Below are 57671 nucleotides of genomic sequence, written 5' to 3' on the forward strand. Positions count from 1 at the left end.
ACAGGCGTAACTGAACAGTTCGCTTTTATCCTGAAAACCGACTGAAGCGAGAGTGATATCCGACAGTGCCAGTAAACGCTCCGCCACCGAATCAGCCTGCTCAAGATAAGTAATATGCAACAGACCATCCCCCGGCTCAGGCTCTCCGTTACCTTGCGCCAGCAGAGTGGTAAACGGCGCGGTATTGGCGACCACAAAGCTGCGCACCTGTAATGACTGAGGCGCTTGATCATCAAGGCGGCAAGTCAGCTCAATCGGGTTATCCGCCATCACAGCATTAAAGAAGCCGGTCAGATACGCCAGTTGCCCCAGTTGATTTTTCTCCTCACGCTGAGCGTATTCGATCATCTGTTGTTCAAACCCGATCCCCATCACCAATAGCATCAGTTGCTGATTACAATAAGCGGTATCTATCTGGCGGGTATTGCCAGACAAAATAGCTTCACAAGCCTTGTCGATGGGCGCGGTTTTACTGCCGATACCATACAACACATGGCACAAAGCGTTGGCGGTTCCGAACGGCACTATTGCCAAGCGGGTATCAGAGTGATCAACCTCACCGGCTACCTCACCGACTGTGCCATCACCACCTGCGGCAATGATCAGATCGGGATTATGCTGCAAAGCCTGCCGGGCCAGCGCAGTCGCACTGACATCCGGCTCGGTAAACAGCAACCTTAAACGATAACTGCGGGTTAATTCGCGGATCAAACGCTGACCGAATGCCTGCCATTTTCCGCCGCCGGAAACCGGATTGGCGATCAGCCACGCCGGCTCATCAAGCTGCAACAGCCCTTTTTGATGCATAGATTGCAGTGCCCTGACCTGGCGCCGGTTAAGGCGTGCGCTGCTGCGTACCGAATGGATCTTTTGCAGCACCTGCTCGACACTCTGACCGGGATTCTGACTGAGCAGATAAGCGGCAACCACAAACACCGATCGGCCGCGCCCCAAAGCACAGTGAACGACGACAGATCGTGACTGGCTTATTTGCGTATCGATCCAGTTAAGCGCGTGGCGCAGCTGGCGATACTTGGGGGCCTTGTGATCGAGAACCGGAATACTGAGATACTCAAACTGCGTATCTGTCATCGCACTTTCCAGACCGGCAAATTCGGCGGTGACATCGACGATACAGTTGATGTTATTGGAGTGCAGCGCGTCCAGATCAGAACGCAGCAGGCGGCGTGACACATACAGGTGGGGGGCAATCTGATGGATTGCGGCGACCTTATCATTGCGGCGCGAACAGTAATTATACAGCCTGACCGCCGCCAGAAACGGAATAAATGCCCAGCGGATCCACCAGGTCAGTTTTCCGTCACCGGACTTCATAAAAATCGAGGGTAAGTCAAAAAGATAAGCCAGAACGACCAGAAAAACGGACAGGCCTATCCAGCCTAAAACAAGACTGACCGCAAGGTTAGGGATCAGGAATGCAGCAGAGAAACAGGCCAGCACAATCAGGCAATAGTATTTAACGACAAACATTGTAAGCCTCTGATTAATATAAGGGGCCAGAAGCCTGCTGCTGTGTCGTAATGGCTGCGTCTTATCGCGGGCAGACCCGGATTGGCAGGTCAAAACCTCTTATCGGGAACGGCTCACAGGCCCAATATCAATACAGCGCATTCATTACAGACTTCAGGTCAGCATTTCACAGTTCAGGTCAATGTTTAATTCTGCGGGTCAAGGTTGACGACTTCAGGCAACCATTAATGTCAGATCAACCATTAATTTCACATTAACCATTAATATAGCGGATCAGACACAGAACAGGGCGGTCACTGCCCGCCCTGTCAACGCTGAAATGTTAGCAATCGGTATCTTCAGCTTTGAGCTCACCTTTAATGTCTTCACATTTATCTTCAATCGCGTTTTGCGTGTCGGTCGCGGCTTCATCAAGCTGCTCGCCAGCCTGTTCCATTGGGCCTTCATCGCCACAGGCGGCCAGCAGACATACCAGACCAAAGGTTGCGAATCCTTTGTACATAACAGAACGTGTAATCATGATAACTCCTAGTACTGAGTGGTAAGGTTTATTAAGTAACGTTATTCGTTTTAGCTAGCGCTATCCCTCATTGGGTAAGATCAGCGGTTATTGAGTCACTTCCAGGTTATCGACTACATCGTTGACCTGGTCGGTATTGCGGGCGATATTGATGGCTAGATCATGCTCGGCATCGGAATCGACACTACCATTGAGAACAACCGTTCCGTTATTGGTTTCCACTTCGATGTCGGTGCCGCTTACATCGCGATTCATTAGTAACTTGGTTTTCACCAACGTGGTGATTTTCGTGTCCTGCAGTGCCCCCAGGGCCTGGTTGTCACTGCTCTGGTGTTGATCTTCCACTGTGAGATCATTATTGACCGACTCAACCCCTTCCAGGCCAGCGACCAATTCACCGGCCAGATCTTTCTCGGTACTGTTACTGACCTGACCGGTTAAGGTCACGACTTTATTTTCGACATCGGTATTAATATCAAACGAATTCAGATTAGTATTTAACAGTAAGGCCGTTTCTGCTTTACCATCGAGCCAAGCATCATAAGACTTATCTTTCCATTGATTGTCTGCTGCCATAACAGCAGAAGAAGAAGACACGAGTACTGATGCTAATATCAATTTAGGTGCGATGTTTTTCATTATTCGTTTCCTCTGTTCAGTGAAATTTATTAACTTCACTCCCACTAAGGCAACTGGCATGCCAAAATCATAACTCACTAATTTAATTGGCTATTTATGAGAATCACTAAAACCACCACAATCTTTCCCGGTTAAAACCTGAATTATTTACACGCAAGATTTGAAAAAATTATCTGCCCCCTAAGCTCTGAAATTATGTAATTAAGCCAAAGCTAAACAAGAGCAGATTAAATATTAATGATATCTTCACCTAACTCTGACTTTATTCTTTACTTGTGCTGAAATATAAGACAATAACTCTCTGGTGTTCGTGTTATGCTCAAAGCTGTTGCTGTGAATTGCAGAGGCGGACACATGCCATTACCTACGCTATTTGTTCATATCGAAGACAAAATACTCAAAGAAAATATTTCTGGTTTGGCAGTATTGGACAGCTTTTCGCTGCAATCCAATCCAGCCGGGCAGGACTGGATCGATCAATTACAACAGATCAGTCCGGATGTGGCAGTGGTCGAAATGACTCACTTCGACCAAGATGATTTACTGCGTTTATCCAGCTCGCAGGTTATTCAGACCACCGAGCTGGTGATCATCAGTGCCGGCATCCCCAATCCGCATATCGATAACTTAATGAAGCTGGGTGCTATCTCCCACTACCGCTTACCGGTCGATGTCAACGTGGTTGCCGATACACTGCTCGATTTCAGCCAGGACTATCAGCAGAAATGGGCCAAAGGCAGTACAATTTCGACCAGCACTCTCGACCAGTTTGGCATGTTAGTTGGCTCTTCAACGCCGATGCATAAGCTGTATCGAACACTGAGACGAGTCGCCAAAACCGATGCCAATGTGCTTATCGTCGGCGAAAGTGGTTCAGGAAAAGAGCTGGTCGCTCAGACCATTCATCTGGCCAGCGAGCGTAACCAACAGCCTTTTATTGCCATCAACTGTGGTGCGATCGCGACCGAGCTGGTCGACAGCGAGTTATTCGGCCATGAAAAAGGGGCATTCACCGGAGCAAATAAAGCGCACCAGGGGGTATTTGAACAGGCACAGGGCGGAACCCTATTTCTCGATGAAATCACAGAAATGCCGCTCAGTCATCAGGTCAAATTACTGCGGGTGTTAGAGACCGGTGAATACCGCCCGGTTGGCAGCCAGCAGGTCAAAATTGCCAATGTGCGGGTGATTGCGGCCACCAACCGCGATCCGCAAGTGGCGATTGAACAACAGTACTTACGCGAAGATCTCTATTTCCGGCTGGCTCACTTCCCGATTCATATTCCGCCACTGCGTGAACGCGGCCACGATATCGTCGGGCTGGCCAAGCATTTTATTGCCCATCGCAATGCCAGCGAGGCAGTGACCAAAAGTATTCTCGATTCGGCCCTCGATAAGATTGCCCAGCACAACTGGCCGGGTAATGTGCGCGAACTCAAACATACCATTGAACGGGCATTTATTCTGGCCGATGACGTCATTAAAGACGATCACCTGATCTTTGATACCCCACCGCTGGAAAGCGGTACCGCGCTTGAAGAGATGGTGCCTTCCGGCGTCTCGCTGGAAGAAATAGAAAAGGCTGCGATTTTTAACACGCTGGAGGAGAATGGCGGTAACAAAACCGAAACAGCGCAAGAATTGGGCATCAGCCTGAAGACGCTGTACAACAAACTCGATAAGTACAAGGTCAATCAAGGCTGAGTCGCACCGCTCTGCCTGAGCAAACGACACGAGAGCCCGTTAAAAATTCAACCCGTCGCATAAAAAGAAAAACCTCGCTGGCCAGGCTGTCCAGCGAGGTTTTTGTTGTTTAACTCAGAGGTGTTGGTCACGCGCAGTCTAATGCCTTTAATGACCACGATAACCGGAGTACATCGGATGACCGGAGATATTCAATTCCGGCGGGAACTCCACTTTAAGTATGGTGCCGGTATCCGACTCAGTGATGAACAGGGTGCGTAACTCTTTGCCGCCAAATGCGCAGTTGGTGGTACCTAAACCTTTTGGTGAACGCACCACCGCCACCGGACGCCCGAGGTTATCGTGCACCCAAACCAGCCCCATCCCTGTCTGACATACCACCACGCCATTTTGCGCCGTCAGCGCCAGGCCATCCGGTCCGGCACGGCCGCCATTGAACTGCAGGAACAGACCGGCTTTGTTGACCCGGCCGCTTTCCGACAGCGGCAGACGCCAGACCGCATTCGCCCGTGTCACCGCCAGATACAACACATGACTGTTCACATCCAACACCAGGCCGTTCGGACTGGGCGCCGTATCAATTAAACAGGTCAGTTCGCCGCTTTGCGGCTGCCAGCGATAGACGCGGCCGGTCGGGTCCTGCAGGCCGGTCTGGCCCTGATCGGTAAAATATAAGGCGCCATCCGGTCCGAAGTGCAAATCGTTACAGCCTTTAAATCCTTCCGAATCGCAATCTTTTAACACCGCCGCAACTTCTCCCGTCTCCGGATTTAGTTGCATAATACCGTTCTGGTAATCGGCGATAAAAATCCGCCCGTCCTGATGGATTTTTAAGCCGTTAGGTTGACCATCGTATTGCGCAATTTGTTCAATATTACCGTCCTGGTCGGCGCGCATAACGCGACCAAAGGGAATATCAACAAAGTACAGGTTACCCGCGCGGTCAAAGGAAGGCCCTTCGATAAAGCTATCGACCGGTACACCCCGTTTATTGCGGGTTGCCCAGTATGACAACGCGTTGGGACGACGCAGGGACTCCGGCAACTCAGTAAAGATCTGGGCATCAAAAACGGCCGGTTCAGGTAAAGGATAAGTCATGCTATCAACCTACTGTTAACGAGGGTAAATACAGCGCGATCTCAGGGAATGCCATCAGTAAAAACAGAAAACCCACAATCACAATAAAGAACGGCAAAGTGCCCATCACTACGTCTTCCACTTTAACTTTGTTGGAAGAGCTCGCCACTACAAATAAAATCACACCGAGCGGTGGCGTCAGTTGGCCAAGTTCGACCAGAATAACAACAAACACACCAAACCAAATCAGGTTGATGTCTAGCGCATTGAGGGCCGGAAAAATGACCGGAACAATGATAGCGATCATCCCCAGCCCTTCCATAAAACAGCCCAGAATGGCGAAAATCACCATGATAACAATCAGGAACGCAAACCGGGAAACGTCCGCATCCTGCAGATAGTTAACCAGAGTTTCACCAGCACCGGACAAGGTCGTCGCATAAGCAAAAATCATCGAAGTGAAGACGATAAACAAAATGTTGCCGCTCATCGAGATGGTGCGCACCAACGCCTGTTGCAGCAGTTTCAGATGCAGGCGGCCATAGATTGCGGCAACCAGCATTGCCCCCAGAACACCGACCGCTCCCGCCTCTGTTGGCGTGGCAATGCCGCCGTAGATACTCCCCAGCACAATAAAAATCAAAATCAGGAAGGGAAAGACATCCAGCGCGGCGTGATATAACTCCTTAAAGGTCAGCTTGCTTTTATCCACCGGAGCGAGATCGCGATTCAAGCTACAACGAATCATAATCAGTCCAGAATAAAATGCCGCCAGCAAGATGCCTGGTAACATGCCCGCTGAGAACAACTGCGCTATTGAGGTTTCGGTAAAGGTAGAATAGATGATCATAGTGATCGATGGCGGAATCAAAATCCCTAACGTACCACCAGCAGCCAACGAACCAGAAACCAGGCGAATGTTGTAACCACGCGCTGACAACTCAGGCAGTGCCACGGTCGACATGGCCGCAGCCGTCGGCGCGCTGCCGCCAGAAATCGCCGCGAAAATACCGCTGCCCGCAATATTGGTATGCAGCAAGCCACCGGGTAAACGACGAACAAAAGGCGACACACCATTGTATAAACGTGAGCTCAGGCCTGAACCCAGCAGGATTTCTGCCATCAGAATAAACAGCGGAATCGCCGCCAGGGTAAAACTGTTAGCCGAGCCCCAGCTCACGATACCCAGTGCTTTCCAGCCAGAAAATCCCTTAATTAACCACAAATACGTCAGGCCCGCCCCAGCAACGGCAAACTGGACCCACATACCGCCGACAATAAGGCCTACCAGAAGACCAAAAATTAAAATGCCTTCCATTAATTGCCACCTTCTTTTAAACGCAACAGGATAAGCAGATGTTCGAGCAAGAATAGCCCGATGACCACAAACCCGATTGGCAACAGCATCTGTGGAATCCACAACGGAGTGCGTAACACCGTAGGAGCGAACTTACCACGACTGAATGAACTACCCACTAAATCAAGCGTCTTCCACGCCAGCACGACACAGATGGCAATGGCGATGAGCGAAAACAAGATGCCTAACACACGTTTCACCGATAATGGCAACGCGTCAAACACCACCTGCACCTGAAACAGTGAATTACCCCGAACCGCTTTTGCGGCACCAAACAGAGTCAGTGCCACCACCAGGTAACCTGTGACCTCTTCTACAAAGCCAAGCGAATAACCAAACACGCTGCGTAACAAAACTTCCAGCGCCACCAGCAACACCAGCGCAATCAGCATCACACAAGTGAGCACGCCGACAACGCGGTCAAGCAAATTGAATAAAGGCGCAGCAGGTCCCGCGCCTTGTATGTGTTGTCCGCTATGCATACTACTTACCTATCGCTTGCAGAACTAACGCCAACGCTTTTTCATATTCAGGACCGTTTTCCTTCGCCCACTCTGACCAGTATGGGCGCATCCGTTGACGGGCTTTATCCGCATCGCCTTGTGCCGCTTTGGTGATGTTCATGCCTTTGGCTTGTTGTGCAGCCATTTGCGCCTGCTCATCTTCGATAAACTCAGCGGATATTTTTTCACCTTCTTCAGCCACGATAGTACGCAGCATGTTCTGCTGATCTGTACCCAGGTCCTCAAATGCATCAATATTGGCAATGATCATTGAATTACCGTAGTTGACCGCAAAACGGTAGTTGTCAGGCAAGAACTCATACCATTTCTTCGCACCACCAGCACTGGCCGTCAACACTCCGTCAATGACACCACGCTCAAGCGCAGTCGGCACTTCACTGCCAGACAAGGTAATCGGTAAACCACCAAATGCCGAAACGAAATGCCCCTGTTCTGGTGACGTCACACGGATCTTACGCCCTTCAATATCGCTGAGTTGTTTAACCGGGAAGGTAGTGAAGAAAACTTGTTGCGGATAACGATATCCCCCCAGCAGCACGACATCCTGCTGTGCAAACGCCTCTTCCAGCATAGGTTGAAGCGCAGCGTAGGCCTTTTGCCACTCGGCATTGTTTTCAATCAGCATCGGTAAATTCAACACGCGGGCAATCGGCACATTACCGGAAAAGAAAAAGTCGGCGGCAAAATCAACAATACCATCACCGACCGCCTGAGTGATGTCGGCTGATTTGATTTGCAGGGTTTTGCCAAGGTGAATCTTGATATCGAGATCGCCGTCAGTTTGTGCCGCGACGCGTTCACTGATGCGATTCATTCCTTTTACCGCAGCCGTGGTCGATACCGAGGAGTAGGTATAACCGGTCCAGTTAGTTGCATATGCGTTTAAAGAGCAGGCCAGAACAGCACCTGCGAGAATTGTTTTGATGTTCATATAAGTCTCCGTAGCATTTACATATATTTATTTTTGCTAACAAAGCCGGCCAGGAGGTTACCTGGCGGCTGACTTACAGAAGCGACGGGCTGTTTTGTAGGGTATACCAACCGCTTCTGTCTTACTGCTCAGCTTTTAGCGCGAAGTAATTTTTTCACACTTGGACCAACAACCACGGCAACAGTGAGTGCAACCAGAACCAGGCTGGTCGTGTTCTCAAATAGAATATTCCAGTCGCCACCACCAATCAGCAGTGCCAGACGCAGGTTCTCCTCAGCAAAACCGCCTAGGATCAAGCCCAATACCACAGGCGGCAATGGGAACTTAAATTTATCCATCGCATAACCTACCAGGCCAAAGCCCAACATCAGATAGACATCGAACATGCGTTCATTGATGGAATAGACACCAATAAACATCAGCACCATGATGATGGAACCGAGCACCGGACGCGGCAGTTTGAGCAGTTTGGCAAAGCTGTTGGTCGCCAGGGTACCGCCAAGGAAAATCAGCAGGATGGCACCAAACAAGAACTGCCACATGAAGCCGAATACGATATCCGGGTTATCTCGGAACAGCATCGGCCCCGGCTGCAAACCATGCACCAGCAGACCACCTAGCATCACCGCCGCCACAGCCGTACCCGGAATCCCCAGAGTCAGAGCCGGGATCAATGCCGAAGCGGTATCCGCGTTGTTGGCCGTTTCAGAAGCTGCAACCCCCTCAGCCTCACCATGGCCCCAGGTTTCAGGGGTTTTACTGACACGGCGCGCTTCGTTGTATGACATAAATGCCGCCATCGAACCACCGGCCCCGGGCAGGATACCGATACAGATACCGATAAAGGAAGAACGCAGCCAGGTCACCCAGAAACCAAGCATTTTCGGGAATGAACGCCGCATAGATTCAGTTTGCAGCGAGTTATTCATCCCCTTCGTTTGCAGAGGTGTTTCCAGCAGATCGATCACCGGAGGCAGTGCGTACAAGCCAACCAGCAGGATGACAATATTGACGCCATCAACCAGTTCGAGATAGCCAAAAGTAAAGCGATCTTCACCGGAAATAGGATCGACGCCGACCATAGATACCGCAACCCCGAAACATGCCGCGATCAAACCTTTTAGTGGATCTTCACCCAACAGGAAAATGATGCTGCAGAGGCCGAACACCGCGACCCAGAACACTTCCGATGGACCAAACAACAGGGTAACTTTAGCCAGAGGCGGAGCCAGCAGCATCAGTGCCAGAGCACTGGCGATCCCACCGATCGCAGAGGAAACCACCGCAACCTGCAGGGCAAAGCCACCCTTTCCTTTCTGAGCCATAGGATAGCCGTCAAAACTGGTTGCCACAGCGGCTGGTGTGCCCGGGATTCGCAGCAATACCGCCGGAATGGCACCGCCGTACATAGCGCCGTTATAGATCCCCGCCATGAGTCCCAGCGCCACCAAAGGGTCCAGTCCAAAGGTAAAAGGCACCAGCACCGAGATGGCCATCGTCGCGCTCAGGCCAGGCATCGCACCCACAGCGATCCCCGCTAAAACCCCGATGATGATCGCCAGAAAGTTGCTCATGGAAAGTACGTTAGGTAACGCAGACAATAATTCGTGATACATAGTCATTAATCCTTAAAACAGCCAACCAACAGGGAATTGCTTCGACATGGCAACACTGAATACCAGGTAGATTAATGCAACAAAGATGACTGTTGACGCAGTCAGAACTTTCACATTACGGCAACCGAAGAAATAAGAAACGGCCGGAACAAAGACAATTACCGTCGGGAAAAAGCCGACATATTGGATAGAAGTCACCAGTACAAAGATAGCTAACAGAGCACTAAACACCCGTTTTGGTGATTTTAAAACAGCCTCATCTTTAGTACTTTCCTGTAATGATTTTTTTATTTCACCGATTAATGCTAATCCGGAAAAAACCATTAATAGTATCAGCATTGTTTGCGGTAACATCCCCGCTTCTGAACTCATTTCAAAAGCCGGAATTAATAAACCACACGCAGCAGCAATAATGACCAAATAAATAAGAGATATAGGCTTTAATATTGGCTTTAGTATTGTTTGTGTGATCGCACTCATAAACACCCCCGTGTTAATACAGCTTAATAATGTGAGCCTAATGGCTCACATTATGTTTAATTGCTTAAGTTATTCTTGACTTAGGTTATTGTTATTGACTTAGTCAAGTCGCGTAAGCGTTATTTCCAAGGTGTTTTTTCCCAAACGTCCTGGGCAAGTTTTAACGTTTCTGTGTTGAGACGTTCAAAATCATCACCCAGAGAAACAGATACCGGGTTGGCAGTCGCTTTCATCTTGGCCAAAAACTCCGGGTCTTTGGCCATTTGGCTGAACGCATTCAGTAGCTTAGCTTCCACATCTTCTGGCAGACCAGCCGGGGCCACGAAACCACGCATCGCGCCATTGATGAAATCGACACCTTGTTCTTTAAAGGTGGCAATCGAAGGATCAAATTCTGAACGTTCCGATTGAGACAAGCCAATCACGTTAAGTTCATCTTTGAATTCAGTCACTTCTGAAATATTCAATACCGCTGCTTTCACATGACCACCCAGTACGGCGGTACGGGCTGCAGAGGATCCTTTGAACGGGATAATGTTGAATTGTGTATCGGTGAGATCTTTAAATTTGATTAGACCAAGATGGTCATCACCGCCCAGGCTGGACATGCCGATTGGCAGAGGACGGGAAGCCTCTTTCACTGTCTCAATGAATTTTTGCAGGTTATCGATGCCACTTTTTTTCGCGGTCACAATCACGTTCGGATCGTTAACGATATTAGCAAGGTAGGTGAAACTGTTGGCATCGTAAGCAGACTCGCGATCCAGAGTCCGTGCCATCATACCCGGTAGGTTATAAGTACCGATGGTGTAACCATCCGCATCAGCGTGCGCCACTTCGGTGATACCGATTTGACCACTAGCACCCGGAACATTTTTTACCACAATAGTGGCACCATCACCGAGGTATTTTTCCAGATAAGGTGCTACATTTCGTGCCATAACATCTGTGCCGCCACCCGCAGCAAACCCTACCACCATAGTGATCGGTTTCTCCGGGTAGTTAGCCATTGCAAGTGTCGAGGTAAGACAGCAGACAGCCGTAGTTACGGTTTTTAAAATTGAGTTAAACATGCGTTTCTCCATTTAATTATATTTATAATAATGTTGCATACTCAAGTAACTGCACACAGAGACAGTTAAAGCTTTATCATTATTTTCATTTAGTGTCACAAGATAAAGATAGATATACCCATATCCAAATTGTTTGAACGTAAATGAGAGCAATGACTAACTTATACGGATTAGCATGAACTTTAGTTATAATAAAAATGATAACCACACGTTTAATTTATCGTAAGCAATACCTTATTCTTACTGATGTTATTAACGTTCTGCAAATCCTTTGCACTGTATACTCATAATTTAATTACTTGAGTATTTTTATCTTTCAGAGCCTTTTATTAATTTATTAAACAAACGCGACAAGACAATTAATGTTTACAATCCTGCGCATCCTTTACTAAGCAGAGCTTTATCAACCCAGGTACGGTCGTTCAAACCTTGTTTGATTGCCGCCATCTGTTTCACTTCTTTGTCCTGTTTCTCCAGGGTACTTTCCAGAATCCACTGAGCGTCATCCAGCGGTACCGCCAGCACACCATCCGAGTCACCGATCATGATGTCACCCGGATGAATCACCATGCCATCAATACTGACAGGAACATTGATCTCGCCCGGGCCATCTTTAAACGGACCGCGATGCGTCACACCAGCAGCAAACGTTGGCAAATTGGTCTCGCGGAACGCATCCAGGTCACGAATCGCACCATTGATGACAAACCCCACCACACCTTTATTGATCGCATGTGCCAGCATCAGTTCACCCATCAGGGCATTGGCAATTTCGCCGCCACCGTCCACCACTATCACATCGCCCGGTACCGCCATGTCGATCGCTTTGTGCAGCATCAGGTTGTCACCCGGACGGCTTTTAACCGTGATAGCTGAACCCAGCATCTGACCAGAAGTGTGCATCGGGCGCAGAGTTGGACCACCAGCAAACAGACGGTTCATGGAATCAGACACGTTCGCAACCGGCAGATCTTTGTAAGCCTGCAGCAGCTCTTGTGACGCGGTACGCTCTCTGGCGTTAATTTTAAACCCAACACTCATATCATCTATTCTCCGTTCTGTACAAAATCTTGTGGTGAAGCCATTAACTTACGGTTAATAACGCGATGGGCCGGCAGTTTTTCACCTGCAGTGATGGTAAGAATGCCTTCAGCCGCACTGATACTGACCCGGGTACTGCCTTCGTTGGTCACACCGGCAATATGTGGTGTAACCACAATGTTGTTGTGTTGGAAGAAAGGATGATCAGCCGCAGGCGGCTCAACAGCAAACGTGTCCAACCCTGCGCCCGCCAGATGCTTAGATTCAATCGCCGCCACCAGCGCCAGTTCATCGATCAGCCCCCCACGCGCAGTATTGATGATGAAACTACCGGCCGGCAGCTTGGCAATACTGTCCTGGTTAATGATTTGGCGGGTTTCTTCTGTCAAAGGAGAATGCAGGCTGAGAATCTGACTGTTGGCCAGCAGTTCATCGACGGTTGCACAGCGCTGCACCGAGAATTGCTCAAACAAAGCATCTTCAGCATACGGATCGTAACCAAACAGATTGATGTTCAGTCCTTTGGCAATCCGCGCGGTTTCCTGGGCAATCGAGCCCATGCCCAGCAAGCCCATATTCTTGCCCGATACTTCGTAGCCGGAAAAACCTGGTTTTTCCCAACGGCCGCAACGCAAGCTGTCGTCAAGCGGCAGAATTTGTTTGGTGACGGTGAGCAGCAGCGCGATGGTATGTTCAGCGACCGATACTGCGTTCGCACCTGACGCCACTACCACAGGGATGTTGCGTTCAGCAGCCGTCTGGATATCAATGTTGTCCACCCCGACGCCATGCTTGGCAATCACTTTCAGGTTTGGCAGTGCGGCATCAATCACTTTGGCAGTGATCTTACCCATGCGAGAAATGATGCCCACCGGATGATGTTGCTCCACCAACTGCAGCAACTCTTCTTCCTGGCTGTAAGGTGCGGTATGCACCAGAGTAAAGCCCTGCTGTTGCAGGAGCTTGGTCGCGGAACTCGCTAGATCGGGTCCAGTGACAATAATCGTCTTTTGCATATTTTTATTATCTTTTCGTAGTGGTATCAGCAAAACATGAAGGCGCTGGATAGTGATGAAAGAATCATTTCCAAACCTCCACTACCTCGAAAAGTAGACTACAAAACAAAAAACTCTTATGGTAGCGAATAAAATTTAACATTTAGTAAAAGAAAGGTTTACAACTTGGATACGAGACAGCTAAAAACCTTGGTATCTATCTGGAAGCACGGCACTTTTGCCAAAGCCGCTGCAGACGTCTGCCTGACCCCGGCCGCAGTCGGTCAACAAATCTCGGCTTTAGAGCAGGAGCTGAATGTTTGCCTGTTTGATCGCAGTAGTCGCCCGCCAAAACTGACGCCACAAGGCCTGCAAGCCATTGAAATGGCCAATCAAATCCTGCGTCTGGAAGAAGACACCAAACTGTCATTGAAAGGCGATTTAGTCTCCGGAACGTTCGTGATTGGCGCAGTACGCTCCAGTGCGCTCAATCTGCTTCCGGCGGCTATGGTCGAGATGAAAAAAGACTTCCCAAGTCTCAAAACCAACCTCAAAGTCGGTGACTCCAGTTATCTGGTGTCGGAAGTCGCTTCAGGGCAGTTGGATGCGGCCATCATCGCCGAGCACGTCAAAATCCCGACTAATCTGAAATGGAGCCCGTTCATCAGCGAGCCCCTTTGGTTGATCTCTGCCCAGGACTTAAGTGGTTTGAGTTTGAAGGAAATTCTGACCCAGCAACCCTTTATCCGTTTTAGTAACAATGTGCCGCTGGCCAACTTGATCAATACTGAGTTGTCGCGCATGGAAGTCACCACTCAGGATGTGGCTGAGGTCGATAACATTCAGTCAATTATTACCTGTGTTCAACATGGTCTGGGCGTGTCCGTGGTTCCGCAGATGTCGATAAACCCGTCACTGTCTGGCTATTTCAAAGTGCCGTTTGGTACCCCGCAGATTCATCGTCAACTGGGTATCGTCGAACGTCAGTCAAGCCCGCGTAAAGCCGTGATTGATCAGCTGCACGAAATTCTGGCTGCGAAAATTCACGCAGCTCATGAACAGCTCAATGAAGACAGTCAAAACCAGCATGGCCAGGCCTAATCCCGAGCCAAAATCTTTTAAATCAAGGAATTATATTTCGCCATCTGGCCACCGAACACAAAAAAGAGGAAAGCATATGCCTTCCTCTTTATTTATCTGCCAGGGAGCGAGTCATGCGCTGGCATCACTCAGTTTGCTGTGCCGGACTTAGCTGGTCACCAAACGGCGTTGCGCCATCATTTTCCAGCGCAGCACGTCAACGAGCAAAAATAGCAACAGACTGCAACCGAGCACCGGCAGGGCCAGACCTAAACCAATCGCCACCAGCACGGTCAGCAACTTGCTGAGCGGAGCCAGATGAGACCAGATATAACTGATGGTTTCTTTCTCAGAGTTTACTGCCGGGCGGCGCTTCCACCACATGATGTACCCCATCACGATCATAAAGCACAGAGTCAGGCCGAAAGCAGCCAGCACAATTTGGTTCGGCACGCCAAACAATACCCCCATATGCGCATCAATGCCCCAGCGAATCAATTTGGCAATCAAAGGATAATCGCTAAAATTAGCCCGGCTGGTAATCGTCATCGATTGAGGGTCAACCGACACACTGTCGACCTGGGTCGGCCAGGAGCGGTCAATCTCACTCACTACCCAGGCGCGAGAAGCGTCATAAGAAGGGGTCAGCTCGATTTTGCTCGCTTCGATGCCCGCACTCCTTGCCAGCGCTAGCACAGGATCAAACAGTTGATCGATCAGTTGCGGTTGTGTACTCAGAGCAGAGTCAGCCTCGACAGGCAATGAGCGATTCAGTGACGGCGTGACCCAACCAATGCTCTTACGCCATTCGGCAATGTTACTACCCGCCCATTTTGACCAGGTTAAGCCGGTGGCGGAGAAAAACACCAAGCCGACCACAATAATCAAACCCGCTTTCTGATGACGCTGCTTGGCTTTCAGGTACGAGTTTCTGCTGTTGCTCTTCGCCGGGCGTTTTGCACGATACCAGAGCAGTAAGCCGCCCAATGCCGCTAACCACATCCAGGATGCCGCCAGCTCACTGTAAATACGGCCTATTTCGCCGAGCAGTAACCCACGATGAAGGAAATCAAGCGTGGTCATAAACGGCAGGATGCCACTGGTGCCGTAGGTCGGCAACGTATCCTGCACAGCGAGCGTAACCGGATCGACAAATACAGTCAGGCGCTGCAGGCTATAATCCGGATCGGCAAACAACACCCGGGTAGTAAAACCTTCACCTGTCGCGGGCCGCACAGCGGTCAGTTTGAGCGGGCGCTCTAGTGACTGGCGCGCAACCTCGATCTGTTGCTGTAACGAATGCGCCTCACCGTGCGACGTGGTGGTCAGAGCATGCTGATAGAGCTGCTGCTCAATCTGCGGCGAGACCACGTACAGTGTGCCGGTCAGGGCCGCGACGAAAATAAACGGGCCAACGAACAACCCGATGTAAAAATGGAGCCTTTTAATGAGCGCAATGATTCCCAGGCGAGAATCTTGCGATTGATTACCTTTCATAGTGACTTTCTCTTGCTGATTTAATGATAGTTATGCTTCAGGCAGAGAAAAAAGGCGGTGCGCGCGATTGGAGATGGTCCAGCACCCAGCGGTTAACATTAACTGCATAGGGAAAGAGGATATGAAGGGTATTAACTGCATCCGCCACGCTCAGAGAGGCGTCGCTCTGACTATACCAGCTCAGATGCGACAGTAACTTACAGTAGCCACACCAATGATGCAGCAACGAGTTATCATCGCGGACGGCTTGCATTCCACTCTGCTCGGCCGACGCGTGCATATGACTATGCTGCGCCTGGGTCTGACTGGGCAAACCGGCGTCATGCGTCATTACCCATTGCGACACAATAGGTGCGGTATAAAGCAGGGCGACTGACAACAGGGCAGAAAAAACAAACAGCTTCACTGTCCACCCGAGTTGCCGGCGGGTATTTCTCACAAAAATGCAGGCTCTGAGCGTAAAGGAGCGCGTAATGTAACAAAAAACGGCCTGAAGTTACATCCCGGATGGCGGCACAAGCGAGCTTGCTAGGCCACGATTTTGTTAGCGAATGTTGACAGAAAGACCTCGCTACCCTCGGTCGGCACCTTTATCTCACCCACACCATCAGCCTCGCTTATCAGGCACCTCCGACTTCCCGACCTTAGCTATGCATCTGGGTTGAGCCAACCCGGCCCGATTGCGTATAATTTTTGTTCAGCAATCTAAAACCTTAACTTTCCTTGGTTGTTATTAGCGAAACAAAGCTGGATAATATCGGGATCGGAGTTGCAAACTTATAATATTATGACCGAATATCTTTTGTTGTTGGTCGGCACTGTGCTGGTAAACAACTTTGTACTGGTAAAATTTCTGGGCTTGTGTCCTTTCATGGGCGTGTCGAAGAAACTGGAAACCGCAATTGGCATGGGGTTGGCGACCACGTTCGTCCTGACTCTGGCCTCAGTGTGCTCATACCTGGTGGAAAGTTATATCCTGCGTCCGCTCGGCATTGAATACCTGCGCACCATGAGCTTTATCCTGGTGATCGCCGTGGTGGTGCAGTTCACTGAAATGGTGGTGCATAAAACCAGCCCGACCCTGTATCGCTTACTGGGTATCTTCCTGCCGCTGATTACCACCAACTGTGCCGTGCTCGGCGTAGCGCTGCTTAACATCAATGAGAACCATAATTTCATCCAGTCGATCATTTACGGTTTTGGTGCCGCGGTTGGCTTCTCACTGGTTCTTATCCTGTTTGCCTCGATGCGTGAACGTATCCATGTGGCCGATGTCCCAGCGCCATTCAAAGGTGCTTCGATTGCCATGATCACGGCCGGATTAATGTCACTGGCCTTTATGGGCTTTACCGGTCTGGTGAAATTGTAATGACAACTATTTTAATCGCTGTTTTAGCGCTTGCCGCGCTCGCTGCGCTGTTCGGAGCTATTCTCGGTTTTGCCTCAATCCGCTTTAAGGTCGAGGCGGACCCGATTGTTGACCAGATAGACTCTATTCTGCCGCAAACTCAGTGTGGCCAGTGCGGCTACCCGGGTTGCCGCCCGTACGCCGAAGCGATCGCCAATGGCGATGCTGTCAACAAATGCCCTCCGGGCGGCCAGGCCACGATTGAAAAACTGGCTGATTTGATGGGGGTCGATGTACCCGAGTCAGCCCACGACCTGAGCGAAAACGTCAAAACCGTTGCCTTTATTCATGAAGACATGTGTATCGGCTGTACCAAATGCATTCAGGCCTGTCCGGTCGATGCGATCGTTGGCGGCAACAAAGCACTGCATACCGTGATCGAAAGTGAATGTACCGGCTGCGATCTGTGTGTCGCGCCCTGCCCGACCGATTGTATTGAAATGATTCCCGTAGCCACCACTACGGAAACCTGGAAGTGGCAAATGAACGCCATTCCTGTTGTTAATGTGACTGACTCTGCTGCGGATGAAAATAATGTGTCAGGCAGTTCGCACAATAAGGTGAGTTAAGGACGGGTATGTTGTCATTAATCGAACAAATTCGCAGCGGTTACCTGTGGGATTTCCCCGGAGGCATTCATCCGCCGGAAAATAAACACCAATCGACCAAAACGCCACTGGTTGAAGCCAGTCTGAGCAAGGAGCTGGTGTTGCCGGTCAAACAGCACATCGGTAAACCGGGTGATCTGCAGGTCAAAGTCGGCGATAAAGTGCTTAAAGGCCAGCCGCTCACCACATTTTCTACCACCTTTATGTTGCCGGTCCATGCACCGACATCCGGCGTGGTCAGTGCCATTGAACCACGCACCGTTGCCCATCCGTCCGGTCTGAGCGAGTTGTGCGTGGTAATTGAGCCGGATGGCGAAGACACCTGGTGCCAACGCCACCCTGTGGCTGACTACACCCAATCCAGCCCGGAAGCGCTGATCGAAATCATCCGCAACTCAGGTATTGCCGGTCTCGGCGGTGCGGGTTTCCCGACTGCGAAAAAAATCCACTCCGGCCTGTCACGGGTCGAGATGCTGATCGTCAACGCCGCCGAATGTGAACCTTACATTACCGCCGATGATGCCCTGATGCGCGAACATGCCGAGGAAATCATTGCCGGTATTGGTGTGGTCGAACACATCCTGCAGCCTAAGCTGACCATTATCGGCGTAGAAGATAATAAGCCGGAAGCGATTCGTGCCCTGGAACAAGCGGCACAAGGCAAAGACATTGTGATTCGCGCCATCCCGACCAAATACCCTTCCGGTGGCGCCAAACAGCTGATTAAGCTGCTGACCAACCAGGAAGTCCCGGCCGGAAAGCACTCCGCTGATATCGGTGTCATCGTACAGAACGTCGGTTCTATCCATGCGATTAAACGTGCGGTGATTGACGGCGAGCCGCTGATCAGCCGTGTCGTCACCTTAACCGGTAACTCATTTAAACAGCCACGCAATGTCTGGGTACGTCTGGGTACGCCGATTCGTGCGCTATTGGAAGAGTTTGGTTATCAGCCGGATAAAAAGCTGCCGCGCCTGATCCTGGGCGGCTCCATGATGGGCTTCACCCTGCCGCACGCTGATGTGCCGATCGTCAAGATCGCCAACTGTATTCTGGCGCCGACCCGGAGAGAAATCCCCGAGCAGTCCTATGAGATGGCCTGTATCCGTTGTGGTCAGTGTGCTGATGCTTGTCCGGCGTCCTTGTTGCCGCAGCAGTTGTACTGGCACTCCAAAGCGGAAGAGTACGACAAGTGCGAAGAGCTCAATATCAAAGACTGTATCGAATGTGGTGCCTGTGCCTACGTCTGCCCGAGTGAAATTCCGCTGGTACAGTACTATCGTCAGTCCAAAGCGGAGATCAAAACCCGCCAGCGTGAGGCCGAAGCCGCCGAACGTGCTAAACAGCGTTTTGAAGAGAAAAACGCGCGTATGGAACGCGAAAAAGCTGAGCGGGAAAACCGCTTTAAGAAAGCTGCTGATGAGCGTCGCACAGAGATGAAAGCCAGCGGTGGTGATGATGCTATCGCCGCCGCTATTGCCCGGGTGAAAGCGCAGAAAGCCCAGGCAAGCAGCAGTGAAGAGGCACCGGTCAAACCTGCGGTCGCCGCTGCAATTGCCAAAGCGAAAGCCAAGCAGGCTGAAGCTGCCAAAGCTGGCGCGGCCGAACCGGACAACTCTGAAATGGCCAAGCTGCGTGAAGAGCGCAAACGCCAGGCCAGAGAGCGTAAAGCTGAAAAAGCTTCGGATACAGACAGCAGTGCAGAGCGCAGCGATAAACAAGATGCGGTTGCCGCGGCCATTGCCCGCGCCAAAGCACGTAAAGCGCAAGCCGCCGACGAAGCCAACGAAGCTCAGCCTGCAACAGACAGCGCCGAGCAGGATCCGAAGCAAGCCGCGGTCGCTGCGGCCATTGCCCGCGCCAAAGCGCGTAAAGCTGCCCAGCAGGCGCAAGAAGCGACTGACGCTGAGCCAGAATCGGACAGCGCTGAAGAGGATCCGAAAAAGGCCGCGGTCGCTGCGGCCATTGCCCGCGCCAAAGCGCGTAAAGCAGCCCAGCAGGCGCAAGAAGCGACTGACGCTGAGCCAGAATCGGACAGCGCTAAAGAGGATCCGAAAAAGGCCGCTGTCGCCGCGGCCATCGCCCGCGCCAAAGCGCGTAAAGCAGCCCAGCAGGCGCAAGAAGCGACTGACGCTGAGCCAGAATCGGACAGCGCTGAAGAGGATCCGAAAAAGGCCGCGGTCGCCGCGGCCATCGCCCGCGCCAAAGCGCGTAAAGCAGCCCAGCAGGCGCAAGAAGCGACTGACGCTGAGCCAGAATCGGACAGCGCTGAAGAGGATCCGAAGAAAGCCGCTGTCGCCGCTGCCATCGCCCGCGCCAAAGCGCGTAAAGCAGCCCAGCAGGCGCAAGAAGCGACTGACGCTGAGCCAGAATCGGACAGCGCTGAAGAGGATCCGAAAAGGCCGCTGTCGCCGCGGCCATCGCCCGCGCCAAAGCGCGTAAAGCAGCCCAGCAGGCGCAAGAAGCGACTGACACTAAGCCCGAATCGGACCTCGCTGAAGAGGATCCGAAAAAGGCCGCCGTCGCCGCCGCAATTGCCCGTGCCAAAGCGCGTAAAGCAGTGCAACAGGCACAAAATAGTGAACCGAATTCTGAGGAGAATAACTAGTGGGCTTTTTTATTGCCAGCTCCCCACATGCGCGTGTTAAGCGTAGCACCGCTGATATGATGAAATGGGTTGCCCTGTGCGCTCTGCCAGGTTTACTGGCGCAAAGTTATTTCTTTGGTTTTGGTACCCTGATTCAACTGACTTTTGCCATCATCATTGCCCTGTTGCTCGAAGCCGGGGTGATGCTGCTGCGCAAGCGACCGGCCTCATTTGCACTGCGTGACTACAGCGCTGTCGTCACGGCCTGGCTGTTGGCGGTTGCGATTCCGCCCTTATCCCCTTGGTGGATAGTGGTGATAGGCCTGATTTTTGCGATTCTGATCGGTAAGCACTTGTACGGCGGCCTAGGGCAGAACCCGTTTAACCCGGCCATGGTTGCTTACGTGGTCCTGTTGATCTCGTTTCCGGTTCAGATGACCAGTTGGCTGGCTCCGGGTGAACTGACGGCGGAACCTGTATCTCTGCTCAACTCGTTCTCTCTGATCTTTACCGGTTTTAATGTTGACGGCCTGTCGCTGCAGCAGATCCGGACCGGCATTGACGGCGTCACCATGGCCACACCGCTTGATTCGCTGAAAACGTCGCTGCGAGCCGGACACACAATGGCAGAAGCGATGGCGCAACCTCAGTTCAGCGGCCTGGCCGGTGTGGGCTGGGAATGGGTCAACCTGGCGTATCTGGCCGGCGGCCTGGCGCTGCTGAAACTCAGAGTCATCAACTGGCATATTCCTTTTTCTTACCTTGGTGGCCTGCTGGTGGCCAGCGTATTGATGATGTTGCTGGCACCCGGAACGACGGCATCACCTATGATGCATATGTTATCCGGTGCAACCATGCTCGGTGCGTTTTTCATTGCTACCGACCCGGTGACGGCGTCAACCACCACTAGAGGTCGCCTGATTTACGGTGCCTTTATCGGCGTGATGGTGTTTATTATCCGCAGTTGGGGCGGTTTCCCTGACGGTGTCGCATTCGCAGTATTACTGGCCAACATGTGCGTGCCGCTGATCGACTACTACAGCAAACCACGTACCTACGGACATTAAGGAAGCGCACTATGTTATCTGCAATTCGCAAAAATGGCCTGATCCTGGCAGCCTTTGCCTGTGCATCAACTGGCGTAGTAGCCTTGACCAGCTATCTGACCCAGGATCAGATTAAAGCGCAGGAAAATGCCCAGTTACTGTCGGTTCTGAATCAGGTGGTACCCAAGCGCCTGCATGATAATGAACTGTCTCAGGCCTGTACCCTGGTCCGCGATCCGCTGCTCGGAACCGATCAGGCGATGCCGGTTTACCTGGCCAGCCGCAATGGTCAACCAACCGCGCTGGCGATTGAGTCCATCGCTCCGGACGGCTATAACGGTGCGATTAAAATTATCGTTGGTATCCAGAATGACGGCACCATAACCGGAACCCGTGTACTGGCACATCAGGAGACTCCGGGCCTCGGTGACAAAATTGATCTGCGTATTACCGACTGGATTCTCAACTTCAGCGGGAAAAAAAGTCACCGCCGATAATCAGGCTGACTGGCGCGTACGTAAAGACGGCGGCCAGTTTGACCAGTTCACCGGCGCGACCATTACACCGCGAGCTGTGGTTAAAGCCGTGAAACAGACCGTACAGTTCGTCAATCAGAATCGTGCTCAGATTCAGGCGCAACCATTAAACTGCGGAGAATAAGACGATGAGTGATCATAAAACTCTGATCAAAAATGGCATGTGGAATAACAACCCGGCGCTGGTCCAGCTACTGGGCTTGTGTCCGCTGCTGGCGGTCTCTTCAACCGTGACTAACGCGCTGGGACTAGGCATTGCGACCCTGCTGGTGCTGGTTGGCTCAAACGTGACCGTCTCGCTGGTGCGTGATTATGTGCCGAAAGAGGTTCGTATCCCGGTCTTCGTGATGATCATTGCGTCCTTGGTAACCTGTGTTCAACTGTTGATGAACGCCTATGCCCATGGCCTGTACCTGTCACTGGGTATCTTTATCCCGCTCATCGTCACCAACTGTATCATTATCGGCCGAGCTGAAGCCTTCGCGTCAAAAAATAATGTACTGCCTTCAGCCCAGGACGGATTCTGGATGGGACTGGGCATGACCTCGGTTCTGGTGGTTCTGGGTACGCTGCGCGAAGTGATCGGTCAGGGTACCCTGTTTGACGGCGCTGACCTGCTGCTGGGCGACTGGGCAAAAGCCCTGCGCATCGAGATTTTCCATTTCGATAACAGCTTTTTGCTGGCCTTGTTACCGCCCGGTGCGTTTATCGGTGTCGGTCTGCTGATTGCGGCAAAAAACATCATCGATAAAAAAATTGCTGAGCGTCAGCCGAAACAGGAAAAACCAGCCATCGAACGTGTCCGAGTGACCAATGTGTAACACCGCACTGGTGCCAGACAGCAGCCGTCAAGGAAACCATCATCACAATGAATAACAGTAAACGTGTCGAAATTCTGCAGCGACTGAGAGACAACAACCCCAATCCGCAGACCGAGCTTAACTGGAACTCACCGTTTGAACTGCTGATCGCCGTGCTGCTGTCGGCTCAGGCGACTGACGTGAGTGTCAATAAAGCCACCGATAAGCTGTATGCGGTGGCCAATACTCCTCAGGCCATGTGGGACCTCGGCGTGGATGGCGTCAAAGACTATATCAAGACCATAGGTCTGTTTAACTCCAAAGCAGAAAACGTGATTAAAACCTGTCGTATTCTGCTCGATCAACATCAGGGTGAAGTGCCGGAAAACCGCGAAGCACTGGAAGCCCTGCCGGGTGTCGGACGCAAAACCGCCAATGTGGTGCTCAACACGGCATTTGGCTGGCCGACGATTGCCGTCGACACCCATATTTTTCGAGTTTCGAACCGTACTAAATTTGCCATGGGCAAAACGGTGGATGACGTTGAGCACAAACTGCTGAAAGTTGTTCCGAAGGAGTTCAAACTCGATGTACACCACTGGCTGATATTGCACGGCCGCTACACTTGCGTAGCACGCAAGCCACGTTGTGGCAGTTGCATTATTGAAGACCTGTGCGAATTCAAAGAGAAAGTTTACCCGGAAAGCTAGGAGTCCATTATGTCAAACAACCGTATTCTTCATACCATGCTACGCGTTGGCGATCTTGATCGTTCAATTGAGTTTTACACTCAGGTTATGGGTATGAAACTGCTGCGTAAAAACGAAAATACCGAATACAAATACACTCTGGCGTTCGTAGGTTACGGCGATGAGTCAGAAGCCGCTGTTATCGAGCTGACTTACAACTGGGGTGTGGAAGAGTACGAGCTGGGTAACGCATTCGGCCATATCGCGATCGGCGCAGATGACATCTACGCAACCTGTGAAGCGATCAAAGCAGCGGGCGGCAACGTTACACGTGAACCAGGTCCGGTAAAAGGCGGCAGCACCCATATTGCGTTCGTTAAAGATCCGGACGGCTACATGATTGAGCTGATCCAGAACAAGCAAGCCAATGCTGGCCTGGAAGGCTGATTGTGCGGCTATCCGCCGCTAATTTGTCTGTCAACAAAACCGCCCGAGTGGCGGTTTTGTTTTATCTCCCTGCAATATACATGGTTTACATGATAATAATTATCATTTAGATTATATTAATCCGTGTTATGTTGGTTGATGAGGAGAATCATTCATGACAATCAAAGAGTGGGAGCAACACACATTACTGGCCGATATCGCCATGCAGCAAGCCGATCATCTGCGTGGTATCCTGCACTACCAGCAGGCCCTGACCTTAAGCGATCGTATCGGTACCCGCTATGACGTTGAAATGGAAGATCGCCTGCTGATCTCCGTCATCTCCTGTCACAACATGGCCAGTTTCTGGCGCACGGTCGGCGATGATCAGTATGAGCTCAAGTATCTGGAGCTGGCATCAGAGCGGGTGCTGACGCTGATCCCGCAATGCCAAAATCCAAGCTGTGAAGCCTTCGTCGATTCATTGGGCTGCTGCAAAAAAGCCCTGATAGAATTTATGAAACGCCACCCGAATCCAGAGTTAGCGAAATTGGTTAAAGACATCGACAGCGCCTCCAGTTGCAACCTGATTGCCAAGTTCCGTCTCAACTAATTGCGTCTGAGCTAACTGCGTCTTAACGAATTGCGTCTTAACTAAGTGCGCCTTAACTCATTCCGTCGAAACTCATTTCGTGAAACAAATGAGCCGGCATAAACAGGGCTGACCAATCAGCCCCTCAGTCATGACCACTTTCTAGGCTGCGGTCTCAGACCTGAGTGCGGCCGAGAGAAATGACTACCCGACGGTTTTTGTCTCTACCGATTGGTGAGGCGTTGTCGGCAACAGGACGACGTTTGCCATAACCCTGAACCTGGATTCGGTCCGCAGACAACCCCAGAGACTGGAAGTAATTCTGCAGCGACTCAGCGCGCTTCTCAGACAGGCTCTGGCTTTCTCCTTTACCCAGCTCGGAATCGGTATAGGTCGACACCAGAACCAGATCGATGTCCTGATTGTAACGAATGTACTCGGCAATCTGCGCCAGACGTTTCTGCGAGGCTTTATTGAGCTCAATGCTGTCACCCCGGTCGTAATGCAGAATGGTGAACGAAATGTCTTCAAAGCTGTATGGCAGCAGGTTGGCGATACAGTCACTAAAGACATTATACTGTGGCTGGAACAACACCGAAGACAACGCCACTTCAATGCGCTGATTGCGACTCTGCCAATCCTGATAGCTGAAAGTCGGATAACGCCCCTGCTCCAGTTCGCTGAGCAGAGTCCAGGCAGTCTGTCCACCAATATAACCATCAAACTGCTTGAAAAACTGAATGTTGGTGATGCGGTCGGCACTTTCCCCCGGCCGCCAGGCCGGCGGCATGGAAATCAGGCTGACATCCCGCGTTTCACCCATCGGACGACGCATTTTCAGTTCAAAGTCGAGGTTCATTTTTTTACTGGCGTGAGCCGTAAACACCGCATCGCCGTAATTGGGAATCGGGTGCACCAGCTGACACTCGAGTGGAGTGTTGGTCAGCATCTGCCAGCTTGACTGTTCCGGTTTTGCCACATAGCGTTTTTCCATTGCCGCTGCAGACATCGCGCTACAGACACTGACCGTCACCAGACTTGATACAACCCATTTATTCATAAGGACTTACTTCTCTTTTCCTGCTGCGTGGCAATGACGGTATTTTGCCACTGCACTGTTTCTTAGTACTAGGATGCAAAAAGCTCGCCAATCCTTAATTTTTAATGTGCAAAATAGCCGCGTCCGCCATACCGCTCAGGCTTTGACTGCTGTTTTTCTCGCACAGGAAACGGATTCGATCCCTTTGTGCTATCAGGCTCGCATCGGGCATCAATTAATTGCGTTTTAATCCGCTGTGTTGGTTTTTCTTACTGGGAGAATCTGCAATAATGCTGCCCCTATCACATAAGCTAGGGATCACATGACGGATACAAATGAAGCTCTGACCTTGAAAAAACGTTTTCGTGGCTATTTCCCGGTGGTTATCGATGTCGAGACCGCAGGATTTAACCCACATACCGATGCACTGCTGGAGATCTGTGCGGTGACGTTAAGTATGGATGAAAACGGTGACCTTCACCCGGCTTCTACCATCCATTTTCATGTAGAGCCTTTTGAAGGTGCCAACCTGGAAAAAGCCGCGCTGGAATTTAATGGTATTCGTGATCCTTTCAGTCCGCTGCGCGGTGCGGTGAGCGAAGAACACGCCCTTAAAGAGATCTACAAACAAGTGCGCAAAGAGCAGAAAGCGGCCGATTGCAGCCGCGCAATTATCGTCGCGCATAACGCCGCTTTTGATCACGGCTTTGTGATGGCAGCCAGCGAACGCTGCAAGCTTAAACGAGTTCCGTTCCACCCCTTTGCAACCTTTGACACCGCGACATTAAGCGGATTGGCTTACGGTCAAACAGTACTGGCTAAAGCCTGCAAAGTCGCAGGGATGGAATTTGACAACCGTGAAGCCCATTCAGCGCTTTACGACACACAACAAACCGCGGAGCTATTCTGCGGCATCGTCAACAAATGGAAAGCCCTTGGCGGCTGGCCGTTGGGCGACGATGACAATGAACTTGAATAATAATTAATTTTTGCATTATTGACCGAGAAGTATATGAATCCTGTAGTTATTTCTGTCTGTGTCATGCTGATCCTGGCGCTGATGCGCGTAAACGTCGTGGTTGCCCTGACGTTTAGTGCCATCGTTGGTGGCCTGGTTTCCGGCATGGATCTCAATAGTACGGTGGCAGCGTTTGAAAGCGGCCTGGGTGGTGGTGCGACCATCGCACTCAGCTACGCAATGCTGGGCACTTTTGCCGTGGCTATTTCTAAATCGGGCGTCACCGATTTACTCGCACAAAGCGTCATTAAACGTATTCATGGTCGTCATAGCATGGCCGCGTCGACCGGAATGAAGTACGCGATTGTGTTCGCTCTGCTGCTGATGGCAATGTCATCGCAAAACCTCATCCCGGTGCATATCGCTTTCATTCCAATTCTTATTCCGCCTCTGTTGAGCGTATTTGCCAAACTGGGTATTGACCGTCGTCTGATTGCCTGTGTGCTGACCTTTGGTCTGATCACGCCTTACATGGTACTGCCGGTTGGTTTTGGCGGCATTTTCCTCAATAACATCCTGCTGAAAAACCTGCGTGATAACGGCCTTGAGCATGTCACGGCAAGCCAGATACCTATGGCCATGCTGCTGCCAGGCCTGGGCATGGTATTCGGCCTGCTGGTTGCGATGTTCTTCTCTTACCGTAAGCCACGTGTATACCAGGAAACCGAACTGACGACCATCAGCCAGGAAACCACCGCAATCAATAAAATGCACATTGCTGTCGCCGGCGTTGGTATCGTGGTTGCGCTTGCCGTACAACTGGCAACCGGTTCAATGATCATCGGTGCTCTGGCCGGATTTATGGTGTTCACCTTTGGTGGCGTGATTGCCTGGAAAGAGACGCACGACGTCTTCACTCAAGGCGTGCACATGATGGCGATGATCGGTTTTATCATGATTGCAGCGGCAGGTTTTGCCGCAGTAATGAAAGCAACCGGCGGCGTGGAAGATTTGGTTCAGGCTCTGTCGACCAGTATCGGCGACAACAAACCACTCGCGGCACTGCTGATGCTGGTTGTCGGTCTGCTGGTGACCATGGGTATCGGCTCGTCGTTTTCAACCATTCCGATTATTGCCACTATCTACGTTCCGCTGTGTATCGCGTTCGGCTTCTCGCCTATGGCAACCATTGCCCTGGTGGGTACCGCAGCCGCACTGGGTGATGCAGGTTCACCGGCATCAGACTCCACGTTAGGCCCGACATCAGGCCTGAATGCAGATGGTCAGCACGAACACATCTGGGAAACCGTGGTTCCGACCTTTATTCACTACAACCTGCCACTGATTGCTTTCGGCTGGCTGGCGGCGATGGTGCTTTAGTTTAGCGCTTGCATCACGCACAAAGGCTTCCCGCAGGAAGCCTTTTTTATCTCTCAGGGCCTCTCTCCTCCATTGCTCTGTCATCGATGCCCTCCTCTCACAGCCACTGCCGTTTGACAGCCAACATCCCGGGTAATGACAACGCAGCGGTTTGCTCTGCCGCTTCATTAACGCCATGCGACCAACACGGCGTCACTGCACAGTCCCAATAGTCGCAATAGTCGCCACAGCAACGCATTCATTACGGGACAATCCAGGTCTGGATCGCTGTATTCCATGACACCACAGATAAGATGTCAGCGCACTTTACCCGTAAATTCATGGGCTCATGATCCTGTATGTATGAACCGATACGACCAGACAACCTGGCTGGCTGAACGGCAGGCATAAAAAAGGCTTCCCGAAGGAAGCCTTTAGCAATAAACCGTAGCTAATACTGATGGTACAGGGGCTTAAGCGCCTTCGTTGTACAACTCAAGGTTGGCCAGCTCTTGCTGAATCTCACGCTCCGTCTTGGCATCATCGCTGCGCATCGACTCCAGGAAGTCCAGGTATTGCTGGTCGATATCGCCCGTCACGTATTCGCCGTTAAACACTGAAGTTTCAAACTTAGCGATGTCCTGGTTACCCACGCGTACCGCATCAACCAGATCATCCAGTGTCTGGAAGATCAGTGCGTCAGCACCAATTTGCTTACAGATCGCATCGTTATCACGCCCGTGTGCAATCAGTTCGTTTGCACTTGGCATATCGATACCGTAAACGTTCGGGAAACGAATTTCCGGCGCCGCAGACACCATGTACACTTTCTTCGCACCTGAATCACGCGCCATTTCAATGATCTGCTCTGAAGTCGTGCCACGAACAATCGAGTCATCCACCAGCAGTACGTTCTTGTCTTTAAATTCAGAACGGATGGTGTTCAGCTTACGACGAACCGATTTCTTACGCTGTTGCTGACCTGGCATAATGAAGGTACGGCCTACGTAACGGTTTTTCACGAAACCCTGACGGTATGGCTTATCCAGCGCCTGAGCAATCTCCAGTGCGATATCACATGAAGTTTCAGGGATTGGGATCACGACGTCGATATCCAGGTCGCTGAAATCAGCCTTGATACGCTCACCCAGTTTTTTACCCATTTCAACGCGTGCGCTGTACACCGAGATTTTGTCGATGAATGAATCAGGACGGGCAAAGTAAACGAATTCGAAAATACATGGATTCAGAACCGGGTTATCCGCGCACTGTTTAGTGAACAGTTCGCCTTCAAACGTCGCGTAAATCGCTTCGCCCGGCGCGACATCACGCATAAAGTCGAAACCAACCGCATCCAGAGCCACAGACTCAGACGCCACCATGTATTCAGTACGGCCGTTCACTTCACGTTTCCCCAGACACAAAGGGCGGATGCCGTTCGGGTCACGGAATGCAATCATGCCGTGGCCGATGATCATCGCTGTCACCGCATACGCGCCGCGAATAGTACGGTGCACGTTAGCAATGGCACGGAATACATCGTCCGCAGTCACGTTACCTTTTACTGTGTCGATCTCGTGCGCCAGAACGTTCAGCAGCACTTCTGAGTCCGAAGTGGTGTTGATGTGACGACGGTCTTTCTCGAACAGTTTCTGACGAACTGCCGTGGCGTTGGTCAGGTTGCCGTTGTGTGCGAGGGTGATACCAAATGGTGAGTTTACGTAGAAAGGTTGAGCTTCTGATGCGCTGGAGCTGCCAGCAGTCGGGTAACGAACATGGCCGATACCCACAGAACCCTGAAGACGCTGCATGTGCTTAGCTTCAAACACATCCTTGACTAAACCGTTCGCTTTACGCAGACGAAAACGATTGCTTTCGATGGTACAAATACCAGCGGCATCTTGGCCACGATGCTGCAATACCGTTAACGCGTCATAAATTGACTGGTTTACAGGCGTTGTACCCACGATTCCAACAATACCACACATGTCCTAATCCTCGATTTGCGACAATAGCCGGCGCTTAACGCGCGCCGGACAGAAAACTTGATGTTGCTTGTAAGTGTTCAAAGAACGGAGCAATAATGCGGCTAAATTCCGGCACCAGCTGCGAGCCCTTCCACCACTCAGAGCTTGGGAATGCGGTGAACGCATCCATAAAAAATAAGGCTGCTGCAACAATCAGAACTCCACGCAAAGCGCCGAATACGACGCCGAGAATTCTGTCTGTTCCTGAAAGCCCGGTCTTCTGTACCAACTGCGAAATCACGTAGTTGACAATAGCTCCGACAATCAGCGTTGCGACAAACAACGCTGCGATTGCTGTACCATTGCGAAACATTTCATCTTTAATGTTAGTAAAGTATACCGCCAATTTGGCGTAGTACTCGGAAGCGATGTAAAAAGCTCCGAACCAGATTACTAACGACAATGCTTCTTTGGCAAAGCCACGTACCAGACTGATCAGCGCAGACAGGCCAATCACACTTAAAATGACAATATCTAACCAGTTCATGAGTTCTTACATTCTAAGTTGGCGCGCATTTTAACAGAAAAAAACGCGACGCAAACGTTTTCTTATGGGTTTAGTGGTTTAAATTTAAGCAACTGACCTTTTGCGCCGGTAATTTCTTCTAATTCCAGCAACTGTTTTTCCAGCTTACTTTTCGAAACATCCGGGCCAATGATCACGCGGGTAAAACCATTTTCTTGTTTGGTATGAGCCTGATAGCCTCGCTTTTGCAGATCCGCGACCATGTTTTTCGCGTTATCTGCATTCTTGAGCGCCATCAACTGAATCAACCAGGCACTGTCCTGATACTCATTTTTTTCCGCCACACTGCGGGTCGCGGTAACCAAAGATTGCGCGGACTCAGCCTCCGGGGCTGAGTCTGTTTTGCTCTCCGGAGCGGTCGCAATCGCGACTACCGGCGTTTGAGGCAAGGCCGCATCTTCTTCTACCGGTTCCACCACCTCGAACTTTTCCACTTCACTGTCCAGTTCAGGCTTAATGGGGATGGCGGTCATCTCTTCCTTGTAATGCAGCTTTTTGCCATCGAGCACATCGGGTAACACGATAACCCCGACCGCTACAAGAATAATGGTACCGACCAAACGGCTTTGGAATTTACTTGCCATCTTTACTCCCTTGGAATTACGACGGGTTGGATTGTTGCCAATGCTCCAGCACTTCACCGACGGTATGGAAGGAGCCGGCGACGACTATGACATCGTCCGCCTGCGCTTGTGTCAACGCCGCTTCAAAAGCCTCTACCGGGTTCGCATAGCGCACCTGATCCACATCCAGTGTCAGACACAATTCATCCGCTGTCGCAGCGCGAGGGCCGCTCAATGACGCCGGATACCACTGCTTTACGACCGGTTTCAGAATCGCCAACGTCGACTTCACATCTTTGTCGTGCAGCATACCGACCACCATATGCACGCTCTGATCCTGAAATCGTTGCTGTAACTGCGATACAAGATATTCTGCCGAATGCGGGTTATGCGCGACATCCAGTAAGATGGTTGGCGAGTGGCTGATTTGCTGCATACGCCCCGCCAGAGTCGCATTGCTCAGGCCATTGACGATATTCACGTCACTGATCTCCAGCGCGGCGCTGCCCAGCGCCATCAGCGCTGTCGCTGCGTTTGGCAGCGGCAAAGTCGGTAACGGCAGATCGCTCAGATCAAACGAGCCACAGCTCCAGTTCCACGTCGTGTCACTGGTTTTTTGGTAATTGAACTGGATTCCGACCTGATAGAAATCGGCGCCAATGTCGTCTGCATGTGCTGCTACAGTCGGCGGAGGTGTCGGCTGACCGCAGATTGCCGGCTTACCAGAACGGTAAATCCCGGCCTTCTCGAAGCCAATCACGTTAATATCGCTGCCCAGCCAGTCAACATGGTCAACGGCCAGACTGGTGATCACCGACACATCATGATCGACCACGTTGGTCGCATCGAGACGCCCGCCCAAACCGACCTCTAACAGGACGACGTCCACTTGCTCGGTCTGAAACAGACGCAATGCGGCCAGCGTACCGAACTCAAACAAGCTGAGCGTAATGGTACCGCGCTGCTGTTCAACAAACGCAAAGGCTTCCGTGTGCTTTTCATCAGGCAGATCCTGACCATTGACTCGGACACGCTCGTTGTAACGAATTAAGTGGGGAGAACTGTAGACACCAACTGAATATCCGGCATCGAGCAGAATCGCTTCCATCAATGCACAGGTTGACCCTTTACCGTTGGTACCGGCAACAGTAATCACGGTCGGAGCAGGTTTGGTGAGATTGGCTTTTTGAGCGACAGCCTGAACACGGTCCAGACCCAGGTCAATAGCGGAGGAATGAATATGGGTTAAATAATCAAGCCACACCGATAATGGCGATGTGGCTTGTGGAATTGGGTTTTGATTCATCTAACGTATAACCATTGTTTTGCTTGGTTTAGTTAGCGACTACTTTACCCTTTTTTGTCCGCTTCTGGTACAGAATATGGTTCTTCATTTGGCGCATCGTTCACAGAAACAACCAGCGGTGATTCCTGACGAGTCATTTTTGCCAACAGTCCAGCCACGCGCTGACGCATTTCACGACGGTCAACAATCATGTCAATCGCACCGTGATCCAGCAGGAACTCACTGCGCTGGAAGCCTTGTGGAAGGTCTTCACGTACCGTCTGTTCGATAACACGACGACCAGCAAAACCGATCAGTGCTTTCGGTTCACCAATATTGATGTCACCCAGCATCGCCAGACTCGCAGACACACCGCCCATGGTCGGATCAGTCAGCACAGAGATAAACGGCAGACCTTTTTGCGGTCAAACGCTCCAGTGCCGCACTGGTTTTTGCCATCTGCATCAGCGACATCAGCGCTTCCTGCATACGGGCACCGCCACTGGCGGAGAAACAAACCAGACCACAGTTAGCTTCGATTGCAGCGTCAACCGCACGTACAAAACGCGCGCCAACCACTGAGCCCATTGAGCCACCCATGAAAGAGAATTCAAACGCACAGGCAACCACAGGAATGGTCATCAGCTCGCCTTTCATTACAATCAGGGCATCTTTTTCGCCACTGCTCTTCTGAGCAGCTGCAATACGCTCTTTATAACGCTTCGAGTCTTTAAACTTCAGCTTATCTTGCGGCTCTAGTTCTTCCGCAATTTCGTAGCGGTTTGCTTCATCCAAAAATGACTCAAGACGACGACGCGCTTTCATGCGCATGTGATGGTTACATTTTGGACAAACTTCAAGATTGCGCTCTAATTCGGCGTAATAAAGCACCTGTTCACAAGATGTACATTTGGTCCACACCCCTTCAGGGATAGACGCTTTACGTGAACTACCGATGTTGCTTTTCTCTAAAATCTTCTCAAGCCAGCTCATGCAAGACCTTTTACTCTCTCATCTGCCGCCGTATTGCGACAGATTTTTATTCGACATTAACGCGTGTGGATTAAAGCACAGAAAATGCCAACTGTGGACAAAAAACTGGTTGTACCTATTTCCTGAACAGTTATCCCACGCACAACATTGTTTAATTTGAGCTAATCCAATCCGGTTAGTTCAAACTTTCTGGTAAGAACAGCGGTCCCATCGGCGCTTCAGGCAGCTCAAACTCCGGCGGGTAATCAACATCGACCAGATACAAGCCTTCCGCTTTGGCCGTCGCCCCTGCCAGGCTGCGATTTTTCGCCGCCAGCAACCACTCGATCCACTCCGGTGCCTGCTCACCACGGCCGACCGCAATCAGGCTGCCGGTAATGTTACGCACCATATGGTGGACAAACGCATTGGCTTTAATATCAATCACAACGTAGCGCTCATGACGAGTGACGTTTAAGTGCATTATGTTACGCCAAGGACTGCGTGACTGACAATGTGCAGCTCTGAATGACGTGAAGTCATTCTCACCCAGCAGGAATTGTCCGGCTCGATGCATACGCTCAGCATCCAGTTCACCATGATAGTGACTCACACCAGAAGACAAAATTCCCGGGCGATACATGTGATTGTAGATCACATAGCGATATCTGCGTGCTGTTGCACTGAATCGGGCATGAAATTCGTCCGGAACCTCTTTTGCCCAGCGCACCGCAATGTCCTTAGGTAAATTGGCGTTGGCACCCATGGTCCAGGCCACCATTTTACGGCTCGCTGTGGTATCAAAATGGACAACCTGGCCAGTACCATGCACACCCGCATCAGTGCGGCCTGCACACTGAACTTCTACCGGATGATTAGCGATCACAGTCAGTGCTTTTTCCAGCTCTTCCTGCACGCTTTTAACTTCTCGTTGGCGTTGCCAGCCATAATAGTGAGTACCGTCATACTCGATACCCAGAGCGATTCTCATGTCGTTTTTCTCTTAAACATCTAAGGGAAATGGGGCAGGCAGTATAAACCCTCTGCATGATAAATTCTAATGCACAGAAAAAAGAGGCAACCCGGTTGCCTCTTTTCTTACCCAATTATGACACTGCCGATGCAATACCACTCATTATAAGGCGACAGATTAAGCCCGACCATTAATCACATCGATCAGATGCTTGGCTTGGCGGCGAATATCATCATTGCCATCAACAATCGCTTCTTCCAATAGCTTCACTGCCCCTTTGTGATCATTCATTTCCATATAAATCTGGGCCAGATCCAGCTTACCGGCGGCTTCAGCATTGCTGTCGACATCAATATCGGAAATGTCACCGATCACATCCGGAAACTCATTCAGCCCCACATCCAGCTTGAGCTCTTCATCGTCAGGAGAAAGGCCCATATCTTCCCGCTCAACCTGAGCCATCAGCTCATCAATGGTCATAAACTGATTCTGCTGCGGGTCGAAGTCCATGATGTCTTCTTGCTTGCCCCAGTTTTCAGTTTCCACTTCCGGCTGCTGATTCTGAATTTCCGGATGCCAGGCCGCCAGCTCTTCTTCCGGCACATCATCGACGATGTCAGCCTGCTGGTCCGCCGTCAGGCTAAAGCCGTTCCAGTCTTCGCCGCCCATATCCAGCATGGCTTCAATGTCCATACCCGCACTGTCAATCGTTTGGGCATCAATCGGACCATCAAACGCGAAGCCGTCACTGTGAGGCTGTTCATCAAGCAACGCATTGAGCGCGTCCTCGTCAAATTCCTCTCGCGCCGCCATCTTGTCTGGTTGAGGTGATGGCGTATTCTCGCTTTCGCCATGCGGTTCAGGCTCAGATTCACCACCCATGGCATCTTCGGCGAAAGACTGCTCCAGCTCGGCAAACAACTCATCAGACAGTGCTTCATCTTCCTCACCGTCAAAAATGAACTCTGATTCTGCTTCATATTCACTGTCAGCCAGAGCATCGGCTTCGCTGTACTCCGGCAGCTCTAAGTCATCGAAAGCAAACGCTTCATCTGCTTCGGCACTTTCTGGCGGCTCTGCTTGTGCTGAGCTTTCAGGCTGTGCCTCGGCTTCCGGCTCTGCAACGCTGTCTGCCAGAGCATCCGCTTCGCTGTACTCCGGCAGCTCTAACTCATCGAAAGCAAACGCTTCATCTGCTTCGGCACTTTCTGGCGGCTCTGCTTGTGCTGAGCTTTCAGGCTGTGCCTCGGCTTCCGGCTCTGCGACGCTGTCAGCCAGAGCGTCTGCTTCGCTGTACTCCGGCAGCTCTAAGTCATCGAAAGCAAACGCTTCATCTGCTTCGGCACTTTCTGGCGGCTCTGCTTGTGCTGAGCTTTCAGGCTGTGCCTCGGCTTCCGGCTCTGCAACGCTGTCTGCCAGAGCATCCGCTTCGCTGTACTCCGGCAGTTCTAAGTCATCGAAGGCAAACCCTTCTTCGTCTGATTCAGCCTGAGTATCGGCAAATTGCGCAGCCAGGTCTTCCGCTTGTGGCTCATGCTCTTCAGATTGTGGATCAAGCTCTTGCGTTTGTGGGACAGACTCTGCACTCGCTTCAGCAGTCAGCTCTGGCTCTTGCGGCGTGGCTTCCGCCTCTGCGACCGCTTCTGGTTCAGATTGTGCTTCTACCGGCTGCTCCAGCCCGGCAATCAACTCATCAGACAGTCCTTCATCTTCATCACCGTCAAAAATGAACTCTGATTCTGCTTCATATTCACTGTCAGCCAGAGCATCGGCTTCGCTGTACTCCGGCAGCTCTAAGTCATCGAAAGCAAACGCTTCATCTGCTTCGACACTTTCTGGCTGCTCTGCTTGTGCTGAGCTTTCAGGCTGTGCCTCGGCTTCCGGCTCTGCAACGCTGTCAGCCAGAGCATCCGCTTCGCTGTACTCCGGCAGCTCTAAGTCATCGAAAGCAAACGCTTCATCTGCTTCGGCACTTTCTGGCTGCTCTGCTTGTGCTGAGCTTTCAGGCTGTGCCTCGGCTTCCGGCTCTGCAACGCTGTCAGCCAGGGCATCCGCTTCGCTGTACTCCGGCAGTTCTAAGTCATCGAAGGCAAACCCTTCTTCGTCTGATTCAGCCTGAGTATCGGCAAATTGCGCAGCCAGGTCTTCCGCTTGTGGCTCAGGCTCTTCAGATTGTGGATCAAACTCTTGGGTTTGTGAGTCAGGCTCTTGGGTTTGTGGGTCAGACTCTGCACTCGCTTCAGCAGTCAGCTCCCGCTCTTGCGGCGTGGCTTCCGCCTCTGCGGCCGCTTCTGGTTCAGGCTGCTGCTGCTCCAACCCGGCCATAAAATCAGCCGATGACAGCGGTTCAACTTCCTCTACGCCCGACGAATCAGCACCAAGTGGATCGTCCAGTAACCAATCATCATCCTGAGGAACGCCAAATTCATTCGCGACCGGTTCAGGCTGATTGCTGACGCTTTGTGGTGCGACCGGCTCATCCGCTGGTGCTGCGGGTTCCGCTTCGCTTTCGCTGCCTTCAATTTGCGGGCTAAACTCAAATTCGTCATCGCTGTCGCTATCGAGAGAAAACTCACTCTCATCACCAAAATCGAACTCTTCCAGCAAAGGATCATTGTCTGGTACCGCATCCAACAAATCATTTTTGAAATGGGTACTGTTGTACTCTGACTCAGGCTGCTGCGCCTGTTGCTCGATTTCCAGTAGCTCATCAAAGAATTCAGTGCCGTCATCCAGTTCCGCCAGCGCTTCCGGCTCGTCTTCGCTGGTTTCACTGCTCTCCTGCTCTTTCTCCAGCCATTCATCCAACAGGCTGTCACTGTCAATATCGAATGCATCATCTGCCGTCTCAGACGCACTCTGCTCTAACAGTTCATCCAGCATTTGGTCACTTTCATTCTGGGCAGAAATCTCGTCTGATTCTGCCAGCAACTCATCAAGCAACTCGGTGCTGTTACTATCGATGTCGAGTTCGAGATCCTCATCCAGCATTTCATCCAGCAGTGCCGCTTCATCGCTCTGCGCTTCAAGCTGATCCAGATCAGCCTGGGCTTCAATGTTACTGAACAGGCTTTCCAGCTCCTCATCCGAGGTAACTTTGGCATCATCGAGACTGTTCTCGTCCAGCAGGCTGTCAAAATCGAGCGCAGCCAGGTCGTCATCTTCATCCGTGCTGCTGTTAAACAAGTCATCCAGCATCGACTGTTCCAGCATACCGGATTCGAGCTCTTCGCCCGTATCATTTTCTCCGAGCAACGTGTCGAGGTCGTCCTGCACCGCAGAATCATCATCCGACAGGTCGAACACCGCTTCGTCGTCATCTTGCGGCTCTTGCACCGCCTGATCCAACGTACGCTCCATCTCTTCCAGACCCAGCGCTTTTTCATCACCGTTGACACTGATGCCACTGTTACCGCCAAAGTCGGTATCCAGATCTCCGTCATCGTCGATACCGGCAAACGGATCTTCACCGTCTTCATCTTCCAGATTGAAATCGAGATCGTTTTCATCCAGATCAGCAAAAATATCATCCTGTGTATCGTCAGCTTCTGCGGTTTCATCGCTGAACGTCAGTTCGCTGTCATCCGCTTCGCCAAATAAGTCATCATCCAGCAGCAGATCATCTTCCAGACTCTGCAGGGTTTCATCTCCGGCCACAACCGCAGCGGCCTCAGCCTGAGATGGCGGAGTTTGTTCGGCAGGTTTCTGTTCCTGATTATCGGTTTGAGAGCGGCGATTGAGCAGCATCAGCACCAGGAAGGCGATCGCTAAACCCGGGATGAGTGCCATCAAGCCGACCAACCAACCATTGGACAGAATTTGATCCCAGGTTGATGGTGCCAGCTTCTGCTCTGCCTGCTGCTTGCTGCGTTGTTCATCCAGCAATTTTTCCACTTCTGAGCGGATGCGGTTCTCATCACCCAGTTCGTTTTTCAGCGTATCCACTTCTGACTGCATCTCAGCCAACATCAAACGCAAACGATGGTTCTTCTCTTCCAGCGCCAGCATCTCTGAATCGGATGAAGCAATCTGCTGCTCAACTTTATCCACGTCGCTGCGGGTGACTGGCGCAGGCGTGGCGTCGGGGGCCGCTGGGGTAGCTGTCGTCGCTGGTGTGGCCGGTTGGGCTGCAGGGGTCGGTTGAGGCTGCGGGGCGGTGATTTGCACCGGGGCTACCGGTCGGGCTGTGGTCTGGTTGAGGCGCGCCTGATGCGCGTTCATGACATTGACCGCTTCCTGAGTGGTCGCGCTGCGGACCTGCGCCAGCGATGGCACACGCAGCGTACTGCCAGGCATCAGGCTATGGATGTTCTGATTTTCAAACGCCTGAGGGTTAAGGCGATAGATGGCCAGCAAGGTCTGCTGAACAGAAACACTGGGCGACGGTCGTAACCGGCTGGCGATTGACCATAACGTGTCCTGCTCTGACGTCGGGCCAAAAAAAGTCGACGGCTCATTGGACGGCATGATATTGGCCGCTCTGGCCGAGACAGGAGCCGTCTGTTGGCTACGTACAGAAGGAGGCGCAGCCTCTGAGGTGCGAGCAGGAACGACCTGTTCGCTGAATTGAGGCTCGGATTGCACTTCACCGCCAGGTCCGATCAGGCGGATGCCCTCTGCATATACGATGGAAGTCTGAGTCACAACGGCTACGGCGAGAGGCCATAGCAATCGCTTGAAAAATTGATGCATAAAAGGCTCAGCTGAGTGCTTTAACTAATGAATTCTGTGATCTGTTAAATATATCGGATCGGAGGGGCAAAACTATAGGGGATAAAGTAAAAAATGTACCTAAGCCACAATAATCGCAGCAATCTCACACAAAACCTGCGGTTTTGCTAAGACTTTGGGCCAGGATTAGGCGTTATTGATAAAAAGAAAGCCAGCATGCAGCTGGCTTTCGGATCAGGTTATCATTCGCTCAGATATCAGGCGTTTTCAATTTTCGCCCAGGTATCGCGCAGACCAACGGTGCGGTTGAAAACCAGCGCCTCTGGCTGTGAGTCTTTCGCGTCGGCACAGAAATACCCCATACGCTCAAACTGGTAGCCGAACTCAGCTTCTGCATTCGCCAGGCTTGGCTCAACAAAACCGTGCAGTTTGACCAGAGATTCCGGGTTAATGGTGGCAGCGAAGTCATCCGCGGCACCCGGGTTTGGTACGGTGAACAGACGATCGTACAGGCGGAACTCGGCAGCAACACCTTGCTGAGCCGATACCCAGTGAATCACACCTTTCACCTTACGGCCATCTTCCGGGTTTTTACCCAGTGTATCGGCATCGTAAGTACAGTAAATGGTGGTGATGTTACCCTGCTCGTCTTTTTCAACACGCTCAGCTTTAATCACGTAGGCGCCACGCAGACGAACTTCTTTACCCAGCACAAGACGCTTGTACTTCTTGTTGCCTTCCTCACGGAAATCTTCACGTTCGATCCAGATTTCACGGCTGAATGGCACATGACGCTCACCCATTTCCGGCTTATTCGGATGGTTAGCAATGCTCAGCATTTCAGTGCTGTCCGCGTCAAAGTTTTCAATCACAACTTTGACCGGATCCAGAACCGCCATCGCACGTGGTGCGTTTTCGTTCAGGTCATCACGAATACAAGATTCCAGCACGCCAAACTCAATCATGTTGTCTTGTTTGGTCACACCGATACGTTTACAGAATTCGCGAATTGAGCCTGAGGTAAAACCACGGCGGCGCAGACCTGAAATGGTCGGCATACGCGGATCATCCCAACCGTTAACCAGTTTTTCGGTCACCAGCTGGTTCAGCTTACGCTTCGACATCACGGTATATTCCAGGTTCAGGCGGCTGAACTCGTACTGACGTGGGTGACATTCGATGCTGATGTTATCCAGAACCCAGTCATACAGGCGGCGGTTGTCCTGGAATTCCAGCGTACACAGCGAGTGAGTAATCCCTTCCAGTGCATCGGAAATACAGTGGGTAAAGTCATACATCGGGTAAATGCACCACTTGTCACCCGTTTGGTGGTGGTCTGCAAAACGCACGCGATACAACACAGGATCGCGCAGTACGATGAATGACGATGCCATATCGATCTTGGCGCGCAGACAGGCAGTGCCTTCGGCAAATTCACCGGCACGCATCTTTTCGAACAGTGCCAGGTTTTCTTCTACGCTGCGATCGCGGTATGGGCTGTGCTTACCCGGCGCGGTCAAAGTACCACGGTATTCACGAATCTGCTCCGGACTCAGCTCTTCAACATACGCCAAGCCTTTTTGGATAAGTTCCACCGCATATTGATACAGCTTGTCAAAATAGTCAGATGAATAACAAACATCACCGGACCACTCAAAGCCCAGCCACTGTACATCTTTCTTAATTGACTCAACGTATTCGAGATCTTCTTTTTCAGGGTTTGTGTCGTCAAAACGTAAATTACACTGACCCTGATAGTCCTGAGCAATACCAAAGTTCAAACAGATCGACTTCGCGTGTCCGATATGCAGATAGCCGTTCGGCTCCGGCGGGAAACGAGTATGCACGCTAGTGTGTTTACCATCCGCTAAATCTTTATCTATGATTTGGCGAATGAAGTTCGATGGACGAGCCTCAGCTTCACTCATCTATAGCACCTCAAAGTTTATTTAGTATTGTCAGAAAACGGTTTCTGCGAAGAAGGCGTAAAGCCCGGCAGAGCAGAAATATTGCCACTAATGATCCACAATTCTGAATGAATTCACAATAAAAACTGCGGTTTTCTTACGATTATTTCTGCTCGCAGGTGGTTAAATGCACAAACAAAAAGCCCCCGCATGATGCGGAGGCTTGGATTTAACCAAACTCAGACTACAACCTGAACACCAGCGATGCCGGGACAGTGGTTAATCTTGGGAACGAATATCTTTCATCTGACCGGCAATGATTTCCGCCATTGGCCCTAGGATAACCTGCAGGTTGTTAGCCCCCAGTTTTACCACGCCCATCGCGCCCAGCTCTTTGAGCTGCTTCTCGTCAATCACCGACATATCATTCACAGTCAGTCGCAGACGAGTGATACAGGCATCAATATTGGCCAGGTTATCATGGCCGCCCAGTACCGCCAGATATTGCTTGGCCAGTTCAGCGGAATCGCCCGATGCCGCGCTCATGGTCGCCGCTTGCTCTTCATCTTCACGACCCGGTGTTTTAAGGCCAAATTTAACGATGACGGTACGAAATACCACGTAGTAGATAGCGAAGAAGACCAGGCCCTGCACAATCAGCATGTACCAGTTGATCGCCAGTGGGTTACGCGAAGAGAGCACCATATCCACCAGACCTGCCGAAAATCCAAAGCCGGCCATCCAGTGCATCGATGCTGCGATAAAGACAGAAATACCGGTCAGCAGCGCATGCAGGACATACAGCAGCGGAGCCAGGAACATGAAGGAGAATTCCAGCGGTTCAGTCACACCGGTAAAGAAAGAAGCAAAACCGGCGGCGATCATGATAGAGGCCACTTTCTCTTTATGCTTGGCATTTGAGGTGTGGTAAATCGCCAGTGCCGCACCCGGCAGGCCAAACATCATGATTGGGAAGAAGCCCGCTTGATACATACCGGTAATACCAGGAACCGCGGTACCTTCCGCAATCGACTTCGCGCCACCAAGGAAATTAGGAATATCATTAATACCGGCGACATCGAACCAGAATACCGAGTTCAGCGCGTGGTGCAGACCAATCGGAATCAGCAGGCGGTTAAAAAAGGCATAAATACCTGCACCTGTTGCGCCAAGACCTTGAATAGACTCACCAAAGTTTACCAGGCCACCGTAAATCGCCGGCCAGACGTACATCAGCACAAACGCAATCAGGATACCGGCAAATGAGGTCAGGATTGGCACCAGACGCTTACCGGAGAAAAAGGCTAAAGCTTTATGTAACTCGACGGTTGAGTAGCGGTTGTAAATCTCAGCGGAAACAATACCGACCAGAATGCCGACAAACTGGTTATTAATCTTGTTAAATGCGGCAGGAACGGCAGAAGGATCAATACCCTGGATTTGCGCGACTGCGCCTGGTGAGAGCAGGGTTGTGACCACCAGAAAGCCAACGAAGCCGGACAGTGCCGCTGCACCATCTTTATCCTTGGACATACCAAACGCCACACCAACTGCAAACAACACCGACATATTGTCTATAATGGCGGCACCAGCTTTGATCAGAAACGCTGCCAGAGCCGAGTTCGCTCCCCAGCCATTCGGGTCAATCCAGTAGCCTATACCCATTAAAATGGCCGCCGCTGGCAGCGTCGCCACCGGCACCATCAGGGCCTTCCCTACTTTTTGAAAATATCCAAGAATATTCACCTTACGTTCTCCCTATAGGAATTTGGTATACATTGGCTGACTTATTTTAGTCACTCAATTTAGTCCATGTCAGTGTATGCGAAATATTTCGGCTCACAAATTAAAACCGATTTAAATGTGATCTTAATCAAGAGTAAATTGGAAAAATCAAGGAATTTGCTAGCGAGATCATAAAACTTATTTTATCATACGAAAAAACAAACTCGTAACAGTACTATCTGGCGTTGAGTTACTCTAAAATAGTGACAGATACAGCCGTTGACGCCATGATAACCCCAGCCGGGTCGCGTTCGGAAGTCATTGAACTGACAAACGGTTTATCACTTATTTTCAACCAGAGCCTGCGTCTCTGGAAATCAAAAAGATAATTTGCGACCTAATTGAAGTCAGCAAAGAAAGTTCTGCCTCACACTTTCTGCTTAACTGACTGGCCTTGCCGCATGAATTGATCAGATCTCGATAAAGATAAGGACTCGCTAATATGTACGCGCTAACTAACTGTAAAATCTACACGGGTAGCGAAATGCTCACAGAGCATGCAGTCGTGGTTGATGGCGACATAATCCACTCTCTGCAACCTGTCGCTGACTTACCGGCTGAATTAGCCACTATTGACCTGCATGGCGCCAACTTAAGTCCCGGATTTATCGACGTTCAGCTCAATGGTTGTGGCGGTGTAATGTTTAATGATGACATCAGCGCCGCCACCCTGCACACCATGCACCGCGCGAATTTAAAGTCCGGCTGTACCAGTTTTCTGCCCACCCTGATTACTTCATCCGATGATGATATGCGTCAGGCGGTGGCCGCGCAGCGCGACTACCAGCAGCGTTTCCAGAACCACTCCCTCGGTCTGCATCTGGAAGGCCCGTACCTCAATCAGCTCAAAAAGGGCATCCACAGCGTCGATTTTATCCGCTCGTCAAACGACGAAATGATCCGCTTCATCTGTGATAACCGCGACGTGGTGACCAAACTGACGCTGGCACCGGAAAAAAACAATCCGGCCCATATTACGCAACTGGCAGAGGCCGGCATCGTGGTTTCTCTTGGCCATACCAACGCGACCTACGTCGAAGCACGGCAGGGATTTGAAGCCGGGATCAGCTTTGCCACTCATCTGTTTAATGCCATGACGCCGATGATCGGGCGTGAACCGGGGGCTGTCGGTGCTATTTATGATACGCCGGATGTCTATGCCGGTATCATTGTCGACGGCTTCCATGTCGACTACGCCAACATCCGCATTGCCCACAAAATCAAAGGCGACAAGCTGGTATTAGTGACCGATGCCACAGCTCCTGCAGGCGCTGAGATGGATCACTTTATTTTTGTCGGTAAGAAAGTATATTACCGGGACGGCAAGTGTGTAGACGAAAACGGCACACTTGGCGGCTCAGCCCTGACGATGATAAAAGCAATTCAAAATACGGTTGAGCACGTCGGTATCGCTTTAGACGAAGCCCTGCGGATGGCAACCCTATATCCTGCCAAAGCTATTGGAGTGGACAACAAACTGGGTCGAATCCGGCCTGGCATGATTGCCAACCTAACGGCGTTTGACCGCGACTTCCAGGTAAAAGCGACGGTAGTAAACGGACAATACGAGCAAAATGTGTAATGAATGGCGGACAAATAGGTAACGTAGATCTTGTTAAACAGCTCAACAGCGCAGCGGTTTATCGTTTAATTGACCAGCAAGGTCCGATTTCCCGCATTCAGGTTGCCGATGTCAGCCAGCTTGCTCCGGCCAGCGTCACCAAGATCACCCGCCAGCTTCTCGAACGCGGCCTGATAAAAGAGGTCGCGCAACAAGCGTCGACCGGCGGGCGACGTGCCATCTCTCTCACCACCGAAGTGGCTCCCTTTCATTCCATCGCGGTGCGTCTCGGCCGCGATTATATCCAGCTCAGCCTGTACGATTTAGGTGGCAAAGAGCTGGCTAGCGCCGAACACGAATTTCTCTATGCCCAGCAGCCGCAATTAATCGAAGGTCTGCTTGGTCATATTAAAGCTTTCATTGCCCAGCACAGCGCGCAGATTGATCAGTTAATTGCCATCGGTGTGGTCTTGCCAGGCCTGGTCAATCCTGAAACCGGTGTGGTGGAATATATGCCACACATCGATATTGATACTCTGGATCTGGGCGATATTCTGCGCGAGCATTTTCATGTCGAAAGCTTTGTTGGTAACGATGTGCGCGGTATGGCACTGGCTGAACACTATTTCGGCGCCAGCCAGGATTGTCAGGACTCCATTCTGGTCAGTGTGCACCGCGGCACCGGTGCCGGCATCATAGTCAACGGCCAGGTATTTCTGGGCTCTAATCGTAATGTGGGCGAAATCGGCCATATCCAGATAGACGCGCTCGGCGATAAATGCCAGTGCGGCAACTTCGGCTGTCTGGAGACCATTGCCACCAACCCGGCGATCATCAAACGCGTCACCAACCTACTGGCACAGGGTTATGAATCAAGCCTGGCCGGCATTGAGCCGCTGAACGTCGAAACCATTTGTCAGCACGCCAATCAGGGCGATGAGCTGGCCAAACAGGCGCTGGTTCAGGTCGGAAACCAGTTGGGTAAAGCGATTGCCATTACCGTCAACCTGTTTAACCCGCAAAAAATTGTTATCGCCGGTCAGATTACTGCGGCTCCGGAGATTATTTTCCCGGCTATTTTGCGCAATGTACACAATCAGTCGCTCAAGACCTTCCACCGCGATTTGCCTATCGTTGCCTCAGCGGTGGATAAGCAACCGACCAAAAGCGCATTTGCCATGATCAAGCGCGCGATGCTTAATGGCGTTCTGTTACAAAAATTGCTTGAAGACTAATCAGTTGCATATCCTATAATATAGGGCCGTATCTCTATGAAGATACGGCCCTTTTTTAATTAAAATAAGAAACACTATGGATTTGATCATAATCTCTGCGGCATTTCTGGCTGGGTTTATCGCACTAAAATGTCACCTTCCTCCGTTAGTCGGTTTTCTGATTGCCGGGTTTGCCCTCAATGGCTATGGCTTTGAGTCAAACGAAACCATTACCACACTGGCTGACCTCGGTGTCACCCTGATGCTGTTTACTATAGGTTTGAAACTGGATGTCCGTTCTCTGCTTGAGAAGGAAATCTGGGCCGGAGCCACCGTGCACAACCTGCTGTCGACCGCCATCTTCACCCTTATCCTGATGGCGTTCAAAACTCTGGGGCTCGACAGCCTGGCCGATGTACCGGTCTCAAGCCTAGTGTTGCTGGGTTTTGCGCTGTCCTTCTCAAGTACCGTATTTGCGGTTAAATCCCTGCAGGAAAAAGGCGAACTGAATGCCACTTACGGCACACTCGCTATCGGTATTTTGGTCATGCAGGATATCTTTGCCGTGATATTTTTAACCGCATCGACCGGTAAACTGCCGGAATGGTATGCCATCGGACTGTTTATGTTGCCATTCCTGCGCCCACTGATGTTTGAGCTGCTCGACCGGGTCGGCCACGGTGAGATGCTGATTCTGCTCGGTATCTTCCTGGCCCTGGTGGTGGGAGCTGGTCTGTTCGAACTGGTCGGGATGAAGCCGGACCTGGGCGCACTGATCCTCGGTATGATGCTGGCCGGACACAATAAGGCTTCGGAGCTCTCCAAATCCTTGTTTAACTTAAAAGAGTTATTTCTGGTTTGCTTCTTCCTGAATATTGGCCTGTCAGAAGAACCGACCGCAACCGGCTTTTTCCTCGCCCTGCTGCTGCTGATCCTGCTACCGATCAAAGGTATGCTTTATTTCTGGGTTATTAATCGCTTCCATTTCCGGGTGCGTACCTCGCTGCTAGCGTCAATTTCGCTGTTCAACTTCAGTGAGTTCGGCCTGATTGTTGGCGGACTGGCCTTTAAAATGGGCTGGTTACCGGGCGATATTCTGGTCGCCCTGGCCATCTCGGTACCGCTGTCGTTTATTGTCGCCGCACCACTGAGCCGCAAGGGGCACGAACTTTACCAACGCTCGTCACATTGGTTTGATCAGCCCGCGCCGGAAGTCCTGCATCAGCGCGACGCCTTGATTAACCCGGGCAACGCTCAGGTGCTGATCCTCGGTATGGGCCGTATCGGAACCGGTGCTTATGAAGAAATGACCCAACGCTATGGCCAGATCTGTCTGGGTGTCGAACTACGCGAAGACGCCGCCAAAGGTCACCGCGATCAAGGGCGCAACGTCATCAGCGGCGATGCCACCGACCCGGATTTCTGGGAACGTATCCTTGATACCGGACATGGCAAAATGGTGCTGCTGGCGATGCCACATCACCAGGCCAACCAGATTGCCCTGTCGCTGCTGAAAAAGCGTCACTTCCCTGGTCATATTGCGGCAATTGCCGAATACCCGGACCAGATGGACAGCCTGATTGCCGATGGCGCACACGCTGCGTTTAACATCTACAGCGAAGCCGGCACCGGTTTTGCCCGCCATGTTTGCGACCAGCTCAATCCACATTTCAGCCGCAGCTAAACTGGTGATGACAACAAAAGTTAGCGGCTTTTGTTGTCATTCCCGGTGACAAATTAGCCCTTTTCTAAATTCCGTTTAAAATATTAGCCATTAAATTAAATAATATTCATCACACACTCTTTTCTTTAAACTTTTTCACAATTATGGGTTGCCTTTTTTAACCAAAGTGGCAAATTGAAGTCATCTGATTGAAACTCGTCTAATTAAGGAAAGTTGTATGTGTTCTATCTTCGGTATTTTAGACATCAAAAGTGACGCGGCAGCACTTCGTCCGGTCGCTCTTGAAATGTCTAAGAAACTTCGTCACCGTGGCCCGGATTGGTCAGGTATCTACGCATCAGACCGAGCAATTCTGGCTCATGAGCGCCTGGCTATCGTTGGTCTGAATAGCGGTGCCCAGCCTCTGTACAGCCCAGATAGAAAACTGATCCTTGCAGTCAATGGCGAGATCTACAACCACAAAGAAATCCGTGCCCGCTACGAAGGCAAATACGAATTCCAAACCGATTCTGACTGTGAAGTTATCCTGGCACTGTACCAGGACAAAGGTGCCGACCTGCTGGAAGAGCTGAACGGTATCTTTGCATTCGTCCTGTACGATGAAGAGAAAGACGAGTATCTGGTAGGCCGCGACCACATCGGTATCATTCCGCTATATCAGGGTCATGACGAGCACGGCAACTTCTACGTAGCATCTGAAATGAAAGCGCTGGTACCGGTGTGTAAAACCATCGGTGAATTTCCTCCGGGCAGTTCCCTGAGCTCTAAAGATGCAGAGCCAAAACGCTACTACATCCGTGACTGGAACGAATACGCAGCGGTGCAGAACAACGCCACCAGCAAAGAAGATCTGACCAAAGCACTGGAAGATGCAGTAAAACGCCAGCTGATGACCGACGTCCCTTACGGCGTACTGCTGTCCGGTGGTCTGGACTCCTCGATCACTTCTGCAGTCGCAAAACGTTTTGCAGCAATGCGTATTGAAGACGATGAAAAATCCGCAGCATGGTGGCCACAACTGCACTCATTTGCCATTGGCCTGGAAGGCGCACCGGATCTGAAAGCGGCTCGTGAAGTGGCGGACAAACTGGGTACTGTACACCACGAAATGACCTACACCGTACAGGAAGGTCTGGATGCCATCCGTGACGTGATTTATCACATCGAAACGTATGATGTCACCACTATCCGTGCATCAACGCCGATGTTCCTGATGGGCCGTAAAATCAAGGCCATGGGGATTAAAATGGTTCTGTCAGGCGAAGGCGCTGACGAAATCTTCGGTGGCTACCTGTACTTCCACAAGGCACCAAACGCACAGGAATTCCACGAGGAAACCGTCCGTAAACTGCTGGCGCTGAACATGTTTGACTGTGCCCGTGCCAACAAATCTCTGGCAGCATGGGGTGTTGAAGGCCGGGTACCATTCCTGGACAAAGAGTTCATCGACGTGGCAATGCGCCTCAACCCGGCCGACAAGATGTGTGGCAACGGTAAGATGGAAAAACACATCCTGCGTGAGTGTTTTGAACATTACCTGCCAGAGTCCATCGCATGGCGTCAGAAAGAGCAGTTCTCTGATGGCGTAGGCTACAACTGGATCGACACACTAAAAGCAACTGCTGAAGCGAAAGTCACTGATCAGCAGATGGAAACCGCGAAGTACCGCTTCCCGTACAACACACCATCGACCAAAGAAGGTTACGTGTACCGCGAGATCTTTGAAGAACTGTTCCCGCTGGAATCAGCGGCGCACTGTGTCCCTGGCGGCCCTTCGGTTGCCTGCTCTTCGGCGAAAGCAGTAGAATGGGATGAGTCGTTCAAAAACTGTATCGACCCGTCAGGTCGTGCAGTAAAAGCGGTTCACAACGAAGCATACTAATCCCCTTTCCAACTGACTGCTCAGCGGGAAAACCGGATACGTAAAAGGCGCCTGTGGCGCCTTTTTTATTACTCGGACAAAATTAAGCAGGATTAACCTTTCAGGTCGAGATGCTTGTTATCAATGCTCATCGCCACTGGCTGACTGATCATTTTCACCAGCATAATCGAACGGCTCTCACCGTCCGGCTCCTGATAGATAGCCTTCAGCCCTTTGAACTGACCACCTTTGACTTCAATTTCCTGTCCCTTCACCGGCCCTTGAGACTGGGACATCGCCTGCAATGCACAGCCGAACTGCTTCAGTTCGTAGACTAAGTCACCCTGGATCTCTTTAGGCTCAGAGCCGAAACGAATAAAATCCGCCACCCCGCGCGTTGAACGTACCGTGGTGAATGTCGGACCTTGCTGAAAATCAAAACGGACAAACATGTAAGACGGAAATAACGGTTCCCGCACTTTTTGCCGCTTGCCGCGTAAAATTTTCTCGACTTCGATTTCCGGATAAAAGCACTCTACCCCCTGATTTTCCAGATGGGCTTTCGCTCTGACCTGCTCTCCTCGTTTACAGTACAGTAAATACCAACGTTTCATTTCTAACCAACTTTTCTTAACAACTGTGAACTATGGTTTACTCCACTCTGGATGAAGCTGATTGTTATCTCTTTGCTTGTAACACATGATCTTCAAATATGGAAAATTAGATTTCCAGATCCCCCGCCGCGAGACCCACCGCTAACTAATTGTATTTTATACCATTTAACATACGGATTAAAATTCGAACAAATAAGATCATTGCAGTTTTATTCTCTTGCATGTATACGTATCGACCGAATAAAACCTTAGCAATAATGTATTTAACAATATTATAAGCCTAAGGGAAATCATCATTTATAACACTGCATCAAAAGTGATATCCACGGTTTGCACAACGCACCACCGTGAACATTCACCAGAGATGGTTTCTGTCACAGGAAGTACTTTATGTCAGACTTGAATATATTCAAGCAACCTAAACCATTCTATTTGATCTTTTCAATAGAATTTTGGGAGCGATTCGGATTCTACGGGATGCAAGCCATCCTGACCGTTTACATGGTCAAAATTCTGAATATGGATGAATCGACCTCTTTTGTTCTGTTTGGTGCCTTTTCTGCGCTGGTTTACGGTTTCGTTGCCGCCGGTGGTTGGATCGGTGACAAGGTCATCGGCAGTAAACGGGCCGTGACGCTAGGTGCCATCATTTTAATGATTGGTTATGCCCTGCTTGGCTTGTCCACCGCAGAGCAAAGCTTCGGTGGTCCGACACTTATCTTTATTGCCATGGGCTTTATCACTGTGGGTAACGGCCTGTTCAAAGCCAACCCGTCCAGCCTGCTGGCCAAAGTCTACCCGGAAAACGATCCTCGCCTCGATGGCGCGTTCACCATGTATTACATGGCGATTAACCTCGGTTCGTTCATTTCGATGATCATCACCCCAATCGTAGCAGAGCGTGCCGGCTACGGCATGGCATTTGGTGTCAGCGCGATTGGCCTGGCGATCACTGTGGTTAACTTCATCATGTGCCAGGGCATGCTGCGCAAAGTCGGCTCACCGGCTGATCTGGCACCGGTGAATAAAACCAAACTGCTGCTGGTCACCGTTGGCTCTGTTATTGCCAGCTTTGTATGTAGCTACCTGCTGCAGAACCTGGCACTGGCGCACGGTATCCTGGTTGTCGCCGGCTTGACGATTGTATTTTTCTACTTTAAAGAAGCCCTGTCGATTCGCGGTATCGAGCGCCAGAAAATGCTGGTTGCTTTCGTGCTGATGCTGCAAGGTGTGGTGTTCTTCGTGCTCTACTTCCAGATGCCAACCTCACTCAACTTCTTTGCGATTCATAACGTCAGCCACGATATCTTTGGTATTGGTGTTGAGCCGGAGCAATTCCAGGCTCTGAACCCGTTCTGGATCATGGTGGCCAGTCCGGTCCTGGCGATGCTGTACGGCAAACTGGGCGATCGTCTGTCGATGCCGTTTAAATTTGCCTGTGGTATGGCGCTGTGTGCCATGTCATTCCTGATCCTGTCCTGGGGAGCGAACTTTGCCAATGCTGAAGGCATCATCAGTTCAAACTGGCTGGTGTTGTGTTACGCATTCCAGTCGATCGGTGAACTGCTGGTGTCCGGTCTGGGCCTGGCCATGGTGGCTCAGCTGGTTCCGCAGCGTATGATGGGCTTTGCGATGGGGATGTGGTTTTTGACCTCAGCAACCGCAGCCGTTATTGCTGGCTGGGTCGCAAGTCTGACCTCGGTACCGAGCCATGTAGCGTCCGCCACTGAATCACTGGCTATCTACGGTGATGTGTTTGGTAAGATTGGTTATGCCACTGCGGCCATTACCGTACTGACCTTCCTGATTGCACCTAAGCTGAGTAAAATCTGCCGTGGTGAGAACGAAGTCGTGCTGGAAACCGCGCAAGCTTAACGTCGGCCCGTCCAACATAAAAAGCCTCAGTTCATGCTGAGGCTTTTTCGTCTCTGATGGTTGTGTATCTGAGCGTTGGGCTCTGGTATCGGTTAAGTCCGGCGTTACAGTCGTTCTCTGACCAGACTTGCCATCATCGCGATATGAGCGGCTGAATCGTTGAGACACTCGATATAGTGGAATGTTTCTCCGCCGGCATGCAGAAAAATCTCGCAGTTCTGCTCGGAAATTTCTTCCAGGGTTTCGAGACAGTCAACCGAGAAGGCCGGACACAGAATATCAAGCTTTTTGACACCTTGCCCCGGCAGTGCCTGCAGGGTTTTGTCCGTATACGGCTGCAGCCACTCTTCACGACCAAACCGTGACTGATAAGTCATCAGAACTTTTTCAGGAGCCAGGCCAAGCTCGGCAGCCAAAAGACGGGTGGTCTGCTCACAATGCTGAGGATAAATATCACCATTATCCGCATAGCGCTTGGGAATACCGTGATAGGAACAGACCAACAGATCACCCTGACCATTCTCCTGCCAGGACTGACGCACCTTGTCGGCCAGCGCTTGGATGTAAAGCGGATGATCGTGGTAATCGCGCACGAAGCTCAGATCCGGCACCACATCAACCTGTTTCATCGCTTTCGCCACACCGTCAAACACCGCCGCGCTGGTTGTTCCGGAATACTGCGGATACAACGGCAGAACAATAATGCTGTCCACACCTTGCTGCTGCAGCTTCTGAACGCCGCTCAGCAGGCTAGGCTCGCCGTAAGTCATGCCCATTTCAACCGGTATATTGAGCGCCTGTTGCAAGCCCTGCTGCTGACGTTTGGAATAGACCATCAGCGGTGAGCCTTCATCCATCCAGATACTCTGGTACAGCTTAGCCACCTTTGGCGAACGTAACGGCAGAATAATGCCATGCAGGATCGGACACCACAGCCAGCGGCTCATATCCACCACACGCTGGTCGTGCAGGAATTCACTCAGAAAACGTTTTACCTCAGCCGCCGTCGGCGCTTGTGGCGTCCCCAGATTGGCTAACAGCACACCATAATTTTTGTTGTTTTGCATAATGTCCATTCAGGTTTGTCACGCAGCGTCACGCGCTGCCGGATTAAAATTGAATCTCGCAAAATGACCGGCATCCCGGTCCCGGGCTGGAATCAACCGGTCTGAAGGTGCTTGTACGGACTTTTAGCAGAAAAAGTTCATAAAAAAAGCGACCTTACGGTCGCTTCACTATAACAAATATTCAGCTCAGGCTAAAATTGAGATTAAGCCAGTGCTTTCTCGATATCTGCGCTTACTTCAGCCACTTGCTTAGTGCCGTCGAATTTCAGGTATTTAGTGTTACCCGCTTGCGCTTCTTTACCGTAGTATTCAATCAGTGGTGCAGTTTGAGTGTGGTATACATCCAGACGTGCACGTACGGTTTCTTCTTTGTCATCTTCACGGATAACCAGATCTTCACCCGTCACGTCATCTTTACCTTCCACTTTTGGCGGATTGTAAACAACGTGGTAAGTACGACCTGAAGCCAGGTGAGCACGACGGCCCGCCATGCGCTCAACGATCACATCATCAGCAACGTCAAACTCAATCACGTAGTCAACGTCAACACCCATTTCTTTCAGACCGTCCGCTTGCGGGATAGTGCGTGGGAAACCATCCAGCAGAAAGCCCTTTTGGCAATCTTCTGCAGCGATACGCTCTTTGATCAGACCAAGAATGATTTCATCAGAAACTAGCTGACCAGCATCGATAACGGCTTTCGCTTGTTTACCAAGCTCTGTACCCGCTTTGATCGCAGCACGTAGCATGTCACCAGTAGAGATTTGTGGAATACCGTACTTCTCCATGATGAATTGAGCTTGTGTGCCTTTACCTGCACCTGGAGCACCTAGAAGAATGATGCGCATGTTTAATCCTCTTTAGAAATGATATTTATACCGAAGCTCACAGCTCCTTGTGTCGCGAGACGGTAAGTTTCGGTATAACGAGACCAATAGGGTTTGTTGATGACTCCGCATGCCATAACGCAAACGGTTAAGCCCAACAAACAGGCGTGCCAAAATACACGCCTTATTAGTGACATTCAAGTCTGCTATTCTATCACAGAAATTCGTTGCACAGCGCTTTCTAAGACTAAAGAATACCCGTCAGCTGCCGTTTTCTCTGCAATTACATCAAAGATAGCGTGACTTCACGTCATATCGGCTCGTCGCCAATAAAAAAAGCTCGCACGCGGCGAGCTTTACCCTAAAACTTATTCAACCTTAGTCAAAAGCTGATTGATTGCAGTGACAAATTGTGACGGATCTTCCATCGCACCACGTTCCGCCAGCATCGCCTGGCCAAGCAGCACTTCTACCCAACGGGCAAACGCTTCCTGATCCGGCTCATCAGCCATACGTTTCACCATGGCGTGTTCCGGGTTGATTTCAAGAATGTACTTCACTTCCGGCGCCGCTTGACCGGCAGCCGCCAGCAGTTTCGCCATCTGTGTGCCCATTTCAAAGTCATCAGTGACCACTACCGCAGGGGTTGAAGCCAGTTTGAAGGTGGTACGCACGTCTTTAACCCGCGCGCCCAGGTACTCTTTCACACGTTCAACGACAGATTTAAACTCTTGTTCTGTCTCTTTGTGTTTCTCTTTTTCCGCTTCGTCTTCAAACTTGCTCAGATCAAGGCCCGCTTTACTGATGGACTGGAACTGCTTACCGTCAAACTCGGTCAGATAGTTCATCATCCACTCATCAATGCGATCGTACATCAGCACGACTTCGATGCCTCTGGCTTTAAACTGCTCCAGGTGCGGGCTGTTTTTCGCTGCGCTGTAACTGTCCGCCGTCAGGTAGTAAATCTTATCCTGACCTTCTTTCATGCGTTCAACATAAGCACTCAGGCTGACATTCTGCTCAGCAGATTCACTGTCGCTGGAAGCAAAACGCAGCAGGCCGGCAATCTTCTCTTTGTTGGACATGTCTTCGGCCAGGCCTTCTTTCAGCACCATACCAAATTCTTTCCAGAAGCCCTGATATTTTTCTGCATCGTTGGACGCCATGCGTTCCAGCATGGTCAGCACCCGCTTGGTACAAGCGTTACGCAGCGATTGCGTGACCTTGTTATCCTGCAGAATTTCGCGCGACACGTTGAGCGGCAGATCGTTAGAGTCAATCAGGCCACGCACAAAACGTAAATAAGACGGCATAAACTGTTCAGCGTCATCCATGATGAACACGCGCTGCACGTACAGTTTCAGGCCATGCTTGTGATCGCGGTTGTACATATCCCAAGGCGCTTTAGCCGGAATGTACAACAGACTGGTGTAGTCGTTTTTGCCTTCGACTTTGTTGTGGCTCCACACCAGAGGATCAGCAAAATCGTGTGATACATGCTTGTAGAACTCCTGATACTCTTCATCACTGATATCAGATTTGGCACGAGTCCACAAAGCCTGCGCTTTGTTGATTTGCTCCCACTGGGTTTCACCGCTTGGCTTGCCTTCCTCATCCATCACCTGAGTCTGGATGTAGACCGGGATACCGATGTGGTCTGAGTATTTCGAGATCACATCGCGCAGACGCCATTCCGACAGGAACTCTTTACCTTCGTCACGCAGGTGCAAAATGATGTCAGTACCACGGGAAGATTTCGTGATGGTCTCCACGGTGTAATCGCCTTCACCTTGTGAATACCATTGCACCGCTTCTTCTGCCGCCAGGCCCGCCGCACGTGAACGTACCGTCACCGCATCGGCAACAATAAAGGCCGAGTAAAAACCGACCCCGAACTGACCGATCAATTGTGAGTCTTTAGATTGATCTTGAGATAATTTTGAGAAAAATTCAGCCGTACCCGACTTGGCGATCGTACCCAGATGCTCAATCACATCGTCACGGCTCATGCCGATACCGTTGTCAGAGATGGTCAAAGTATTCGCTTCGCTGTCAAACGACAACTTCACTCCAAGATCAGCATCATTTTGATACAAATCTGCGTTAGATAACGCCTGAAAACGCAATTTATCCGCTGCATCTGATGCGTTCGAGATCAGCTCACGCAGGAAGATTTCTTTGTTGGAATACAAAGAATGTATCATCAGATGAAGTAGTTGCTTAACTTCAGATTGAAAACCACGTGTTTCTTTGTTTGCCATTGCAGTTTCGCTCATATTAGCTCCATAACATCATTTTTGCCCCCAGACTAAAATTTGGGGTATGAGGAACATCGATTTGGTATTAACATGTGGCCCCGGAATGTAAATTCAAGGTCAAAAACTATAAAAACTGAGTTTTTTGAAGTTTTTTTGATTATGCTCTATCCGAATTTTTATCAAGGAAGATAACCCCCGAATATTTCAACGTCGTTTTTTAATTCGTTCTACAGGGAAGGTTGTGGATAGTGGGTAGTCATTAGTCCAAGCTCTAAATACTAATTAAAAAGAAGATATCGATGAGTAATACAGCCACAAAGTTCATTCTTGCTGACAGATTTACTTTCGACCCAACGAGCAATTCGCTAGTAGACAAAGAAGCCGACAATGAGAATGTTCGTCTCGGAAGCAATGAAAGCCGCATACTATTACTGCTATCTCAACGCCCAAATGAAGTGATAACCCGCAATGAACTGCATGATTTCGTCTGGCGTGAGCAAGGATTTGAAGTCGATGACTCAAGCCTGACCCAAGCCGTATCAACACTGCGCAAGATGTTGAAAGATTCGACAAAATCACCGCAATTCGTTAAAACTGTACCCAAACGTGGCTATCAGTTGATCGCAGAAGTTGAACCATTAGAAGCCGACGAAACGGTCCAGGCGCCGGATGAACAACCAGAGCACCCCGACAGCTCCGGTAGTAGCGTCATGCCCGCTGATATTCAGGTGACGGCAAACTCTGTCCCTGCATACACCACCAGCACGAATACAGAAAAGGCCGATCACTTACCTCTGACTTTACTGCACAAGTGCGATCTGCGGGTCAAGATCATGCTGATTGTCGCCATCTTACTGCCTCTATGTGTCATTTTGTTTACCAGCCCGGCCCCCTCCAAGCTGCGCCAGTTAGCCAATTACAATGGCGTAACGGTCAGTGCCCCTGTCAACCAGCCTGATCTGAGTGCCTGGATGCCACTGATTGAATCCTGCATCATCAAATACGCTAAGCTTCACCCGGGTGAAATGGCACCCAAAGAGGTCATCGCCACCGGCGGCCACAATAATCAACTGGTGCTGAACTACATTCATGCCCCTCAGTTTTCCGGACAGAACATTACCCTACGTATCCTGTCCACCGAAGAAGATATTGATCAGATTTGCCAGTGAGGAGGCCCATGATGAACAGAAGAATTGCGATCCTGATTTTGCTGATTTCTGCCGCATTCAGCGCTTGGTTTTACTGGTTCAGTGACATCAAACTGCAACAGGTGCTGACCTCGCGCGAATGGCAATCCAAAATGGTCACCCTGATTGAGAGTAAACAACAAAATGATTCCGTTGGCCCGCTGCGCCGGGTTGATGTCACTTCAAACGTCAAGTACCTGCCTAACGGCACCTACCTGCGTGTGTCGTTAGTCAAGTTGTATGCGATGGATAAATCGGTACCGGAAGATGTGATCAACTGCTCGGAATCAGGCGAATGGGACGTCAGTGATAACTACCTGCTGCTGACACCGACCGATTTTAAAGACGTCTCTTCCACCCAGAGTAAAGATTTCACCCCCGAGCAGCTGCAATTGATCACCCAGCTGTTCCGCATGGACTCGGAGCAGAGTCAGCGGGTAGATATCGTCAATGATAAAACCCTGCTGCTGACCAACCTTAATCACGGCTCCACCGTGTTGTTCGGCAATAAATAGCCCTGTGGTTCAGCGCTGACAACCTTCAGCGCTGAGCCTCCTTTGTAACGTCAAGAGATAGTGCCATTATGGACAAAGCCCGTATCGATATTTACTACTGTCGCCAGTGCAACTGGATGTTACGTTCCACCTGGTTAACCCAGGAGCTGTTGCATACCTTCAGTGAAGAGATCGCAACCATCTCGCTCCACCCCGATACCGGTGGCCGGTTTGAAATTTTCTGTAA

At 50.8% G+C, this 57671-nt stretch carries 47 protein-coding genes and 2 pseudogenes (2 of these 49 running past the window's edge); 21 read left to right on the forward strand and 28 right to left on the reverse strand.

Annotation, left to right across the window (positions count from 1 at the left end):
- The 3 genes from KNV97_RS14005 to KNV97_RS14015 all read right to left on the reverse strand — a co-directional run.
- A protein-coding gene (locus KNV97_RS14005; RefSeq protein WP_218562154.1) for a diacylglycerol kinase family protein crosses the window boundary here: on the reverse strand, nucleotides 1-1491 show its 5' portion. 123 nt of this gene lie to the left of the window's left edge; the window shows 1491 of its 1614 coding nt (coding positions 1-1491); its start codon is at nucleotides 1489-1491; the stop codon falls past the left edge of the window.
- Nucleotides 1492-1813: 322 nt separating this feature from the next.
- Nucleotides 1814-1993 (reverse strand): hypothetical protein, encoded by a 180-nt coding sequence (locus tag KNV97_RS14010; RefSeq protein WP_256612997.1) that lies wholly within the window; start codon nucleotides 1991-1993, stop codon nucleotides 1814-1816.
- A gap of 105 nt (nucleotides 1994-2098) precedes the next feature.
- Nucleotides 2099-2650, reverse strand: a complete 552-nt coding sequence (locus KNV97_RS14015) for a BON domain-containing protein (protein ID WP_218562156.1) — start codon at nucleotides 2648-2650, stop codon at nucleotides 2099-2101.
- Nucleotides 2651-3004: 354 nt separating this feature from the next.
- Here KNV97_RS14015 and KNV97_RS14020 point away from each other — a divergent pair, with 354 nt between their 5' ends.
- Nucleotides 3005-4354: a sigma-54 interaction domain-containing protein gene (locus tag KNV97_RS14020; RefSeq protein ID WP_218562157.1), complete on the forward strand. Its 1350-nt coding sequence runs from the start codon at nucleotides 3005-3007 to the stop codon at nucleotides 4352-4354.
- Between the two features lie 147 nt (nucleotides 4355-4501).
- Here KNV97_RS14020 and KNV97_RS14025 read toward each other — a convergent pair whose 3' ends face one another.
- The 9 genes from KNV97_RS14025 to KNV97_RS14065 form a co-directional block, all read right to left on the reverse strand.
- Nucleotides 4502-5452 carry an SMP-30/gluconolactonase/LRE family protein gene (locus KNV97_RS14025; protein ID WP_136484374.1) on the reverse strand — a complete coding sequence of 317 codons (951 nt, stop codon included), beginning with the start codon at nucleotides 5450-5452 and terminating at the stop codon, nucleotides 4502-4504.
- 4 nt (nucleotides 5453-5456) lie between these two features.
- The gene (locus KNV97_RS14030) at nucleotides 5457-6749 is read right to left on the reverse strand and encodes a TRAP transporter large permease (RefSeq protein ID WP_218562158.1); all 1293 of its coding nucleotides are present in this window, start codon (nucleotides 6747-6749) and stop codon (nucleotides 5457-5459) included.
- The gene (locus KNV97_RS14035; protein WP_136484376.1) at nucleotides 6749-7270 is read right to left on the reverse strand and encodes a TRAP transporter small permease; all 522 of its coding nucleotides are present in this window, start codon (nucleotides 7268-7270) and stop codon (nucleotides 6749-6751) included. The genes KNV97_RS14030 and KNV97_RS14035 overlap by 1 nt, the downstream gene beginning before the upstream one ends.
- A 1-nt stretch (nucleotide 7271) precedes the next feature.
- Nucleotides 7272-8243: a TRAP transporter substrate-binding protein DctP gene (dctP, locus tag KNV97_RS14040; RefSeq protein WP_136484377.1), complete on the reverse strand. Its 972-nt coding sequence runs from the start codon at nucleotides 8241-8243 to the stop codon at nucleotides 7272-7274.
- A 128-nt stretch (nucleotides 8244-8371) separates the two neighbouring features.
- Nucleotides 8372-9859 (reverse strand): tripartite tricarboxylate transporter permease, encoded by a 1488-nt coding sequence (locus tag KNV97_RS14045; protein WP_136484378.1) that lies wholly within the window; start codon nucleotides 9857-9859, stop codon nucleotides 8372-8374.
- Between the two features lie 12 nt (nucleotides 9860-9871).
- The gene (locus KNV97_RS14050; protein ID WP_136484379.1) at nucleotides 9872-10339 is read right to left on the reverse strand and encodes a tripartite tricarboxylate transporter TctB family protein; all 468 of its coding nucleotides are present in this window, start codon (nucleotides 10337-10339) and stop codon (nucleotides 9872-9874) included.
- Between the two features lie 119 nt (nucleotides 10340-10458).
- Nucleotides 10459-11412, reverse strand: coding sequence for a tripartite tricarboxylate transporter substrate binding protein (locus KNV97_RS14055; RefSeq protein ID WP_136484380.1), 954 nt, complete (start codon nucleotides 11410-11412; stop codon nucleotides 10459-10461).
- Nucleotides 11413-11778: 366 nt separating this feature from the next.
- Complete coding sequence (locus tag KNV97_RS14060; protein ID WP_136484381.1) at nucleotides 11779-12453, reverse strand: RraA family protein; 675 nt, start codon at nucleotides 12451-12453, stop codon at nucleotides 11779-11781.
- 5 nt (nucleotides 12454-12458) lie between these two features.
- Nucleotides 12459-13469, reverse strand: coding sequence for a hydroxyacid dehydrogenase (locus tag KNV97_RS14065; RefSeq protein ID WP_218562159.1), 1011 nt, complete (start codon nucleotides 13467-13469; stop codon nucleotides 12459-12461).
- A 165-nt stretch (nucleotides 13470-13634) separates the two neighbouring features.
- On the opposite strand from KNV97_RS14065, the gene KNV97_RS14070 reads away from it, so the two are divergent.
- Nucleotides 13635-14549, forward strand: coding sequence for a LysR substrate-binding domain-containing protein (locus KNV97_RS14070; RefSeq protein WP_218562160.1), 915 nt, complete (start codon nucleotides 13635-13637; stop codon nucleotides 14547-14549).
- Nucleotides 14550-14696: 147 nt separating this feature from the next.
- Here KNV97_RS14070 and KNV97_RS14075 read toward each other — a convergent pair whose 3' ends face one another.
- The gene (locus tag KNV97_RS14075; protein WP_218562161.1) at nucleotides 14697-16025 is read right to left on the reverse strand and encodes a PepSY-associated TM helix domain-containing protein; all 1329 of its coding nucleotides are present in this window, start codon (nucleotides 16023-16025) and stop codon (nucleotides 14697-14699) included.
- Between the two features lie 37 nt (nucleotides 16026-16062).
- Nucleotides 16063-16464, reverse strand: a complete 402-nt coding sequence (locus KNV97_RS14080) for a DUF2946 domain-containing protein (RefSeq protein ID WP_218562162.1) — start codon at nucleotides 16462-16464, stop codon at nucleotides 16063-16065.
- A 348-nt stretch (nucleotides 16465-16812) separates the two neighbouring features.
- On the opposite strand from KNV97_RS14080, the gene rsxA reads away from it, so the two are divergent.
- From rsxA to KNV97_RS14125, 9 genes and pseudogenes are all read left to right on the forward strand, one after another.
- Entirely contained in the window at nucleotides 16813-17394 is a 582-nt protein-coding gene (gene rsxA / locus KNV97_RS14085; RefSeq protein ID WP_136484405.1) for an electron transport complex subunit RsxA, read from the forward strand.
- Nucleotides 17394-18002, forward strand: coding sequence for an electron transport complex subunit RsxB (gene rsxB / locus KNV97_RS14090; RefSeq protein ID WP_218562163.1), 609 nt, complete (start codon nucleotides 17394-17396; stop codon nucleotides 18000-18002). Before rsxA ends, rsxB begins: the two co-directional genes overlap by 1 nt.
- A gap of 8 nt (nucleotides 18003-18010) precedes the next feature.
- A complete protein-coding gene (rsxC, locus tag KNV97_RS14095; protein ID WP_456119794.1) occupies nucleotides 18011-20689 on the forward strand; it encodes an electron transport complex subunit RsxC in 2679 nt (892 codons plus the stop codon).
- On the forward strand, nucleotides 20649-21695 hold the full coding sequence (gene rsxD, locus KNV97_RS14100) for an electron transport complex subunit RsxD (RefSeq protein WP_136487938.1): 1047 nt from the start codon (nucleotides 20649-20651) through the stop codon (nucleotides 21693-21695). Before rsxC ends, rsxD begins: the two co-directional genes overlap by 41 nt.
- Nucleotides 21696-21706: 11 nt before the next feature.
- A pseudogene (gene rsxG, locus KNV97_RS14105) lies at nucleotides 21707-22334 on the forward strand (electron transport complex subunit RsxG).
- A gap of 4 nt (nucleotides 22335-22338) precedes the next feature.
- A complete protein-coding gene (locus KNV97_RS14110) occupies nucleotides 22339-23031 on the forward strand; it encodes an electron transport complex subunit E (RefSeq protein ID WP_136487940.1) in 693 nt (230 codons plus the stop codon).
- Nucleotides 23032-23078: 47 nt separating this feature from the next.
- Nucleotides 23079-23720, forward strand: coding sequence for an endonuclease III (gene nth / locus KNV97_RS14115; protein WP_136487941.1), 642 nt, complete (start codon nucleotides 23079-23081; stop codon nucleotides 23718-23720).
- Nucleotides 23721-23729: 9 nt separating this feature from the next.
- Entirely contained in the window at nucleotides 23730-24146 is a 417-nt protein-coding gene (gene gloA / locus KNV97_RS14120; RefSeq protein WP_136487942.1) for a lactoylglutathione lyase, read from the forward strand.
- A 154-nt stretch (nucleotides 24147-24300) separates the two neighbouring features.
- On the forward strand, nucleotides 24301-24738 hold the full coding sequence (locus tag KNV97_RS14125) for a DUF2753 family protein (protein WP_136487943.1): 438 nt from the start codon (nucleotides 24301-24303) through the stop codon (nucleotides 24736-24738).
- Between the two features lie 154 nt (nucleotides 24739-24892).
- Here the strand turns inward: KNV97_RS14125 and motY are convergent, their stop codons facing one another.
- Nucleotides 24893-25777 carry a flagellar protein MotY gene (gene motY / locus KNV97_RS14130; RefSeq protein WP_136487944.1) on the reverse strand — a complete coding sequence of 295 codons (885 nt, stop codon included), beginning with the start codon at nucleotides 25775-25777 and terminating at the stop codon, nucleotides 24893-24895.
- A gap of 301 nt (nucleotides 25778-26078) precedes the next feature.
- On the opposite strand from motY, the gene rnt reads away from it, so the two are divergent.
- Together rnt and KNV97_RS14140 are read left to right on the forward strand one after the other, a co-directional pair.
- Nucleotides 26079-26735, forward strand: coding sequence for a ribonuclease T (gene rnt / locus KNV97_RS14135; RefSeq protein ID WP_218562164.1), 657 nt, complete (start codon nucleotides 26079-26081; stop codon nucleotides 26733-26735).
- Nucleotides 26736-26768: 33 nt separating this feature from the next.
- Nucleotides 26769-28094: a Na+/H+ antiporter family protein gene (locus tag KNV97_RS14140; protein ID WP_136487946.1), complete on the forward strand. Its 1326-nt coding sequence runs from the start codon at nucleotides 26769-26771 to the stop codon at nucleotides 28092-28094.
- A 452-nt stretch (nucleotides 28095-28546) separates the two neighbouring features.
- Here KNV97_RS14140 and purF read toward each other — a convergent pair whose 3' ends face one another.
- From purF to nagE, 9 genes and pseudogenes are all read right to left on the reverse strand, one after another.
- Nucleotides 28547-30061 carry an amidophosphoribosyltransferase gene (purF, locus tag KNV97_RS14145; RefSeq protein ID WP_218562165.1) on the reverse strand — a complete coding sequence of 505 codons (1515 nt, stop codon included), beginning with the start codon at nucleotides 30059-30061 and terminating at the stop codon, nucleotides 28547-28549.
- A gap of 34 nt (nucleotides 30062-30095) precedes the next feature.
- Nucleotides 30096-30587 carry a CvpA family protein gene (locus tag KNV97_RS14150; protein ID WP_136487948.1) on the reverse strand — a complete coding sequence of 164 codons (492 nt, stop codon included), beginning with the start codon at nucleotides 30585-30587 and terminating at the stop codon, nucleotides 30096-30098.
- Between the two features lie 62 nt (nucleotides 30588-30649).
- A complete protein-coding gene (locus KNV97_RS14155; protein ID WP_218562166.1) occupies nucleotides 30650-31210 on the reverse strand; it encodes an SPOR domain-containing protein in 561 nt (186 codons plus the stop codon).
- Between the two features lie 16 nt (nucleotides 31211-31226).
- The gene (gene folC / locus KNV97_RS14160) at nucleotides 31227-32495 is read right to left on the reverse strand and encodes a bifunctional tetrahydrofolate synthase/dihydrofolate synthase (RefSeq protein ID WP_218562167.1); all 1269 of its coding nucleotides are present in this window, start codon (nucleotides 32493-32495) and stop codon (nucleotides 31227-31229) included.
- A gap of 44 nt (nucleotides 32496-32539) precedes the next feature.
- A pseudogene (gene accD / locus KNV97_RS14165) lies at nucleotides 32540-33467 on the reverse strand (acetyl-CoA carboxylase, carboxyltransferase subunit beta).
- Nucleotides 33468-33642: 175 nt separating this feature from the next.
- Entirely contained in the window at nucleotides 33643-34437 is a 795-nt protein-coding gene (gene truA / locus KNV97_RS14170) for a tRNA pseudouridine(38-40) synthase TruA (RefSeq protein WP_136487952.1), read from the reverse strand.
- A 159-nt stretch (nucleotides 34438-34596) separates the two neighbouring features.
- Complete coding sequence (locus tag KNV97_RS14175) at nucleotides 34597-39063, reverse strand: FimV/HubP family polar landmark protein (RefSeq protein ID WP_322972681.1); 4467 nt, start codon at nucleotides 39061-39063, stop codon at nucleotides 34597-34599.
- Between the two features lie 284 nt (nucleotides 39064-39347).
- Nucleotides 39348-41018: a glutamine--tRNA ligase gene (gene glnS, locus KNV97_RS14180; protein WP_218562169.1), complete on the reverse strand. Its 1671-nt coding sequence runs from the start codon at nucleotides 41016-41018 to the stop codon at nucleotides 39348-39350.
- Nucleotides 41019-41276: 258 nt separating this feature from the next.
- Nucleotides 41277-42743, reverse strand: a complete 1467-nt coding sequence (gene nagE, locus KNV97_RS14185) for an N-acetylglucosamine-specific PTS transporter subunit IIBC (protein WP_218562170.1) — start codon at nucleotides 42741-42743, stop codon at nucleotides 41277-41279.
- A 481-nt stretch (nucleotides 42744-43224) separates the two neighbouring features.
- Here nagE and nagA point away from each other — a divergent pair, with 481 nt between their 5' ends.
- The 4 genes from nagA to asnB all read left to right on the forward strand — a co-directional run bounded on the left by nagA (nucleotide 43225) and on the right by asnB (nucleotide 49123).
- Nucleotides 43225-44364 carry an N-acetylglucosamine-6-phosphate deacetylase gene (gene nagA / locus KNV97_RS14190; RefSeq protein ID WP_218562171.1) on the forward strand — a complete coding sequence of 380 codons (1140 nt, stop codon included), beginning with the start codon at nucleotides 43225-43227 and terminating at the stop codon, nucleotides 44362-44364.
- Nucleotides 44364-45578: a DNA-binding transcriptional regulator NagC gene (gene nagC, locus KNV97_RS14195; protein ID WP_136487824.1), complete on the forward strand. Its 1215-nt coding sequence runs from the start codon at nucleotides 44364-44366 to the stop codon at nucleotides 45576-45578. Before nagA ends, nagC begins: the two co-directional genes overlap by 1 nt.
- Nucleotides 45579-45654: 76 nt before the next feature.
- Entirely contained in the window at nucleotides 45655-47241 is a 1587-nt protein-coding gene (locus KNV97_RS14200; RefSeq protein WP_136487823.1) for a cation:proton antiporter family protein, read from the forward strand.
- Between the two features lie 217 nt (nucleotides 47242-47458).
- Nucleotides 47459-49123: an asparagine synthase B gene (asnB, locus tag KNV97_RS14205; RefSeq protein WP_218562172.1), complete on the forward strand. Its 1665-nt coding sequence runs from the start codon at nucleotides 47459-47461 to the stop codon at nucleotides 49121-49123.
- 92 nt (nucleotides 49124-49215) lie between these two features.
- On the opposite strand, the gene rfaH is transcribed toward asnB, so the two are convergent.
- Nucleotides 49216-49716 (reverse strand): transcription/translation regulatory transformer protein RfaH, encoded by a 501-nt coding sequence (gene rfaH, locus KNV97_RS14210; protein ID WP_218562173.1) that lies wholly within the window; start codon nucleotides 49714-49716, stop codon nucleotides 49216-49218.
- A gap of 390 nt (nucleotides 49717-50106) precedes the next feature.
- Here rfaH and dtpA point away from each other — a divergent pair, with 390 nt between their 5' ends.
- Nucleotides 50107-51591: a dipeptide/tripeptide permease DtpA gene (gene dtpA / locus KNV97_RS14215; protein WP_136487820.1), complete on the forward strand. Its 1485-nt coding sequence runs from the start codon at nucleotides 50107-50109 to the stop codon at nucleotides 51589-51591.
- Nucleotides 51592-51695: 104 nt separating this feature from the next.
- Here the strand turns inward: dtpA and hemH are convergent, their stop codons facing one another.
- The 3 genes from hemH to htpG form a co-directional block, all read right to left on the reverse strand.
- Nucleotides 51696-52658, reverse strand: coding sequence for a ferrochelatase (gene hemH, locus KNV97_RS14220; protein WP_218562174.1), 963 nt, complete (start codon nucleotides 52656-52658; stop codon nucleotides 51696-51698).
- 203 nt (nucleotides 52659-52861) lie between these two features.
- Nucleotides 52862-53506, reverse strand: coding sequence for an adenylate kinase (adk, locus tag KNV97_RS14225; protein WP_136487818.1), 645 nt, complete (start codon nucleotides 53504-53506; stop codon nucleotides 52862-52864).
- 347 nt (nucleotides 53507-53853) lie between these two features.
- Nucleotides 53854-55761, reverse strand: coding sequence for a molecular chaperone HtpG (gene htpG / locus KNV97_RS14230; protein WP_218562175.1), 1908 nt, complete (start codon nucleotides 55759-55761; stop codon nucleotides 53854-53856).
- Between the two features lie 281 nt (nucleotides 55762-56042).
- Between htpG and KNV97_RS14235 the strand changes: the two genes are divergently transcribed.
- The 3 genes from KNV97_RS14235 to KNV97_RS14245 form a co-directional block, all read left to right on the forward strand.
- The gene (locus KNV97_RS14235) at nucleotides 56043-56912 is read left to right on the forward strand and encodes a transcriptional regulator (RefSeq protein ID WP_218562176.1); all 870 of its coding nucleotides are present in this window, start codon (nucleotides 56043-56045) and stop codon (nucleotides 56910-56912) included.
- An 11-nt stretch (nucleotides 56913-56923) separates the two neighbouring features.
- Complete coding sequence (locus KNV97_RS14240; protein ID WP_136487831.1) at nucleotides 56924-57445, forward strand: regulatory protein ToxS; 522 nt, start codon at nucleotides 56924-56926, stop codon at nucleotides 57443-57445.
- Between the two features lie 68 nt (nucleotides 57446-57513).
- Nucleotides 57514-57671: the 5' portion of a SelT/SelW/SelH family protein gene (locus KNV97_RS14245; protein WP_136487815.1), read on the forward strand. 121 nt of this gene lie beyond the right edge of the window; the window shows 158 of its 279 coding nt (coding positions 1-158); the start codon lies at nucleotides 57514-57516; its stop codon lies off the right edge, out of view.

The sequence above is a fragment of the Vibrio ostreae genome (genome assembly GCF_019226825.1).
GTDB lineage: Bacteria > Pseudomonadota > Gammaproteobacteria > Enterobacterales > Vibrionaceae > Vibrio > Vibrio ostreae.

Bases quoted from the DNA above. Each gene is read 5' to 3' on its own strand.
- nagA (WP_218562171.1), top strand. From the start codon at position 43,225: ATGTACGCGCTAACTAACTGTAAAATCTACACGGGTAGCGAAATGCTC.
- truA (WP_136487952.1), bottom strand. From the start codon at position 34,437: ATGAGAATCGCTCTGGGTATCGAGTATGACGGTACTCACTATTATGGC.
- KNV97_RS14240 (WP_136487831.1), top strand. From the start codon at position 56,924: ATGAACAGAAGAATTGCGATCCTGATTTTGCTGATTTCTGCCGCATTC.
- KNV97_RS14075 (WP_218562161.1), bottom strand. From the start codon at position 16,025: ATGAAAGGTAATCAATCGCAAGATTCTCGCCTGGGAATCATTGCGCTC.
- KNV97_RS14015 (WP_218562156.1), bottom strand. From the start codon at position 2,650: ATGAAAAACATCGCACCTAAATTGATATTAGCATCAGTACTCGTGTCT.
- asnB (WP_218562172.1), top strand. From the start codon at position 47,459: ATGTGTTCTATCTTCGGTATTTTAGACATCAAAAGTGACGCGGCAGCA.
- KNV97_RS14150 (WP_136487948.1), bottom strand. From the start codon at position 30,587: ATGAACTGGTTAGATATTGTCATTTTAAGTGTGATTGGCCTGTCTGCG.
- KNV97_RS14050 (WP_136484379.1), bottom strand. From the start codon at position 10,339: ATGAGTGCGATCACACAAACAATACTAAAGCCAATATTAAAGCCTATA.
- rfaH (WP_218562173.1), bottom strand. From the start codon at position 49,716: ATGAAACGTTGGTATTTACTGTACTGTAAACGAGGAGAGCAGGTCAGA.
- hemH (WP_218562174.1), bottom strand. From the start codon at position 52,658: ATGCAAAACAACAAAAATTATGGTGTGCTGTTAGCCAATCTGGGGACG.
- motY (WP_136487944.1), bottom strand. From the start codon at position 25,777: ATGAATAAATGGGTTGTATCAAGTCTGGTGACGGTCAGTGTCTGTAGC.
- KNV97_RS14035 (WP_136484376.1), bottom strand. From the start codon at position 7,270: ATGCATAGCGGACAACACATACAAGGCGCGGGACCTGCTGCGCCTTTA.
- KNV97_RS14200 (WP_136487823.1), top strand. From the start codon at position 45,655: ATGGATTTGATCATAATCTCTGCGGCATTTCTGGCTGGGTTTATCGCA.
- KNV97_RS14155 (WP_218562166.1), bottom strand. From the start codon at position 31,210: ATGGCAAGTAAATTCCAAAGCCGTTTGGTCGGTACCATTATTCTTGTA.
- nth (WP_136487941.1), top strand. From the start codon at position 23,079: ATGAATAACAGTAAACGTGTCGAAATTCTGCAGCGACTGAGAGACAAC.
- gloA (WP_136487942.1), top strand. From the start codon at position 23,730: ATGTCAAACAACCGTATTCTTCATACCATGCTACGCGTTGGCGATCTT.
- purF (WP_218562165.1), bottom strand. From the start codon at position 30,061: ATGTGTGGTATTGTTGGAATCGTGGGTACAACGCCTGTAAACCAGTCA.
- rnt (WP_218562164.1), top strand. From the start codon at position 26,079: ATGACGGATACAAATGAAGCTCTGACCTTGAAAAAACGTTTTCGTGGC.
- dtpA (WP_136487820.1), top strand. From the start codon at position 50,107: ATGTCAGACTTGAATATATTCAAGCAACCTAAACCATTCTATTTGATC.
- glnS (WP_218562169.1), bottom strand. From the start codon at position 41,018: ATGAGTGAAGCTGAGGCTCGTCCATCGAACTTCATTCGCCAAATCATA.
- KNV97_RS14235 (WP_218562176.1), top strand. From the start codon at position 56,043: ATGAGTAATACAGCCACAAAGTTCATTCTTGCTGACAGATTTACTTTC.
- KNV97_RS14055 (WP_136484380.1), bottom strand. From the start codon at position 11,412: ATGTTTAACTCAATTTTAAAAACCGTAACTACGGCTGTCTGCTGTCTT.
- adk (WP_136487818.1), bottom strand. From the start codon at position 53,506: ATGCGCATCATTCTTCTAGGTGCTCCAGGTGCAGGTAAAGGCACACAA.
- KNV97_RS14125 (WP_136487943.1), top strand. From the start codon at position 24,301: ATGACAATCAAAGAGTGGGAGCAACACACATTACTGGCCGATATCGCC.
- KNV97_RS14030 (WP_218562158.1), bottom strand. From the start codon at position 6,749: ATGGAAGGCATTTTAATTTTTGGTCTTCTGGTAGGCCTTATTGTCGGC.
- KNV97_RS14140 (WP_136487946.1), top strand. From the start codon at position 26,769: ATGAATCCTGTAGTTATTTCTGTCTGTGTCATGCTGATCCTGGCGCTG.
- KNV97_RS14020 (WP_218562157.1), top strand. From the start codon at position 3,005: ATGCCATTACCTACGCTATTTGTTCATATCGAAGACAAAATACTCAAA.
- rsxB (WP_218562163.1), top strand. From the start codon at position 17,394: ATGACAACTATTTTAATCGCTGTTTTAGCGCTTGCCGCGCTCGCTGCG.
- htpG (WP_218562175.1), bottom strand. From the start codon at position 55,761: ATGAGCGAAACTGCAATGGCAAACAAAGAAACACGTGGTTTTCAATCT.
- rsxC (WP_456119794.1), top strand. From the start codon at position 18,011: ATGTTGTCATTAATCGAACAAATTCGCAGCGGTTACCTGTGGGATTTC.
- KNV97_RS14060 (WP_136484381.1), bottom strand. From the start codon at position 12,453: ATGAGTGTTGGGTTTAAAATTAACGCCAGAGAGCGTACCGCGTCACAA.
- KNV97_RS14110 (WP_136487940.1), top strand. From the start codon at position 22,339: ATGAGTGATCATAAAACTCTGATCAAAAATGGCATGTGGAATAACAAC.
- rsxA (WP_136484405.1), top strand. From the start codon at position 16,813: ATGACCGAATATCTTTTGTTGTTGGTCGGCACTGTGCTGGTAAACAAC.
- KNV97_RS14045 (WP_136484378.1), bottom strand. From the start codon at position 9,859: ATGTATCACGAATTATTGTCTGCGTTACCTAACGTACTTTCCATGAGC.
- KNV97_RS14025 (WP_136484374.1), bottom strand. From the start codon at position 5,452: ATGACTTATCCTTTACCTGAACCGGCCGTTTTTGATGCCCAGATCTTT.
- KNV97_RS14065 (WP_218562159.1), bottom strand. From the start codon at position 13,469: ATGCAAAAGACGATTATTGTCACTGGACCCGATCTAGCGAGTTCCGCG.
- KNV97_RS14010 (WP_256612997.1), bottom strand. From the start codon at position 1,993: ATGTACAAAGGATTCGCAACCTTTGGTCTGGTATGTCTGCTGGCCGCC.
- dctP (WP_136484377.1), bottom strand. From the start codon at position 8,243: ATGAACATCAAAACAATTCTCGCAGGTGCTGTTCTGGCCTGCTCTTTA.
- folC (WP_218562167.1), bottom strand. From the start codon at position 32,495: ATGAATCAAAACCCAATTCCACAAGCCACATCGCCATTATCGGTGTGG.
- nagC (WP_136487824.1), top strand. From the start codon at position 44,364: ATGAATGGCGGACAAATAGGTAACGTAGATCTTGTTAAACAGCTCAAC.